Genomic DNA, 50,408 nt, shown 5'->3' with positions numbered 1-50,408 from the left:
CTCACCGAAGCGTTCTTCTCCGCATGATCGAGCTCTCCGCCCTCACCAAATCCTTCGGCTCCAAGCAGGTGCTGCGCGGCGTCGATCTGGTCGTGCCTTCGGGGCAATCCACCGTCATCATCGGCGGGTCAGGGACGGGCAAATCGGTGCTGCTGAAATGCATCCTTGGGCTGGTGCATCCCGATGGCGGCACCATCAAGCTGGATGGTCAGGACGTGGCGCAGGGCGAGCGCGAGGCCTTCCTGACCCGCTTTGGCATGCTATTTCAGGGTGGCGCATTGTTTGACAGCCTGCCGGTCTGGCAAAACGTGGCCTTCCGGTTGCTGCGCGGCTCGCTTGCGCGCCCCAAGGACGAGGCCCGCGCCATCGCCATCGAAAAGCTGCGCCGCGTCGGGCTGGATGCGGATGTGGCCGATCTTTACCCCGCAGAACTCTCGGGCGGGATGCAAAAGCGCGTCGGCCTTGCACGCGCCATCGCCGCCGAGCCCGAGATCATCTTTTTCGACGAACCGACCACTGGGCTCGACCCGATCATGGCGGGCGTCATCAATGAACTGATCCGTGAAATCGTGACCGAGATGGGGGCCACCGCGATCACCATCACCCATGATATGACCTCGGTGCGCGCGATTGCCGACCGGGTGGCGATGATCCATGCGGGCAAGATCCGCTGGGAAGGGCCGATCGCGGAGTTGGACACAACCTCAGACCCTTACGTCCAGCAATTCATCCACGGACGCGCCGAAGGCCCGATCGAGACGTTGCGCTAATCGCACGCGCCTATCGCGCCGCCCATAAGATTGATCGCGGCGGCGTTTTCGCGCTGTCTGGCGAATTTGACGCGATGCCCGAGCGGATCACCCATTTGCGCCGCCTCCCCGATCTGGGCGGGCTGGAACCCGAATTGCTGGAACTCGCCATGCAGATGAGCCTGCAAAGCCGCGATCTGCGTGACATTCCGCCCACGCTCGGCTACGAGTTGCAGGATGGTGGCACGCAGCCCAATGTGGTGCCGATGCCCAAGAAATAGCGGCGCTTTTGCGTCCAAACTCACGGCCCTCAGGACGGCCTCAGGACCCGGCGCACCCGATGTTGAAATTCGCCAATCTGGCGCTGCTGATTTTGTTTCCCATCGCTTGGGCCGCGCCGATCCTGCGCGCCGGCTGGCTGCCGTTTTTCGACCTCGACACGATCTCGGTGCTGTCGGGCTTGCAAAGCCTGTGGGGCACGGATGTGTTCTTGGCCGTGACGGTCACGTTTCTGGCGCTGTTTGCACCCTATTTGAAGGTGATCGGGCTGGCTTTGGTGCAGTTCGGTCTTGCCTCGGATCGGCTGCGCCCGGCGCTGGGGATGCTTGGCAAGCTGGCGATGGCCGACATCTTTTTGATCGCGCTCTATATCGTGCTGGCCAAGGGGATGGGATTGGGACGGATCGAGACCGGATGGGGTCTTTATCTGTTCACCTTTTGCGTCGCTGCATCGCTTGCGATCTCAATTTTGGACGCGCGCCGCAGCGCACGCCCAAGCTCATTGTGATCAGTGCACCGAGACCGGAGCCAGATCATTCTCACGCGCGACCATAAAGGCCACCGCGCGATCCTTGACCAAGGCCAAGCGTTCGCCATTCTCATCGTGAACGGCATACAAATGGTCGATCCCGGCCAGTTCATCTTGCATCTCTTGGGGCAAATCCACGACCGCCACTTCGCGGATATAGACGATGCGATCGTCGCGCTCGCCCCCAAAATCGTATTTCGTTTCCATAGCTGCGTCCTCCTGCCTCATTCGCGTTTGATCGGAATACTTTGCACGATCCGATCTGGCGCAGAGCGCATCAGATCAATGTGCAGCAAACCGTTTTCCATCGCCGCCCCTGCCACATCGACCCCATCGGCCAGCACGAAGCTGCGCTGAAAGGCCCGTGCGGCAATGCCACGATGCAGATACAGTTTTTCGCCCGCCTCTTCAGACTGGCGTCCACGGATCACCAAGGCCCGATCTTCCAGCGTGATCGCCAGATCGTCTTCGCCAAAACCGGCCACCGCCAGCGTGATCCGAAAGCGATCCTCACCGCTTTGTTCAATATTATAGGGCGGATAGGTATCAGACCCCGCCTTTGCGGTGCGCTCAACTAGGCGCTCCAACTGGTCAAACCCTAACAGATAGGGATGCGCTCCAAAGCTTAGTTTCGTCATCAGGCATGCCCTTGTCCAAGCGACATTGCAAAAATCCGGGCCCCGCGCGTCGGCAACCCGTTCTGATGAAAATATGGGCAGCCGGGCACGTCACTGCAAGTGCCAAGCCGCCATCGTTAATGTTGATTTTTTCCCGCAGAGGTAAGAATTTGGTATAAGAGTTCCCTGTCCGCCCTTGCTGAGTCGGGCTTTTTGTCATCACAAGCGGATTTGCGCATATGAACGCTCGTATCGAGATGGAGCACGATGAGGTGCTGCGCGTGGAACTCGAGGTTCTCAAACGCGAACACCGCGATCTTGACGAGGCGATTCACGCCCTCACCGAGGCGGTGCATTCCGATCAGTTGCGCCTTGTGCGGCTGAAAAAGCAAAAACTGGCGCTGAAAGATAAGATCGCGCGGATCGAAGACCAGCTTACCCCCGACATCATCGCCTAAGCCCCCGAAACGCCCGGCGCAGGGCTTGCCGCCACGCCACAGCTTTCTATAGTGCGCCCTTGATCTGCGAGAGGGCGTTTTATGAGCGTGAAAGTGGGAATCATCATGGGGAGCCAGTCCGACTGGCCCACGATGAAAGAGGCGGCAACTGTTCTCGATGAACTCGGCGTGGCCTATGAGAGCCGCATCGTCTCGGCCCATCGTACGCCAGACCGGCTGTGGGAGTACGGCAAAACCGCCGTGGATCGCGGCTTGCATGTGATCATCGCAGGCGCTGGCGGTGCGGCGCATCTGCCCGGCATGATGGCGTCAAAAACCCGCGTGCCGGTGATCGGCGTGCCGATTCAGACCCGCGCGCTTTCGGGTGTCGACAGTCTTTATTCCATCGTGCAAATGCCCAAGGGTTTCCCGGTTGCCACAATGGCGATTGGCGCTGCGGGCGCGGCCAATGCCGGGCTGATGGCGGCGGGTATCTTGGCGCTGAACGACCCCGATCTGGCGCAGCGGCTTGATGCGTGGCGCACGGCCCTCTCGGCCTCAATCCCGCAGGAGCCGCAAGATGACTGAGGCGCTGGCAACTGGGTCCGTCATCGGCATTTTGGGCGGTGGGCAGTTGGGGCGGATGCTGTCCGTCGCGGCCTCACGGCTTGGCTTTAAAACCCATATTTTTGAACCCGGTGCGAACCCGCCCGCCGCCGATGTCGCCCATGCCGTGACCACCGCCGCTTACGATGACGAGGCCGCGCTGCGTGCCTTTGCCGCCAGCGTCGATGTGATCACCTATGAGTTTGAAAACGTCCCGACCTCGGCGCTCGATCTGCTCGAAACGCTCAAACCGATCCGCCCCAATCGCCGTGCGCTGGCGGTCTCTCAGGATCGGCTGCTGGAAAAGGCCTTTCTCAGCGAACTGGGTCTGAGCACCGCGCCTTTTGGCGCCGTCGATGACAGTATCGATCTGGCCGAAGCGATCGCGGAAATCGGCTGCCCAGCGATCCTGAAAACCCGTCGTTTCGGCTATGACGGCAAGGGCCAGGCCGTAATCCGCGCCCCCGAACAGGGCGAGTCCGCGCTGGCTTCGCTGGCCGGAGCGCCCGCAGTTTATGAGGGCTTCGTTGACTTCCAGACCGAGATTTCGGTGATCGGCGCGCGCGGGTTGGATGGCGCGATTGCCTGTTTCGATCCGGGCCAGAACGTACATACCGATGGCATCTTGCACACCACGACCGTGCCCGCCGCGATCTCGCCCAGCCAGCGCACCGATGCCGTGCTGATCGCCGCCAAAATATTGAACAAGCTGGATTATGTCGGCGTGATCGGGGTCGAGCTATTCGTCACCAAAGACGCGCTGATCGTCAACGAATTCGCGCCGCGCGTGCATAATTCCGGCCATTGGACGCAGGCGGGCTGCGCCGTGGATCAGTTCGAACAGCATATCCGCGCGATCACCGGCTGGCCGCTGGGCGACGGGTCTCGCCATGTCGATGTCGAGATGGAAAACCTGATCGGCGATGATATGGATCGCGTGCCGGAACTGGCGAACAAGCCGCGCACGCAGATCCATCTGTATGGCAAGGCCGAGGTCAAGCCGGGTCGTAAGATGGGCCATGTGAACCGCATCCTGTAACGCGCCCTGATACGCAAGGCCGGGGGCACCCGCCCCCGACCCGCAATTTTGTTTAGCTGCGCGTTTTGCGCAGGATTTCCAGAATTTCGCGCGCAGCCGAGGGGATATTCGTGCCCGGCCCGAAGATCGCCTTCACCCCAGCTTTTTTCAAGAAATCATAGTCCTGCTGCGGGATCACCCCGCCGCAGATCACGATAATATCGTCCGCGCCTTTGGCCCGCAGCGCCTCGATCAGCTTGGGTGCAAGCGTCTTGTGACCCGCCGCTTGCGAGGAAATCCCCACCACATGCACGTCATTGTCGATCGCGTCCTGCGCGGCCTCATCCGGTGTCTGGAACAGCGGCCCCACATCGACGTCAAAGCCGATATCGGCGAAGGCTGTCGCGATCACCTTGGCGCCGCGATCATGCCCGTCCTGGCCCATCTTGACCACCAGCATGCGCGGGCGACGACCCTCTTCCTCGGCGAATGCCTCGACATCCGCCTGGATCTGGGCAAAGCCCTCATCGCCGTCATAGGCCGCGCCATACACGCCCGAAAGCGTTTTGACCTCGGCGCGGTGGCGGCCGAATTCTTTCTCCATCGCCATCGAAATCTCTCCTACGCTGGCACGCGCGCGCGCCGCATCAACCGCCGCTTCCAGCAGGTTGCCACCCTCTTTCGCGCGCCGCGTGATCTCGTCCAAAGCTGCCTGACAGGCCACTTCGTCGCGGGTCGCCCGCATCTTTTCAAGCCGCGCAATCTGGCCGTCGCGCACCTTGACGTTGTCGATATCAAGGATGTCCAGATCGTCTTCTTTTTCCAGACGATACTTGTTCACGCCCACGATCACCTCTTCACCCCGGTCGATCATGGCTTGGCGCTTGGCCGCAGATTCCTCGATGCGCAGTTTGGGCATGCCGGAGGCCACGGCCTTGGTCATGCCGCCCATTTCCTCGACTTCCTCCATCAGCGCCCAAGCCTTATCGGCCAGCTCCGCCGTGAGGCTTTCAACGTAATAGCTGCCCGCGAGCGGGTCGACGACATGGGTGATCCCGGTCTCTTCCTGCAAGATCAGCTGGGTGTTGCGCGCAATCCGGGCGCTGAAATCGGTGGGCAGCGCAATGGCCTCGTCCAAGGCATTCGTGTGCAAGCTTTGCGTGCCCCCCAGCGCCGCCGCCATCGCCTCATAAGCGGTGCGCACCACGTTGTTATAGGGGTCCTGCTCGGCCAAACTGACGCCCGAGGTCTGGCAATGGGTGCGCAGCATGCTCGATCCCGGCTTTTGCGGGTTGAACTCGCTCATCACGCGGCTCCACAGCAAACGCGCCGCACGCAGTTTCGCCGCCTCCATGAAGAAGTTCATCCCGATCGCGAAGAAGAAGCTGAGCCGTCCGGCGAATTTATCGACATCCATCCCGGCATTGATCGCCGTGCGCACATATTCGCGCCCATCGGCCAGCGTGAAGGCCAGCTCTTGCACAAGGTTCGCGCCTGCCTCTTGCATGTGATAGCCCGAGATCGAGATCGAGTTGAATTTCGGCATCTCATTGGCGGTATATTCGATGATATCGGCGATGATGCGGATGCTCGGCTCGGGCGGGTAGATATAGGTGTTGCGCACCATGAACTCTTTGAGAATATCGTTCTGAATCGTGCCCGACAGGACCGAGCGATCCACGCCCTGCTCTTCGCCCGTGACGATAAAATTCGCCAGAATCGGAATCACAGCACCGTTCATCGTCATGGAAACGCTGACTTTATCCAGCGGGATGCCATCAAACAGGATCTTCATATCCTCGACGCTGTCAATCGCCACACCGGCCTTGCCGACATCGCCCTCAACGCGGGAATGGTCGCTATCATAGCCGCGATGGGTTGCCAGATCGAAGGCCACCGACACGCCCTGCTGCCCCGCCGCCAGCGCCTTGCGGTAAAATGCGTTGCTTTCCTCGGCGGTCGAGAAGCCGGCATATTGGCGGATCGTCCACGGGCGGCCAGCATACATCGTTGCGCGCGGGCCACGAGTAAACGGCGCAATCCCGGGCACGCCGCCCAGATGCTCCAGCCCCGCCACATCCGCCTCGGTGTAAAGCGGCTTCACCTCGATCCCCTCCAGCGTCTGCCAGTTGAGATCTTCAAGCGCGCGCCCGCGCAATTCCTTCTCGGCGAGCTTACGCCAATCGGCTTGCTTGTCGGTCATGGTCATGTCCTTCTTCCTCTGTCGCCGCGCCGGGGTTGGCCCCCGTCCTTTCGGCTGAAACGTCCATCCAGTCGATGCCCGGCAGCGCCACGCGCAGCCAAGCGATATCCTCAAGAAATTGCGCCACCATCGCGACGCGCGGTGCACCGTCTAAGGGCATCCAGCGCGCGTGATCGGGGCGCATGCCCCCCTGCCCTGCCCCCGCCAGCCCCACGCGCGTGCGGTCTGGCCCCCAATAAGCCGTGCCGCAGGCCGCTAAAGCATCGGTATTTTGCAACATCCTCGCCTGCATCGCCGTCGTGCCGATGCGACGGAGCAAACCCGTTTCACCCGACGACGAGTGTGCGCAGAAACGTCTTGAGACGCGTCTAAAAGGCGTATTTTGCGAAAATTGACGCGATAGGGCGTGGTTTGGCCGCGCCCGCGCACCTATATCTTGGGCAGGAGAACATATCATGGCATCACCACGACTTCTTGCACTCACGGCCCTTGCGGCGCTGTGCCTTGGCTTTGCGGTCGCTGCGCAAACGGCCCCTCTGCCCGATACGCCCACCACGCCGCAAACGACCGCGCCAGAGACCGCCGCTGATGCGAACGGCTTTGCCCCGGTCGCGGGGGCCGATGCCTCGCTAGAATCGCTGATCTGGCAAAAGCGCCCCGTCGTGGTTTTTGCCGACAGCCCGTTTGACCCCGCCTTCAAGGACCAGATGCGCCTGCTTGAGGCGCGCTGGCCCGAACTGGCGGCGCGCGATGTGGTGGTGATTGCTGATACCACTCCGAACCCGCCCTCAGCAGTGCGCCTGAAACTGCGCCCACGCGGCTTTTCGCTGGTGATCATCGCCAAGGACGGCACCGTGAATTTGCGCAAACCCCGCCCTTGGGACGCGCGCGAGATCATCCGCTCGATCGACAAAATGCCGATCCGGCGCGAGGAAATCCGCAGCGGCGCACAGCAATAGACGGGGCTAGCTGATCGCATTGGCGCCTCCAACGCTGCGCGCCATCAGAATGCGCGCCGCCACAGCGGACAGGACCAAGCGGCCCAACCCCGTCTGTCGCAGCGCGTCACGCATCTTATTCGAACTCCAAGATGATTTCGTCGACCGCAAGGCTGGCGCCCGCCTCGGCCTTGATCGACTTCACCCGGCCCTTGCGTTCGGCGCGCAGGATGTTTTCCATCTTCATCGCCTCGACTGTGGCCAGTGCCTGACCGTCTTGCACCTCGTCGCCCTCGGAGACGTTGATCTTCACCACCAGACCCGGCATCGGGCACAGCAGGAATTTCGACGTGTCGGGCGGCAGTTTAACCGGCATCAACTGCGCCAATTCGGCCTGACGCGGGGTGCGCACATGCACCTTCAAATCTGCCCCGCGCAGCCGAATGCGGAACCCCATCGGAATTTTACCGACCTTGAGCACCAGCGGCGCACCATCGACCGTCAGTTTCGCCAGCGGATCGCCCGGCGTCCAATCGCTTTCGATGCGCATCTCGGTGCCGTCCTCGAACACGACGGTCGAGCCCTGCTTGTCGGCCTGGATCACCAATTTGAAATCCTGATCCTGCAGCGAAACAACCCAGTCCTTGCCGACCTTGCGTTCGTGATTGCCCAGCGTCCCCGATATCTTCGTGCGCCGAATTTCCGCCACCCGTTCCATCGCCGCCGTTGCCGCCGCGACGCGACACAGAATATCGTCGGACAGGGTAACCCCCTCAAATCCCTCGGGATATTCCTCTTCGATAAAGGCGGTGGTGATATTGCCGCTCTCAAACCGCTCATGATCCATCACGGCGGCACAGAACGGCAGATTGTGACCGATGCCCTCAACCTCGAACGTATCGAGCGCCAGACGCATCTCCTCAATCGCCTCGGCGCGCGTCGGTGCCCAAGTGCACAGCTTGGCGATCATCGGGTCGTAAAACATCGAGATTTCGCCGCCCTCATAAACGCCAGTATCGTTGCGCACGATGCCCCCTGCCTGCGTCTTGCCCTCAACAGGCGGACGGTAGCGGGTCAGACGCCCGATCGAGGGCAAAAAGCCACGATAGGGGTCTTCGGCGTAAAGACGGCTTTCAATCGCCCAGCCGTTGATGCCGATATCGCTTTGTTTCATCGGCAGTTTTTCACCGTCAGCAACGCGGATCATCTGCTCGACCAGATCAATGCCGGTGATCAGCTCGGTGACAGGGTGTTCCACCTGAAGACGGGTGTTCATCTCGAGGAAATAGAAATTCCGGTCGCCATCCACGATGAATTCGACCGTGCCAGCGCTGGTGTAATTCACCGCCTTGGCCAGCGCGACCGATTGCTCCCCCATCGCCTTGCGCGTCGCCTCATCAAGGAACGGGCTCGGCGCTTCTTCGATGACCTTCTGGTTGCGCCGCTGGATCGAGCATTCGCGCTCGTTCAGATAAACGCAGTTGCCGTGCTTGTCGGCGAGCACCTGAATCTCGATATGGCGCGGTTGGGTGACGAATTTCTCGATGAAAATCCGGTCATCGCCAAAAGAGTTCGCCGCCTCGTTCTTGGACGACTGAAACCCCTCGCGCGCCTCTTCGTCATTCCACGCGATGCGCATCCCCTTGCCACCGCCGCCCGCACTGGCCTTGAGCATCACCGGATAGCCAACCTCGCGGCTGATTTTCACCGCCTCATCGGCATCCCCGATCAGCCCCATATAGCCGGGCACAGTGGACACACCCGCCTCTTTGGCCAGCTTTTTCGAGGTGATCTTGTCGCCCATCTTCTCAATCGCGCCCGAGGGCGGCCCGATAAAGACCACGCCCTCTTTCTCAAGCGCCTCGGCGAATTTCATGTTCTCCGACAAGAACCCATAGCCCGGATGCACGGCCTCGGCCCCGGTCTGGCGGATCGCGTCCATGATCTTGTCGATCACGATATAGGATTGGTTGGCAGGCGCTGGACCAATATGCACCGCCTCATCGGCCATCTGCACGTGCAGCGCCTGCGCATCGGCATCGGAATAGACGGCGACCGTCTTGATGCCCATTTTCTGCGCCGATTTGATGACCCGGCAAGCGATCTCGCCGCGGTTCGCAATCAGGATTTTCTTGAACATATCCGGTCCTTCCCCTCGGGTGCCCACGCGTTACGCGTGCGGCCCCGCCTGTCGTGATCTTGAGGTGAGCAATAAGAAAAACCGCCACCAAGGCACGCGGCCCCGATGACGGCTTTAACGAAATCCTGCGGGCCCGAAGGCGCGCTCTCGTCTGTGTTAGTAGCTGCGCGAGCACACGCCCGCGTCGTCGCAATAGGTGCCTGCGAGTGCGCCAAGGGCCGCGCCCGCGACGATGTTGTTATCGGTCGCATCGGCAATGACGGCACCGCCTGCGGCGCCTGCCAGCGCGCGCTGACCGTCGGTCTGCATGCAACCTGCAAGCGCAAGGCCTGCGATGAGGATAAGGATAGGGGTCTTGCGCATAGGACACTGCCTCCGTGAGCGGTTATTATTGCACACGAATTTATCGCAAAGTCGTGAAAAGCCAATGCAAATCTTGCGCGTGTTCCGCGATCGGCAAAGCGTCGCCGATTCGCTTCCGCCAAACCCTTTCTGGAAAAAGAAAGCTGCGACCTGACCCAAGGATCAGGCCGCAGAGAAAGGGAAGGGGTAGGGATAGTAAGTCGTGACCCGCAGGGGTTGGGGACTAAGCGAGCCACATCGCTAACCTGACCTGCGCACGCCCCGATTGCAAAGGGGAAATTGCACACCCCCGTAGGTTCGGCGGCTTGCTGCCAACTGCCGGTTCGGGACGGCGAAATCATGCCCAATCCTCGTCGTCATCATCCTCGTCAAAGACAAAACTCGCAGGATTGGCAAACACTTCGGGAAAGGCCGCCTCGGCGCGCTTGACGTCAATACGCAGCAACGCCTCATAGCTTTCGGGATCAAACGGGTCCTCGGCCGCCACCACCTCGCGGCCAAACAGCCAACTGATGCGCCCGGCATCCAGATTGCCCCGCTCAAACGGTTCCTCGCCAAACTGCGCCCAAAGCGCCGCCATGAAACCAGCATCCGCCTTGCGATCATTGCTTGCGCGATCCGCAAAGCGCTCACGCTTGATGATCTTTGTCGCGCCCTTCTTGTTGGCGCGCCGAATCGTGAATTGATAATCGGTCGAAGGCAAACGCCCCGGAAAGCCGCGATGTTTCAGCATGCCACGCCCCCCGATTGCAGGGCGACCGAACCGCGGGCCGCGACCGGGACGGGGCCGAAACCCCGCCCCAGGACGGTCTTACTTGTATTTGCCGGTATAGACCGGTTCTTCGGTGACCGGTGCAGCCATCGGCTCGGGTTTGGGTGCGCAAGCCGCGACAAAGCCAACCAACGACAGTGCAATGAGAAGTTTCGACATGGCGTTCTCCTGTCCAAGGACACGGTCTGACCCCAACGGGCAGCTTCAGCCGCATCCGGTTTCGTGAGGGAAAGAAGATTCTCTTTCCCAAAGGTCAGGTTAGCCCGCAAAGCGTATTCACGAAAGCGCGATTTGCGCGTGATCGCCACGCCCTGCTCTTTCGACCTTAGTAGAACTGCCATTCACATTTTCCTTTATCGACCAAAAACGTGTCGAAATATTGTATCGCGGTGTGATCGACCTCGCCGAACGGCACGATCCGATCCGACAGGCTGACCACCACCTCCGAAGGTTCTGGCGCGGGGCGCGCGATGCGCGGGGCGACCCAAGAATTACACAGGGCCTCGATATCGGCCAAGGCGATCTCTGGGCTTAACGGACTGAGTCCGCCAATCTGGGGCGCGAGAAAGCGAAACCGATAGGTCAACCCTAGCGGCCCCTGCGCCGTGTGGATCACATCGACCCACCAGACCTTTTGCCCCGATGGCACCGCAATCGCCTTGCCATGCGTGCCCTCTGGCCCATCGCCGGGCTCCAGATCATCGGGATGCATCACCACCCCGTAATCGGGCACAGGGCTGACCTCGCGCAGTTCTTGGGCCAAGACCGGACAGCCCAACAGCGCCCCGGCCAACAGACCGGGGACAAGCGCCCTGAAACCGAACTCGATCCGCCCCATCACATCCCCTTACAGTGGAATATTATCGTGTTTCTTCCAAGGGTTGGTCAGCTTCTTCGAGCGCAAGGACGCAAACGCCCGCGCCACGCGCCGCCGGGTCGAACGCGGTTGGATCACCTCGTCGATAAAGCCCTTTTCCGCCGCCACAAAGGGGTTGGCAAAGCGGTGTTCATAATCAGCGGTGCGCTGCGCGATCCTGTCCTTATCACCCAATTCCGAGCGATACAGAATCTCGACCGCGCCCTTGGCCCCCATCACCGCGATCTCTGCGGTGGGCCAAGCGTAGTTGAAATCGCCGCGCAGATGCTTGGACGCCATCACGTCATACGCGCCGCCATAGGCCTTGCGCGTGATCACCGTGACCTTCGGCACCGTCGCCTCGCCATAAGCAAACAACAGCTTCGCGCCATGCTTGATCACGCCGCCATATTCCTGCCCCGTGCCCGGCAAGAAACCCGGCACATCGACCAGCGTCAGGATCGGAATTTCAAATGCATCGCAAAAGCGCACAAAGCGCGCAGCCTTGCGGCTGGAATCGATATCTAGGCAGCCCGCCAGCACCATCGGCTGGTTAGCCACCACCCCGACGGTCTGGCCCTCAAGCCGGATAAAGCCGGTTATGATATTGCCCGCGAAATCCTTTTGAATCTCAAAGAAATCACCCTCATCGGCGATTTTCTGGATCAACTCTTTCATATCGTAAGGCGTGTTCGGGTTGCTCGGGATCAGCGTATCCAGCGAGGCCTCGATGCGATCCACGTCATCAAAGAACGGCCGCACAGGGGCCTTTTCGCGGTTGGAGAGCGGCAGGAAATCGATCAGGCGACGGGTCTCAATCAGCGCTTCGACATCGTTCTCATACGCGCCATCCGCGACCGAGGATTTCTTGGTATGCGTGCTCGCCCCGCCCAGCTCTTCAGCCGTAACCACTTCATTGGTAACGGTTTTCACCACGTCCGGGCCGGTGACGAACATGTAGGAACTGTCCTTCACCATAAAGATGAAATCGGTCATCGCCGGGCTATACACCGCGCCCCCCGCGCATGGCCCCATGATCAGGCTGATCTGAGGGACAACGCCGCTGGCCATGATGTTGCGCTGGAACACATCGGCATATCCGGCAAGCGAGGCCACGCCCTCTTGAATGCGCGCGCCACCCGAATCGTTGATCCCGATCACCGGCGCGCCATTTTGCACCGCCATATCCATGATTTTGCAAATCTTCTCGGCATGGGTCTCGCTCAGCGAGCCGCCAAACACCGTGAAATCCTGCGAGAACACATAGACCATGCGCCCGTTCACCGTGCCCCAGCCGGTGACCACGCCATCGCCATAAGGCTTGCTCTCTTCCATGCCGAAATCGGTGCAGCGATGAGTTTTGAACATGTCGAACTCTTCGAACGAGCCCTCATCCAGCAGCAATTCCACCCGCTCGCGCGCGGTCAGTTTACCCTTGCTGTGCTGCGCTGCGATGCGCTTTTCGCCACCACCGAGCCGCGCTTGTGTGCGCCGATCTTCCAGCTCTTCCAGGATGTCTCTCATGGGGATCCTCCGACTATTTTCAGGCACAGTATACAAGCGCAACGCTCTTACAAAGGGGATTTCAGAAAATTTGCAAAACATTGGCAGGATGCGTTTAGCTAATTGCAACATTGCAAAGGCCCCACCTCGAAACCGCTTACAAACACTGCCACCCCACCTGTGCATAGAATTTGACGTGTGCGATTTGCAAAGCTACAAAATGATTTGCAAAGGGAGGGCGTGATGGCGATTCAGAAACTCTATGCCGGGGTCAAACTGCGCGAAACTCGCACCCGTCTGGGCCTGACACAAAAGGCCTTTGCCGAACGACTCGGCGTGTCGTTGCCCTATCTCAACCAGATGGAAAACAACCACCGCCCCGTTTCGGCGCAGGTGGTGTTGGCGCTGGCCTCGGAATTTGGCCTTGATGTGACCGAACTGTCGGCAGGCGATGCCGAGCGTCTGGTCAGCGACATGCGCGAGGCGTTGGCCGATCCGATCTTCTCTGATGCGACCCCACCATTGGCCGATCTGCGCCTTGCCGCCTCCAACGCCCCTGCCCTTGCGCGCGCTTTCTTGGAAATGCACCGCGCCTATCGCCAGACCCATGAACGCCTCGCGTCGCTGGACGAGGCATTGGGCCGCGACGGCGCGCATATGGTCATGAGCCCCTGGGAAGAGGTGCGCGACTTCTTTCACTATTGCGACAATTACATCGACGCGGTGGATCGCGCTGCCGAACGGTTCTCTTCCACCAATGGCAAACGCATGGACCCCATTCCTCATGCGATTGAGACCCTCGCTAAACGGGGCATAAAAGTGCAGTTTTCCGACATCGGGCCCTTGCGCGCCCTTGATGGCGACCGGCTTGCGATCAACGCCCATGTGGGCAAGCCGACGCAGGCGTTTCAACTGCTCCATCAGGTGGCGCTGCTCACCCAAAACGACCTGCTTGAGGCCACACTGGACCTCGCGCGCTTTCAATCTGACACCGCGCGCGCCATCGCAAAAATCGGCTTGGCGAATTATTTCGCGGGCGCGGCGCTGCTGCCCTATCGCCCCTTCCTGAGCGCGGCCCAAGACACCCGCCACGACCTTGAACGCCTCAGCGACATCTTCTCGGCCTCAATCGAGCAGATCGCCCATCGCCTCTCCACCCTGCAGCGCCCCGGAGCCAAGGGCATCCCGTTCTTCTTCGTGCGCGTCGATCAGGCCGGAACGATCACCAAACGCCATTCCGCCACCCGGCTGCAATTCGCCCGGTTCGGCGGTGCCTGCCCGCTGTGGAATGTCCACCAAGCCTTTGAAACGCCAACACGTTTTCTGCGCCAACTGGCTGAGACGCCCGACGGGATGCGCTATCTCTGTCTTGCGCGAGACGTCTCCAAACCCGGCGGCAGCTTCACCGCCCCGGTGCGGCGCTACGCGATTTGTCTGGGCTGTGAGGTCAGCCATGCGCAGGGGCTGATCTACGCTGACGATATGGAGTTGGGCAATCCCAAGGCCTACGAACCGATCGGAATTTCCTGCCGCATCTGCGAGCGCAAAAACTGCCATCAGCGCTCGGTCCCGCCGCTGGAACGCCAGCTGCTGGTCGATCCCGACCATCGCGGCCTTTTGCCCTATGATATCGCCTAAAAAAACGCCCCGAGGTCTCCCCCAAGGCGCATTTCAATCTGGTATCAAACGTCGCGATCAGACCGCAGCGGCGCTCAGCATCCGCGCGATTTCGTCTTTCACCGCTGCGCGTTTCTTGCGCAATTCGGTCTCAACCAACGAATCGACCGGATCGACATTGGTCTCGGCGCGATGCACCTGAACATTAATCGTATCATATTCCTCAAGCAGCTTTGCAAAATGCGCGTTTGAAATTTTCAAAGCGTGCAGCTGCTCTAGCTGTTGGGGGAATTCTTCTTGCAGCGTGTGCGGCGTATTGGACATATTGTCTCCCTTTCCATCAAGTTAGAGTGATTCTACCGCAGCGATTAGCCTGTGACCTTGATGCGCATCAAGTCAGCCCCCCGCGCGCCGCCATCCCGCGGCTTTTGCCTGCGCCTCCGAGCAAAACCAACGTTCGCCCTTGCGCGTGTTGATCCGGGTCGCTTCGTAAGACCGCATCCCCGGCACGTGATAGAGATGCCCGCGCCCCGAAATATTGCCCTTGATCGCACAGCCCGATTGCGGTGGGGGCGTCCCTGCCCGCGTTTGCGCCCGCACCAAATCGGGCCGCTCGGCGTTGCCTTGCCAAACCCCGCGCCCTGCCGATTTCGCCTCGGCCTCTTGGCGCACATAGGCCATGGAATACTTGCGATAGGCGAATGCCGCCCCGCGCGCCACCATCGCTGCGTTCAGATCGCGCCCACCGGCACGGCACACCGCAATCAGGCGACCATAGCGATCCTCTTCATCGCCCGAACACCGCACCTCTTGCGCCGCCAAGGCCCGCAGCGCAGCGGTCGCCGCCGCCCCGCAAGACCACGCCCCGCCCGAGGCGCGCTGGCAGGTCTGCTTCGATTCCGGCGCATCAATGCCAAACAGGCGCACACGCGTGTTCTCAACCACCAAAGTGTCGCCATCCACGACCCGAGGCACCCCCGAAACGGTGGCCGCCATCGCGGGCGAGAGCATCGTTAACAAAAGAAAACAAATCCTGAACATCCGCAAGATATGGTAGGAGCGCCGAGCAAGATCAACCTATTTCGTGGTGAGAGGTTAATTCGCCCCTCAGCGCTGCGCCACTTGCCAGTTGCTCGCACCCTCCGGCACCAGATTTTCGCGCGCCAGCGGATCGCGCCCCAGCAGATGATCGGCGATCTTCTCACCCACCATGATCGATGGCGCGTTCAGATTGCCATTGGTGATGCGCGGAAAGACCGAGCTATCGGCCACCCGCAGCCCCTCCACCCCGATCACGCGCCCCTCGGGGTCCACCACCGCGCCCGGATCATCCGCCGCGCCCATCCGCGCCGTGCCGCAGGGATGATAGGCGCTTTCGGCATGCTCACGGATGAACGCGTCAATCTGATCATCGCTTTGCACCGCATCGCCCGGCTGGATCTCATGCTTCACATGCGCCGCCATCGCGGGCTGCTCAAAAATCTCACGCGTCAGCCGGATGCATTTGCGAAACTCTGCCCAATCGTCGGGATGGCTCATGTAGTTGAACCGAATTTCGGGTGCCACCGCCGGATCACTACTCGCTAGTCGCACCGAGCCGCGCGATTTCGACCGCATCGGGCCGGTATGCACCTGAAACCCATGACCCTCGGCGGCGGCTTTGCCATCATAGCGCACCGCAATCGGAAGGAAGTGATACTGGATATCGGGGTAGTCGATCCCGGCATCAGATCGAATAAACCCGCAGGCCTCAAACTGGTTCGACGCCCCCAGCCCCGTGCCGCTCATCAGCCATTGCGCGCCCACCCAAGCCTTACCAAAAAGGTTCCAATACCGATACAGCGTGATCGGCTTGAGCGCGGCAAATTGCATATATATTTCAAGGTGATCTTGCAGGTTCGCGCCCACACCTGCACGATCCGCCAAGACTTCAATCCCGTGTTCGCGCAGATGATCCGCCGGGCCAATCCCCGAAAGCATCAACAGCTTGGGCGTATTGATCGAACTGGCCGCCAGCACCACCTCGCGCCCCGCAGCGATCACCTCGATGCGCCCCTTGCGCTCCACCTCAACGCCCACCGCGCGCTTGCCCTCAAAGACCACCCGCCGCGCCAAGGCCCGCACGATCCGCAACCGCCCAGTCTTGAGCGCCGGGCGCAAATAAGCATTGGCCGCCGACCAGCGCCGCCCCTTGTAAATCGTGGCCTCCATCGGCCCAAAGCCCTCTTGGCGCGCGCCGTTGTAATCCTCACTCACCGGGTAACCCGCCTGCTGGCCCGCCGCGATAAACGCATCAAATAGCGGGTTGCTGCGCGGCCCACGCGTCACATGCAACGGCCCTGACGCCCCGCGCCATTCGGACGCGCCGCCATGCCAATGCTCCATCCGCTTGAAATAGGGCAGCACATCGGCAAAGCCCCAGCCCTGCGCACCCATCGATTCCCAATGATCGAAATCGCGCGCATGGCCGCGCACATAAACCATCCCGTTGACGCTCGACGATCCGCCCAACACCTTGCCGCGCGGCGTGGCCAAGCGCCGCCCGCCCAACCCCGGCTCTGGCTGACTGGCAAACCCCCAATCGTAAATCGCCATATTCATCGGATAAGACAACGCACCGGGCATCTGAATGAACGGCCCGGCATCGGACCCACCATGCTCGATCACCAAGACGTCACGCCCCGCCTCAACCAGCCGATAGGCCAAGGCCGAGCCCCCCGACCCCGCGCCCACGATCACGAATTCCGCAGATTGCGCCATCATCTTCCTCTTGACGAAAATATCCTCGGGGGGTCTGGGGGGCAGACAGCCCCCCAGCCTCGCCAAGATTGCCTCAATACGGGCTTTCGACCGGCCCCATGCCGACATAGACCGACTTCACTTGCGTATAATGCTCGATTGCCGCGCGCGAATTTTCACGCCCAAAGCCCGAGCCTTTCACCGCGCCAAAGGGCATTTCCACCGGCGTCAGGTTATAGGCGTTGATCCAGCAAGTGCCCGCCTGCAACTGGCCAATCACCCGATGCCCGCGCGCCAGATCCCCGGTGAACACCCCCGCCGCGAGCCCGAATTGCGTGTCATTGGCCCGCGCGATCACCTCATCTTCGGTGTCGAAATCCAGCACCGACATGACGGGACCGAAAATCTCTTCGCGCGCGATGGTCATGGTGTCGGTCACATCGGCAAACACCGTGGGCTGCACGAAAAGCGGCCCCTCATTGCCCTGCGCACCACCACAGATCAGCCGCGCGCCCTCGGCTTTCGCGCTCTCGATATAGGACAGCACCTTGTCGCGCTGTGCCGCCGAAATCAGCGGCCCGAACTGCGTGGCCTCGTCTTGCGGATCGCCTGCCAGGATGCGCCCCGTGCGCTCGGCCAGACGCGTCAGAAACGCGTCCTTGATGCCCTTTTGCACAAACACCCGCGTGCCGTTGGAACAGATCTGCCCCGAGGAGTAGAAATTCGCCAGCATCGCCGCGCCAACGGCGCTGTCCAGATCGGCATCCTCGAACACGATCAGCGGAGATTTCCCGCCCAGTTCCATCGTGACATGTTTCATCCCCGCCGCCGCCGCTGTGTAAACCTTGGCTCCCGTGGGCACCGATCCGGTCAGCGACACCTTGGCGATACGCGGATCAGTGGCCAGCGCCGCGCCCACCGCGCCAAAGCCCTGAATCACATTGAACAGCCCCGCAGGCATCCCGGCCTCGATGAAAATCGCGGCCAGTTGCAGCGCGCCAAGCGGCGTCATTTCCGAGGGTTTGAACACCATCGCATTGCCGGTCGACAACGCAGGCGCGGCCTTCCAGCAGGCAATTTGACTGGGGTAATTCCACGCCCCGATCCCCGCACAAACGCCTAAAGGTTCGCGCAGAGTATAGGCAAAATCGCCCCCAAGCGGCATCACCTCACCCGTCAGAGTCGGCGCAAGCCCCGCGAAATATTCCAGCGCATCCGCCCCCGAGGGCCAATCCGCCTCGCGCGTTTCCTGAATGGGCTTACCGGTATCAAGCGTCTCAAGCTGCGCCAATTCCTCGGCCCGCTCGCGGATGATCGCCACGGCACGGGTCAACACGCGCGCACGCTCCACCGGCTTGCGCGCCGCCCAATCCTTTTGCGCGCCAACCGCGCCCGAAATCGCGGCCTCGATCACCGCAGGCGTGGCCGCATGTAGCCGCGCGATCACCTCGCCCGTGCCGGGATAAGTGACCTCGATCACCTCGCCTGCAGCATCTTCCATCCAGTCGCCATTGACGAAATGGCTCGCTTTCGGTTGCGCCTTCATTGCACGCCCTCCAATTCTTTCTCCAGATGCGCCAGCACCATGTTGCATGCGCGCTGCCGGTCCAACGCGCCCCCCGCCAACGCGGCACGAATATAGACCCCGTCGATCAGTGCGCCCAAACCCTCGGCCACCGCCTCCGCGCGCCCACCCACGATGGGCCGCAACCCACACAGCAGGTTCGAGCGCAGCCGCGATTGATAGACCCGCAGCAAGCGCCGCGCAGGCTCACTCGACTGCGCCAAAACGTAGAAATTCAGCCAGGCCGAAATCGCCTCGCCACGAAACGACCCGGCGGCGAACGACCCGATCACCACCGCGCGCACCCGGTCGCGCGGGCGGCGCGCCGTGGCCAAAGCGCCGCGCACCTCGGCCCCGTATAGCGTCAGGATCGAGCGCATCGCGGCGAGAAATATCTGCTCTTTCGACCCGAAATAATGATGCGCCAGCGCCGACGACATCCCCGCGCGGCGCGCAATCTGCGCCACCGTCACGTCCAGCGACCCCGCATCGCCCACAGTCTCAATCGTGGCTTTCACCAGCGCCGCGCGCCGTATAGGCTCTGCTCCAAGCTTGGGCATCATGTCTCTCGTTTCTGACGGTTACCTGATCGTTCCGGGCTAGAATATGTTTATTGACTCGTCAATCAACAACCGCAAACTTGCGGTTTGACGCTGTGACAGGGAGAAAAAATATGACTGTCCGTTCCACCCTAATCGCGCTTGGTGCCGCGCTGACGCTGGGCTTTGCCGCCAGTGCGCCGGTGCAGGCCGCCGATTGCTCTAGCGTGACCTTCTCGGATGTCGGCTGGACCGATATCACCTCGACCACCGCCGCCGCGACCACGGTTCTCAACGCTTTGGGCTATGAAACCGATGTCAAAGTGCTGTCGGTTCCCGTCACCTACGAGGCATTGTCGAAGGGCGATGTCGATGTGTTTCTGGGCAACTGGATGCCGTCGATGGCGGCCAATGTCGATCCCTACACCAAGGATGGCACGGTCGAGACGCTGGGCGTAAACCTGACGGGCGCGAAATACACGCTGGCCACCAATCCCGCCGGCGCCAAGCTCGGGATCAAGGATTTCGCCGATATCGCCAAGCACAAGGACGCGCTGGACGGCAATATCTACGGCATCGAGCCGGGCAATGACGGCAATACGCTGATCCTTGGCATGATTGACAAGAACGAATTCGATCTGGGCGGCTTCAAGCTTAAGGAAAGCTCGGAACAAGGTATGCTGGCGCAGGTCGCTCGGGCCGATAAGGCGGGCAAACCGATCATCTTCCTCGCGTGGGAACCCCATCCGATGAACGCCAATTTCGACATCACCTACCTGTCGGGCGGTGATGACGTGTTCGGCCCGAACTATGGCGGTGCCGAGGTGATGACCAACGTGCGCAAGGGCTTTGTGCAAGACTGCCCCAATGTCGGCAAGCTCGTGTCCAATCTGCAATTCACCCTGCCGATGGAAAACGAGATCATGGGCAAGATTTTGGACAATGGTGAAGCGCCCGAAAAAGCCGCCAAGGACTGGCTCGCGGCCCATCCCGAGGTCTGGCAGAACTGGCTTGAGGGCGTGACGACCAAAGACGGCGGCGATGCCCGCGCGGCGGTCGAACAGGCGCTTGGCAAGTGAGCCGAGGCGAACAAAACAAGGGCGCGCGCGGCGCAATCTGCGCGCGCCTTGTCTTGGGCGCGGCGCTGGCCCTGCTTGCTGTGCCCGCCCAAGCCGGCGAACCGCAGGCCCCCTGCCCGACCCGCGCCGATCTGCACGCCGAGGGCATCATCCTGTCGCGCACCACACCCCGCATGAGCGAGGCGTTTCGCTATGAAAACGGCCAGCTCATCGGCTATCGCGCCGACGACCCCGACCTTGGCCGCCCGCCGCAACGCGAAATCTTCGCCCATCCGCTGGCCATCGCCACGCGGCAATCCGCCGGGCACGAATTCACCCTGCGCTACACCGAGGACCCCGCCGCGCTAAGCACGCTGTCGCAAAAAGGCAGATGGTCCAGCCCGGTCGCGCTGATCGTGGATGGCAAGCCAGAACGGCAAGGCACGATCATCTATACCTATCGCGGCCCCGGCTCGGTGCAGATTGGCACCTGTAGCTACCCCGTCTGGCAAGTGCTCGAGCGCGTCGATTTGGGCGATCTGCACTCGTCCTTCCTCAAGGAATTCGCTCCCGATCCCGGCATCGTCCTACGCTCGACCAAACTGGACCCGAAAACCAGCAAAGCCCTGTCGCAGGTCGCGTTTGACGCCATCACCGTGCGCAAGAAAAAATCAACCGACAAAGGACAGGAATGACCTGGCTAACCGACACCAAGATTCCCGTGGGCCAAACCGCCAAGGCGGTGATCGACTGGCTACAAACCCATGCCAGCCCGTTTTTCGACGCGCTCTCGACGCTGATGCAAGGGCTGATCGACGCGATCTTATGGGTGTTTGGAACGCCCCCGCCGCTGGTGGTGATCGCGGTGTTCATGGCGCTGGCGTGGTGGTTGCAACGCAGCTGGATTCTGACCCTGCTGGTGGGGCTGGGTTTCGCGTTCATCGTTAATCAGGGCTATTGGGTGGAAACCACCGAAAGCCTCACACTGGTGCTGTCGGCCTGCGTCGTGTGCATGGGGGTGGGCGTGCCCATCGGCATTGCCACCGCGCATCGCCCGCGCCTCTATGCGGTGCTGCAACCAGTGCTCGACCTGATGCAAACCCTGCCCGGTTTCGTCTACCTGATCCCCGCCATCGTGTTCTTTGGCATCGGTATGGTGCCCGGCCTGATCGCCACGGTGATCTTCGTGCTGCCCGCGCCGATCCGCCTGACGCATCTGGGCGTGTCCTCGACCCCCGACACCTTGATCGAGGCCGCCCAAGCCTTTGGCGCCACCAAACGCCAGCTGCTCTGGAAGGTCGAGCTGCCCTATGCCAGCCCACAAATCATGGCCGGACTAAACCAGACGATCATGCTATCGCTCTCAATGGTGGTGATCGCGGCGCTGGTGGGCGCGGATGGGCTGGGCGTGCCGGTGGTGCGCGCGCTCAACACCGTTAACACCGCGCTTGGCTTTGAATCGGGATTCGTGATCGTGGTGCTTGCCATCATTCTGGATCGCATGCTGCGCCGGGAGGCCAAGAAATGAGCGATCTGACCGATCCCAGCAAAACCGCGGGCCTTGCGGTGCGTTTCGACAATGTCTCGATCGTCTTTGGCGATGATCCACAAGCCGCTTTGCCGCTGATGGATGAGGGCCTGTCGCGCCCTGATATTCAGGACCGCACCGGCCAGATTCTGGGCGTGCATGATTGCTCGCTCGATGTGGCCGAGGGCGAGATCCTCGTGCTCATGGGCCTCTCGGGCTCGGGCAAATCCACGCTGCTGCGCGCGGTGAACGGGCTTAACCCGGTGGCGCGCGGCTCTGTGCTGGTCTGTGACGGCAACGCTATGGTCAATGTCACCCAAGCCAATGCCGCCACCCTGCGCCGGATTCGATTGCACCGGGTCGCCATGGTGTTTCAGCAATTTGGCCTGCTGCCATGGCGCAGCGTGCGCGAAAATGTGGGCCTTGGCCTTGAACTTGGCGGCATGTCGAAATCCGAGCGTCGCGAGCGCGTCGAAACCCAACTCGCACTGGTAGGCCTGTCACAATGGGCGGATCGGCAAGTCGCGGAACTTTCAGGCGGCATGCAACAGCGCGTGGGACTGGCGCGCGCCTTCGCGACCGAGGCCCCGATCCTGCTGATGGACGAGCCGTTTTCCGCACTCGACCCGCTCATCCGCGCCCGCCTGCAAGACGAATTGCTGGACCTGCAAGCCTCGCTCAAACGCACAATCATCTTCGTCAGCCACGACCTCGACGAAGCGTTCAAGATCGGCAACCGGATCGCGCTGATGGAAGGCGGACGGATCGTGCAATGTGGCACCGCGCGCGACATCATCGCCCACCCGGCGAATGACTATGTCGCCGATTTCGTGGCCCATATGAACCCGCTGGGCGTACTGCGCGCCGCCGATCTGGCGCAGGCCGCTGATGACGCAACACGCGCAACCGTCTCGGGCGCGCGCGTCGCGCTGGATACGCCGGTAAAAGAGGTGATGGAACGGCTGCGCGATGAGCCAGTCGTCGCGCTCAGCGATGGCCGCCTGATCACCCGCGAGGGCGTCATCGGGGCGCTGATCGACCCCAAGGGCAGCGCGTGAGGGCTGGGTCGGAATGAGTATTTCTGGCTAGATGAAATCCAGATTTTTGCCTTTTCATCTAGCGAAAAATACTCCCGCCGGAGGCATCCGAGAGGGCAGCCCGCGCGCGCCTAAAGTTTGGTCGCAGGCGCTGGCGGGGTGATCGGGCGCTTTTTGATCTGGGATTCCCGCCACGTCATATAGCTGACCGCCACGATGATAATCGCCCCACCCAAAATGACGTAAGGGTCTGGGACTTCGCCGAAAATGCTCCACCCCGCCAGCGCGGCCCAGACCAGTTGCAGGAAGATCACCGGCTGTGTCACGCTCACCGGGGCGGCGGCGAAGGCCCGCGTCATCGTGTAATGGCCCGCGGTCGCGAACAGCGCCACTGCGCCCAGCCAAAGCGTGGCCGATAGCGAGATTGGCTGCCACTCCCATAGCGCCAGCGGTGCAAGCGCCAGCGTCACCACCAGCGTCATCATCGCCACCACCGTGCTGGCGGGCACGAAATCGGTCAGCCGCTTGGCCGACAGATAGGCCGCGCCAAAGAAGAGCGCCGCGCCGAGCTGGGCGATATGACCGGGCTCAATCGCGCGCACTCCGGGGCGCAGGATGATCAGCGCTCCGATCAACGCCACGCCAATGGCGCTGAGACGCCGCCACGCCAGCCCCTCGCCCAGCAGCAATGCGCCGCCCACCGTCACCACGATCGGGTTGAGGTAATTGATCGCGGTGACATCGGCGATCGGGATATGGGTCATGGCATAAAACCACAGCACCACCGCCACCGCGTGCAGCACTCCGCGCAGACCAAACAGCACCCAGACCTCGCGCGCGAAGCTGCGCCGCAAAATCCGGTTCAGCGCGGGGGCGAAAAAGATCAGCCCCCAGGCAAAGCGCACAAAGGCCGATTGCGCCACGGGCACCGAACTGCCCAGCCAATGCACGATGATATTCACGATGACGAAACACAGTGTGGTCGCCAGCATCCACAGGATGCCGATCATCGGGCGGTTGGCTTTTGGGTTCGCGATCATGCGCCTGTTGGACTCTGAAACGCGCACATCCGCAAGGGCCAGATTTGTATCCGTTACAGCCCGCCCATCGCGAGCCGCCACGCGATTGAGCCCATCACCAGCGCGATCAGCAGATCAAACACACGCCATGCGGCGGGTTTGGCAAACAGGGGCGCCAGCAGTCTTGCGCCATAAGCCAACGAAAAGAAAAACAAAAATGAGGCGGTGATCGCGCCCGTCGCGAACGCAACCAGATGGCCCGCAAATTGCGCCGACACCGCACCCAGCAGCACCACCGTATCCAGCCAGACATGCGGATTGGCCCAGGTGAATGCCGCCACCGTCACCAGCACCGCACGCAAGCTGGGCGCCTTGCCCTGCCCGGCCTCAAGATGTTCGCCACCCCGGATTGCCGCGATTAGCGCACGCAGCGCATACCATGTCAGGAAGGCCACGCCGCCCCAGCGCAGAATCTCGGGCAGCCAAGGAAGCGCGGTGCTGGCGGCAGCAAATCCCGACACGCCCAGCGCGATCAGCAGCGCATCCGAGAGCGCGCAGAATAACGCGACCGCAAAGACATGTTCGCGCCGCAGCCCTTGGCGCAGCACGAAGGCGTTTTGCGCACCGATCGCCACGATCAGCCCCAGCCCCAATTTCAGCCCCGCCCAAAATGCCATTGCCCGCCCCTTTTCATTGCGACTTCCTTCTGAGGCGGCGCTCGGATAAGTTCCAGTTAATTTACTTTAGCTGAAATAAGTTTTGCTCATGTTTGACTATGCAACGCTCGAGGCGCTGGCCGCCGTGGTGGAAACCGGCTCGTTTGAGGGGGCGGCAGCGCGCCTTGGCGTGACACCGCCCGCGATCTCGCAGCGCATCAAGGCGCTGGAAGAACGCATGGGCGCGGTGTTGGTGATCCGCAGCCAGCCCTGTCGCGCGACCGAGGACGGGGCGCGACTGATCTCCCATCTGCGCGAGGTCGCGCTGCTCGAGGCGCAGCTTGCGCCCGACGCGGTTGCGCCGGTGCTGCGCATCGCGGTGAATGCGGACAGCCTTGCGACTTGGGTGATCGCGGCGCTGGCGCAGGTTGAGGATGTGATGTTCGATCTGGTGATCGACGATCAGGACCACGCCCATCACTGGCTGCGCCGGGGCGAAGTGGTGGGCGCGATCACCGCCGATCCGGGGCCGATTGCGGGCTGTGACTCGGTGGCGCTGGGGCGGCTGCGCTATATCGCGACAGCCTCGCCTGCGTTTATCGCGCGCCATTTCCCGGACGGGGTGAATTGCGCGGCCCTGCGCGCCGCCCCGGCGCTGCAATTCAACGCCAAGGATCGCTTGCAAGAGCATTGGGCGGCGATGATCTGCGGGAGGCCTGTCAGCCTGCGCGCGCATCGCATCGCCTCGAGCGAGGGGTTTGTGGACGCGGCCCTGAGCGGGCTGGGTTGGGGGATGAACCCCGAGCCGCTGGTGCGCGACGCATTGGCGCGCGGCACGCTGGTGGCGCTGGGGCCTGCGCCGCTGGACGTGCCCCTGCATTGGCAAAGCCAGCGCAGGCTGAAAGGCCCGCTGGCCCCACTGAGCAAGGCAGTACGAAAAGCCGCCAAAGGCGTGCTTTTATAGCCTATTCGCGCCAATCCCCATTGCCCTTGATCCGCGCCCGCCCTATTGCTGCATTTTATGAAGCTGTTATTTTTAGGCGATGTGATGGGGCGCGCGGGGCGTGCTGCGATCACCGAAAAACTCCCGAAGCTGCGCGCGGATTGGCGGCTTGATTTTGTCGTGGTCAATGGCGAGAACGCCTCGGGCGGGATGGGTCTGACGGGCGAGCATGCCAAGCTGCTGCTTGATGCGGGGGCCGATGTGGTTACGCTGGGCGATCATGCCTTTGATCAAAAGGACATGCTGCGGTTCATCGATGGCGAGCCGCGCATCATCCGCCCGCTGAACTATGCCAAGGACGCGCCTGGGCGCGGCGCGCGGGTGTTTTCCGACACGCGCGGGCGCAAGGTGTTGGTGGCGCAGGTGTTGGGCAATGTGTTCATGAAACGCGCCTTTGACGACCCGTTCTCCACCATTGAGGCCGAGCTGAAACGCTATCCGCTGGGGGGCGCGGTGCAGGCCTGTCTGGTGGATATGCATTGCGAGGCGACAAGCGAGAAAATGGCGATGGGCCATTGGTGCAACGGGCGCGCAAGTATCGTGGTGGGCACCCATACCCATGTGCCTACGAGCGATGCGCAGATTTTGGATAAGGGCACCGCCTATCTCAGCGATGCGGGGATGTGTGGCGATTATGATTCCGTCATCGGCATGTCCAAGGCCGAGCCGATGCGCCGTTTCGTGACCGGCATGGCCAAAGAGCGCTTTAGCCCTGCGCGCGGCGAGGCGACCCTGTGCGGCTTTTACGTCGAGACCGATGACCGCACCGGACGTGCGACGCGCGCAGAACCTGTGCGCATTGGCGGCAAACTGGCGCAGGCGGCCCCGCTGCTATCGTGACACACCCGGCTTGGGTGCGTCAAAATCTGGCATTTCGGCAAAAACTGGCGAAACCGGGCAGGCAGGCGCAGGGCGCGCTTGCGGCTGGGCTGCGCGCCGCTAGTATCGCTTCGATGCGTCTGCATGAGACAATTTTATGATTAACCTGCCAATTTCCCAAACCAGCACCGCTGTCATCGCCTTGCTGATCGTGGTTTGGATGTTTGCGATGTTCCTGCGCGAGCGCTGGCCCCCCGAGGTCACTGCGATTGCGGGGGCTGCCTTGATGGTGATCTTCAATCTTGCGCCCTATGAAAACTCGGTGGCGGTGCTGGCCAACCCTGCCCCCTGGACCATCGCGTTCATGTTTCTCATCATGGGGGCGTTGGTGCGCACGGGTGCGCTGGATGCAATGACGCGCTATGCCGAGGCGCGCATCGACGAGCGTCCGAAAATGACCGTCGCGCTGATGTTTCTCGTCACCATGCTGGCGAGCGGGGTGATGAACAACACGCCCGTGGTCGCGGTGATGATTCCGGTGTTCATTCAGATCGCGCGCAAGCTGCGCATCTCGCCCTCGCGGTTCCTGATGCCGCTGAGCTATTTCACGGTGATGGGCGGAATGATTACGCTGATCGGCACCTCGACCAACATTCTCGTCGATGGTGTGGTGCGCGCACGCGGGCTGGAGCCGTTTTCGATTTTTGAGATCGCGCCCTTGGGCTTGGCGGTCTGTGCGGTCGGCTCGGTCTTTATGGCACTGTTTGCGCGCCGCCTGATCCCCGAGCGCCAGTCGCTGTCTTACCTGCTGGGCGATCGCCCGAAGATGAAATATTTCACCGAGGTCGCGATCCCCGAAGAAAGCAGCCTGATCGGGCAGAACGTGATGGAGGCGGACAGTTTTTCGCGCGACGGCGTGCGGGTGATCGACGTGCTGCGCGGCGATGCATCTTTGCGCCGGGATCTCTCGACGGTGAATCTGGCGGCGGGCGACCGGGTGGTGCTGCGCTCTGAGATGGAAGAACTGCTGGGGATGCAGAAGAACCGCGATCTGCGCATGGTGGACAAGCTGTCTTCAGTGCAGACCGAGACGGTTGAGGTGCTGATCTCGCCGGGCTGTCGGATGATCGGGCAGCAGCTGGGCGATATGCGGCTGCGCAGGCGCTATGGCGTTTATGTGCTGGCCGCGCATCGGCGCAATCAGAATATCGGGCGGCAGTTGGATGATCTGGTCGTGGTGGTCGGTGATACGCTGCTGCTGGAAGGCGCAGGCGAGGATATTGCGCGTCTGGCCGCCGATATGGATCTGGTCGATGTGTCCAAGCCCACCGCGCGGGCCTATCGGCGCAGCCATCTGCCGATTGCGGCGGGCGCGCTGGCGGCGGTGGTGATCCTGTCTGCTATTGGTGTGGCGCCGATCCTTGCGCTGGCGATGGTAGCGGTGGCAGGCATTCTGGTGTCGCGCTGCATCGACACGGATGAGGCGTTTTCCTTTGTCGAAGGCCGCTTGCTGGCGCTGATCTTTGCGATGCTGGTCGTCGGTGTCGGGCTGGAGCATTCGGGCGCGGTCAAGCTGATCGTGGACGGGGTTGCGCCGTGGCTGAAGACCTTGCACCCGCAAATGGCGCTGATCGTGGTGTATTTCCTTGGCCTTGTGATGACCGAATTGCTGTCCAACAACGCCGTGGCGGTGATCTATACGCCGATTGCGATGTCGCTGGCGCTGGCGCTGGGGCTCGATCCGCGCCCGTTTGCGGTGGCGGTGATGTTTTCCGCCTCGGTCGCCTTTGCCACGCCGATCGGCTATCAGACCCATATGATGGTTTACGGCCCCGGCGGCTACAAGTTCACCGATTTCCTGCGTCTTGGGATTCCGATGGATATCGTGACCGGGCTGACGGCGTGTTTCCTGATCCCGTTGATCTGGCCCCTATGAGGAGGGTTGCGATGCGTGTTTTGATGATTTTGCCACTGGCAATCGGATTGGCGGGCTGTGCCGAGATGTCGCGCGCGCCCGCTTGGCCCGATCACGTGACACTGCATGGCACGCAAATGCGCGTGTCCTTCAGTGATGGAACGGTGTGCCGTGCCCAGATTGCGGATGCGCCCAGCGGCGATTTGCAGGGCTGCCGCTGGCCGATGCACTATGACGTCAGCGGCTATCGTCCCAGCTATCTGGCTGGCGTGCCCGGGATTGGCCAATGGTTCCAGTCCTATGCCAAGATCGAGCTGAGCGCGCCTTCGGGGCAAAGCTGGCGCTTTGAAACGCCCGATCCGGCACCGACAAACGCGCGGGGCGACGGCTAGCTAAGCCGGCCCTGAACCGCCGGGGCCTTGCCCCTGCGCCCCGATCCGCTTTATATCGGGCCAAATTCTCGAATTTCTGACGGAGACTCCCATGGCAGGCCATTCCAAATGGGCCAATATCCAGCACCGTAAGGGCAAGCAGGATGCGGCACGTTCCAAGATGTTTTCCAAGCTGGCGAAGGAAATCACCGTCGCCGCCAAGATGGGCGACCCCGACCCCGAGAAAAACCCGCGCCTGCGTCTGGCGGTGAAAGCGGCGAAATCGCAGTCGATGCCCAAGGACGTGATCGACCGCGCGATCAAGAAATCGCAAGCAGGCGAAGGCGATGAATATACCCAGATCCGCTATGAGGGCTATGGCCCCAACGGCATCGCGATCATCGTCGAGGCGCTGACGGATAACCTCAATCGCACCGCGTCCAACGTGCGCTCGACCTTCACGAAATGCGGCGGCAATCTGGGCACGACGGGCTCGGTGAGCTTCATGTTCGATCATGTTGGTGAGATCACCTATTCCGCTGAGGCGGGCGATGCGGACACCGTGATGATGGCCGCGATCGAAGCCGGGGCCGAGGATGTCGAAAGCGACGATGAGGGCCACTGGATTTACTGCCCGATGGAGAACCTGTCGGAAGTGTCGGACGCGCTGGAATCCGAGCTGGGCGAGGCTACCGAGGCCAAGCTGATCTGGAAGCCGCAAAACCGCACCGAGGTTGATCTTGAGACCGCGCAAAAACTGATGCGTTTGATCGACACGCTGGAAGATGACGATGATGTGCAATCCGTCACCGCCAATTTCGACGTCCCCGAGGACGTGGCCGCGCAGCTGTAAGCGCTGGGTTCAGAGACGAAAAAGGCGCCCCTCGGGGCGTCTTTTGCATGTCTGCGCCACGTGTTTGCGCGCATTGTCTTTGCGCGGGCGCGCGACTAGCCTTTCAGCGTCGCGGCCGGGGGCGCGGCCCGGGGCGCGGATCGGATGGGCTTGGTTCGGGGCGCGGCCCCTCTTCGCCTGACGCTCCATTCCCCCCGGGATATTTGAACAAAAGCGAAGGGGGCCGCATGGGCGAGGTCTTGATCACGGGCGCAGAGGTCATCGTCACGATGGACGGGGCGCGGCGCGAATTGGCGGGCGCGGATCTGGTGCTGCGCGACGGGGTGATCGCGGCCATCGGGGCGGATTTGCACAGTTCGGGCGAAATCGTTCATGCGCAGGGCTGTGTGGTGACGCCGGGCTTGGTGAACACCCATCATCATCTGTATCAGACGCTGACGCGCGCGGTGCCGGGCGGGCAGGATGCGTTGTTGTTTGGCTGGCTCAAGACGCTGTATCCGATCTGGGAGCGGATGGGGCCCGAAGAGATCCGGGTTTCGGCGCAGGTGGGTTTGGCGGAACTGGCGCTGAGCGGCTGCACGCTGAGTTCCGATCATCTCTATATGTATCCCGGTGGCGCGCGGCTGGAGGATACGATTCACGCGGCGGCGGAATTGGGGCTGCGCTTTCACCCGACGCGCGGTGCGATGAGCATCGGGCAAAGTGCTGGGGGCTTGCCGCCCGACAGTCTGGTCGAGGACGAGAGCGCTATTCTGGACGATTGCATCCGCGTAATCGACGCGTTTCACGATGCCGGTGAGGGTTCGATGTGTCGGGTCGGTGTGGCGCCGTGTTCGCCGTTTTCGGTCTCGCGCGGGTTGATGCGCGATGCGGCCCTGTTGGCGCGCGACAAGGGGGTGATGATGCACACTCATCTGGCGGAGAATGACGAGGATGTGGCCTATTCGTTGGCGCAGTTTGGCTGTCGTCCGGGTGATTATGCGCGCGATCTGGGCTGGGTCGGTGAGGACGTTTGGCACGCCCATTGCGTCAAGCTGGACGGGGCCGAAATCGACCTGTTTGCGACCACGAAAACCGGCGTGTCGCATTGCCCCTGTTCCAACTGTCGGTTGGGATCGGGGATCGCGCCGGTGCGTGCGATGCGCGATGCGGGGGTGCGGGTGGCGCTGGGGGTGGATGGCTCGGCGTCTAATGATGCCGGATCGCTGATTGGCGAGGCACGTCAGGCGATGCTGTTGCAGCGCGTGCAGAACGGCGCCGATGCGATGGCGGCGCGCGAGGCGCTGGAGATTGCGACGCTGGGCGGTGCGCAGGTCTTGGGGCGGCCCGATTGTGGTGTGATCGCGCCGGGCAAACGCGCCGATATCGCGATTTGGGATGTGTCGGGGCTGGAGGCGGCAGGCGCGTGGGACCCGGTCGCGGCACTGGTGCTATGTGGTCCCAGCAAGGTGCGCGATCTGTTCGTCGAGGGTCGCCAGATCGTGCGCGATGGCCAGATCACCACGCTTGATATGCCCCGTGTGATCGCGCACCAAAACCGGCTGGCGCGCGCCTTGATGGCTTAGGCGCGCTTTTTGCCACCGATCCAGACGCCCGCAATCGCGCGGTCATCGCCCATCATGATCGTTGGGAACAGCGCCTCCCAGAAATCATTGGCGCGGGTGGCGCGTTGTGCGATCACCGGGGTTGAGGCAAGGTCGACGGCGATGAAATCGGCCTCCATCCCCGGTGCCAGCGCGCCGACCTTATCGCCGATGCGCAAGGCCCGCGCCGAGCCTTGAGTGGCCAGCCACCAAAGCTGCGCAGGATGGAGCGGTTGATGCGTGAGTTGGCCGACCTCATAGGCGGCGGCCATCGTGCGCAGCATCGAAAAGTTCGACCCGCCCCCGGTATCGGTGGCCAGCCCGATGCGCTGCCCCTCGGCCATCCGCGCGGGCCAGTCAAACAGCCCCGAGCCGATAAAACTGTTCGAGGTCGGGCAATGAATCAGCGCCGCGCCGACCTCGGCGATGCGGGCAGATTCGCGCGGGGTCAGGTGGATCGCGTGGCCATAAAGCGCGTTTTCCCCCAGAAGCCCGTGGGATTCATAGGTATCGAGATAGTCGCGCGCCTCGGGATAAAGCGATTTCACCCAAGCGATCTCATCGACCTGCTCGGACAGATGGGTTTGCATCAGGCAGTCGGGATGTTCGGCCCAAAGCGCCCCCAGCGCGCTGAGTTGTTCAGGCGAGGAGGTGGGCGAAAAGCGCGGCGTGATGACATAGCTCAGCCGATCCACGCCATGCCAACGCGCCAGCAGCGCGGCACTTTGATCATAGGCGGTTTGGGCGGTGTCACGCAGCCCCTCGGGGGCGTTGCGATCCATGCAGGTCTTGCCCGCCAGCATCCGCATGCCGCGCGCCTGAGCCGCCTGAAAGATCGCATCCACGCTTTGTGGGTGAATCGTGCAATAGGAACAGGCGGTCGTGGTGCCATTAGAGAGTGCGAGATCCAGATAACGCCCAGCGACATCAGCGGCATAGGCTGGGTCGCCAAAGCGCATCTCTTCGGGGAAGGTGTAGCTGTTGAGCCAGTCGATCAGCCGCTTGCCCCAGCTCGCGATGATCGCGGTTTGGGGATAGTGGACATGGGCGTCGATGAAGCCGGGCGAGAGCAGATGATCGCCGTGATCCACCAGCGTCGCACCGGGATGGGCGGCGCGCAGATCCGCGGCTTCGCCCATGCCGACGATCATGCCATTGGCGATCAAAAGCGCGCCGTGACGGATCGGGAGAACCGCCTCTGGCCCCTCGACCAGCGGATCGCCGCGATACGCCATCAACTGGCCCAGATGTAGCTCTGCCATTGTGCACCCCGTTTGTGTTGGCCCATGCTAGAAGCCCCGCGCGCCAAGGTAAATCTCTGCCGTGAGGGCACGGTTTTTTCATCCCCGCCCCCTGTGCATCTTACAGAAACCCGCTATGTTTCGGGCGCAAGCGGGCCCGACCTCGAATCCGGGCGGAAAATCGGGGGTAGTATGGCCGAAGCTGAGTTGGAAGAGCACGAGCGCGAGGAAGAAGATTACCGGCTGGACGGTGATCTGGTCGACTCGATCCTTGAGGCCACCAATAACAACGATGCGACGCTGCTGGCACAGCTGATGGAGCCGCTGCACGCGGCCGATATCGCTGACCTTCTGGAACAGATTTCCGGCCATGAGCGCCGTGCGATCCTGCGCCTTTGGGGCCGCGAGATCGACGGCGAAATCCTGACCGAAATTGACGAATCGATCCGCGAAGAGGTGATCGCAAGCCTGCCGCCAGAAGTGCTGGCAGACGCGGTGCGTGAGCTGGACTCCGATGACGTCGTGGACCTCATCGAAGACCTCGAAGAGCCCCAGCAAGAACAGATTCTGGGCGCGCTGGACGAGCCAGATCGGATGGCGGTCGAGAAATCGCTGTCCTATCCGGATTACTCGGCCGGGCGTTTGATGCAGCGCGAGGTAGTGACCGCGCCCGCCCATTGGACCGTGGGCGAAACGATTGATTATCTGCGCCGTGCGAAATGGCTGCCCGATCAGTTTTACCATGTCATTCTGGTCGATCCCGCCCATCACCCGCAGGGCAATGTCACGCTGGGACGTATTCTGTCGGCGCCGCGCGCCTCGCCGCTGAGCGATATCGCCGAGGAAGAATTCCGCACGATCTCGGTTTATCAGGACGAGGGCGACGTGGCCTATGCGTTCAACCAGTATCACCTGATATCCGCCGCTGTGGTCGATGATGATGACCGGCTTGTGGGCGTGATCACGATTGATGACGCGATGGCGGTGTTGGACGAGGAACACGAGGAAGACATCCTGCGCTTGGCCGGTGTTGGCGATGAATCGTCGCTCTCGGATACGGTGATGGAAACGGTGCGCCAGCGCCTGCCCTGGCTAATGGTGAACCTGCTGACCGCGATCCTGGCCTCGGGGGTGATTTCGATCTTTGAGGGCACGATTCAAAAACTGGTGGCGCTGGCCGTGTTGATGCCGATTGTGGCCTCGATGGGAGGCAATGCCGGCACGCAGACGCTGACTGTGGCGGTGCGCGCGATGGCCACCAAAAGCCTGACCGAAAGCAACGTCTGGCGGGTTGTGCGACGTGAGGCGATTGTCGGGCTGCTGAACGGGCTGGCGTTTGCGGTGGTGATGGGGGTGGTGGCCTCGTTTTGGTTCTCGGGGCCGCATCTGGGCATCGTGATCGCGTTGGCGATGGTGATTAACCTCGTCGTGGCGGCGCTGTCGGGCATCCTGATCCCGCTGATGCTGGAAAAACTGGGGGCGGACCCGGCGCTGGCCTCGGGGACGTTTGTGACGACGATGACGGATGTGGTGGGGTTCTTTTCCTTCCTCGGCTTGGCCTCGGTGATGCTGCTATGAAGGAGGCCGCGCGTCAGGCAGCCTTTGCGACGCGCAAGCTGGCCCATGCGCGCGATGAGGGGGCCGCGAGCCGCGCGTTGACACAGGCGCTGGCCGCCTACCCCGTTCAGCCCTTGGCGGGCTATTGGCCGATCCGCACCGAGCCCGACCCCCGCCCCGCTATGACTGCGCATCACGGGCCGCTTTGCCTGCCGGTGGTGGTGGTTCCGGGCCAGCCGCTGGTGTTTCGGCGCTGGCATCCGGGGGCTGCGATGGAGCCGGGCGCCTTTGGGGCCCCGATCCCGCAGGATAAAACCGAGATCACGCCGCAGATCCTGATCGTGCCGCTGCTAGCCTTTGATGCGCGCGGCTATCGGCTGGGCTATGGCGGCGGGTTTTACGACCGGACCTTGCAGGCGCTGCGCGCCGCTGGCCCGGTAATCGCGATTGGGTTCACCTACGGCGCGCAAGAGCGCACCGAGGTGCCCACCGATGCAACCGATCAGCCGCTCGATTTCATCGTGACAGAGGCCGGCATCAGGGCGTTTTAGCCCGCCAGTGCTGCCAGTGCGGCGGCGTGAATGTCGGGATTGGCCGCAGCGAGCACCTGCCCGCCGCGATAGGCCGGACCGCCCTGCCAATTGGTGACGATGCCGCCTGCCGCCTCAATCACGGCGATCGGCGCGGCGACGTCATAGGGAAACAGGCCCGCCTCGACCACCAGATCAATCTGGCCCGCAGCCAGTAGCGCATAGGCGTAGCAATCCATCCCGTAGCGCGTCAGCTGCACTTGCGATGCCACCCGATCAAAGGCGGATTTTTCTTGCGCGGTGCCGATCTCGGGGAAGGTCGAGAACAGCGTGGCGCTTTCGAGCCCGCCTTGAGCTGCGCGCGTGGCCAGCTTGGCGGTGCCCTGCGGGCCGGACACATCTGCGCGCCCGAAGCCGCCGATGAATCGCTCGCCGATATAGGGCTGGTCGATCACCCCCATCAGCGGCGCGCCGGGGCCGTCGGCCTCTTGCGCGCACAGCGCGATCAGCACCCCCCAAGTCGGCGTGCCCGACATATAGCCGCGCGTGCCGTCAATCGGGTCCAGCACCCAGGTCAGCCCGCTGCTGCCCTGGGTGACGCCGTGTTCCTCGCCGTAAATGCCGTCTTGCGGGCGGCGTTCCTGCAAGATCGCGCGCATCGCGGCTTCGGCGGCGCGGTCGGCCTCGGTCACCGGATCAAAGCCAGTCGCGTGCTTATTGGCCGCGCCGATTCCGCCGATGGGGCGGAAATGTTGCAAGCTGATCTTGCGCGCGCAATCGGCGAGCTCTTGGGCCAAGGCGATCAGTGCAATCTGTTCGGCGGGGTCTTGCACGTGCATGGCGCGCTCCTTATGACGGGCGAAATGAATAAAGGGAGCGGTAAACGCCCCCTTTTATCAGGTCAAGCCGTCCGGACCGCTTTGCACGGAACAGCCGATAGACAAGGCGCAATCACGCCGCGTCTGAAAGCACTTTCGCCAGATCGAACAGTCGGCGACGCTGCGCCTCAGGCATAGCGTAATAGGACCGCACGAGCGCCAGTGCCTCTTTGTCCGACAAGATGTCGCCTTCAACCTGCGGTTGCGCAACGCTGCCTTCGGAGAGACCTTCGAAGAAGAACGAGATCGGCACTTCGACCGCGTCGGCAATGTCCCAAAGTCGCGATGCCGAGACACGGTTCATGCCTGTTTCATATTTCTGGATTTGTTGAAATTTGATGCCTACATGATCAGCAAGTTGTTGCTGGGTCATGCCGATCATCCAACGACGATGGCGGATCCGTTTCCCTACATGCACATCTACCGGGTGTTTCATTTTTTGCCCTTCACTTCAATTTCCTGATTAGAAGCTAACATGCCGCGAGGCGGTCCAAAGCCTCAAAAGTGCAAACCTATCCTAAAAGACAGGCTGTTAGGCGTTAATGGATAACGAACCCGTGAGGTGATTGAGGAAAACCACGCTCTCCCTTGGCGTGTTTTTGCAATTCGCGAAATGTCCCAAGCCTTCCGTTAGGTAAATCTTCTCGTTTCGCAACCCTGCGTTGGCCAAATTTGATTCGTTTTCACGCTCTGGTGCAGCGGGTTCTGGGGGGCGTTTCTCCTTCGGCTTGGCGCTGGTCCTGTCGGGCGTGCAAAGATAAGATAGCTAGGACGACAAGAACGGAGACCGCAATGCGCGCATTTCAAATTCAAACACCGGGCAGTGCACCGAAGCTGCAAGATATCACGCTGCACGCCCCGGTTGCGGGTGAGGTGCAGGTCGCGATCCGCGCCTGTGGTCTCAATTTCGCCGATCTACTGATGACCGAGGGGACGTATCAGGACACTCCGGACGCGCCGTTCACGCTGGGCATGGAATTGGCGGGCGAGGTGATCGCGGCGGGACCGGGGTGCACACTTGCGCCGGGCACGCGGGTGGCGGTGTTTGCCGGGCAAGGCGGGCTGGCCGAGGCGGGCAATTTCGCGCAAACGCGTTGCACGGTGATGCCCGATGCGATGAGCTTCGAGCAGGCGGCGGCGTTTCAGATCGCCTATGGCACCTCGCATGTGGCGCTGGACGCGCGCGCGGGGCTGCGCGCGGGCGAAACCTTGGTTGTGCTGGGCGCGGCTGGCGGCGTGGGGCTTACGGCGGTTGAGATTGGCAAGGCGTTGGGGGCGCGGGTGATTGCCTGTGCGCGGGGCGCGGCCAAGCTGGAGATTGCGCGCGCTGCCGGGGCCGATGAGGTCGTGGATATCGAAACGCCTGATCTGAAGGGCGCGCTGCGGGCTTTGGGCGGCGCGGATGTGATTTATGACGCGGTGGGCGGCGCGGCGGGCGAGGCGGCGTTTCGCGCGCTCAGACCCGGCGGGCGCTATCTGGTGATCGGATTTGCCAGTGGCAAACCGCCGATGCTGCCGCTCAATCATGCGCTGGTCAAGAATATCGCGATTCACGGGCTGTATTGGGGCGGCTATCAAAGCCTTGATCCGGCGGTGCTGAAGGACTCGATGCGCCAGCTGTTTGACTGGTTCAATGCCGGCGCGCTGCATCCCCATATCGGGGCACGCTATCCGCTTGATGCCGTAACCGAAGCGCTGGACGATTTGCGCGCGCGTCGCTCAACGGGAAAATTGGTGATCACGATGGGGGATCGGACCCCAGACTAGGGCCGATACGGCCACAAAACGCCGTTTTCGCGCGCAATGCCTTAAACTTGTTTGAAACAATGCGTTTTCTGCACCGATGAAATCTTGAATTTGCGTCCCTCTCTGCCAATATCGGAACCGACACCGGTACGAGGGATGGCCGGACAAGACTTGTTGGAGGTATCGAGATGGCTGATTTCGAAACGATGCGGACGCCCCATGCGGGCACGCGTCAAGCGGCGATAGACGAAGGTCTGCGCACGCATATGAACCGGGTTTACGGGCTGATGTCAGTGGCAATGCTGATCACCGGCGCGGTGGCTTGGGCGTTGGCGAATATGGCCGTGACAAGCGATCCTGCCGCAGCGGCTGGACAGTTGCGTGGTGGCATCTACCTGACGCAGCTTGGATCGCTGATCTATACCAGCCCGCTGAAATGGGTCTTGATGCTTGCCCCGCTGGGCGTCGTCTTTGCCTTTAGCGCAACGCTGAATAAAATGAGCACAAGCACCGCCCAGATCGTGTTTTGGGTCTTCGCGGCGCTGATGGGGGCCTCGCTTTCGTCGATCTTCCTGGTGTTTACCGGGGTGTCGATTGCGCAGACCTTCCTGGTGACCGCGATCTCGTTTGCGGGCCTGTCGCTCTATGGTTACACCACCAAGCGCAATCTGTCGGGGATGGGCTCGTTCCTGATGATGGGCCTGATCGGGTTGATCGTGGCCTCGATCGTGAACATCTTCCTCGCCTCGTCGGCGCTTGCCTTTGCGATCTCGTTGATCGGCGTGCTGATCTTTGCGGGCCTGACGGCCTATGACACGCAGAACATCAAGAACATGTATCTGCAACTGGCAGCCAGCGGCGGTCAGGACTTTATGGGCAAAGCCGCGATCATCGGCGCGCTCAAGCTGTATCTCGACTTCATCAACCTGTTCATGTTCCTGCTGCAGTTCATGGGCGATCGCCGCTAAGGCGCATCCCTTGATGTAAGATCAAAGCCCCGGCCCAGTGCCGGGGCTTTTTTTCATGCCATGCGCAGCGCCATATCCAGCATCCGGTTGGAAAAGCCCCATTCGTTGTCATACCAGCCAAACACCCGGATCAGCCCGTAATCGGTCACCTTGGTTTCGCGCAGCGCCATCACCACGCTTTCGGGACGCGCGCGCAGATCGGTCGACACAAGCGGGCGATCCGTCACCCCGATCACGCCCCCCGCCGTGCTGAGCGTGGCGTTGATCTGCTCGACACTGGCCGGGCGCTGCACGGCGATCGCCAGATCCACCGCCGACACAGAGGCCGTGGGCACGCGCACCGCTTGCGCAATCAAGCGACCGCTGAGATCGGGCAAGACCTGTTCCATCAAGCGCCCCGCCGAGGTGGAAGTGGGCACCATCGACAGACTGGCCGCGCGCGAGCGTTCCATCGCATCGCGCGGCTGATCGACGGTGGGTTGGCTGGCAGTGTAGCAATGCACCGTCGTCATCGAACCCGTCACAATGCCAAAGGCCCCATCCAGCAGGCGCGCCAACGGGGCAAACGCGTTGGTGGTGCAACTGGCATTCGAGACGATCCGCTGACCGTTCAGGTCGCCGTCATTGGCGCCCAGAACGACGGTGATGTCGGCGGCCTTCGAGGGCCCCGAGATCAGCACCCGCGCAGCCCCGCCCGCCAGCCCCTGCCCCGCGATGGCCGCACTATCGGCGCGCCCGGTGCATTCCATCACCAGATCAATGCCCGCAAGATCGAGCGTGGAAATATCCCCCGCCCGGTGCAGCGCAATGCGCGCCCCGTTGATCACCAGCGCGTCGGGTTCCTGCACAATCGTGCCGCGCCACGGCCCGAACACGCTGTCATATTCAAACAGATAGGCCAGCATATCGGGCGCTGCGATATCGTTGATCGCGACAATCTCAAGCCCCGGCCAAGCGTCAGGGTTTTGCGCCCAAGCCCGCAGCACCGACCGCCCAATTCGACCGAAGCCGTTGATGAAAACCCGCATGGCCGCACCTCCTGAGACCTCGGGCTTACTGCGCCGCGCGGTCAAGGGAAAGCCTGCGATTGTCACCGATACGAAAGTGGTGATTACTGCGGCAGTTGGGGATCGTCATTTACGGCGCACCCACTGGCGTCGCGCGCCAGACGGTGCGCTTTGAGTCGCGCACTTTGCGCATCGCGTTCGTCGCGCGCATCATCGGTGATCTGGCGCGCGGCGGCTGCGGTTTTGTCATGCGGGGTTGCGGGGCGCTTGGCCGCGCTGGTCGCAAACACGTCAAGCATCGCTTTGGTCTGTGACATCACATCCTGCTTTCGACAAAAGAAAAGCCCGGCCGAAAACCGGCCGGGCCACTGGTTCAGAACCAGAAATTAAGCGAGCGCCAGATCGCGTGCGGACTGACGTCCATCACGGCCGGTCTCAAGCTCGAACGTCACGGCCTGGCCGTCGTCGAGACGTGCAATGCCGGCGCGCTCAACGGCCGAGATGTGCACGAAGATATCTTTGCCGCCATCCGCAGGCGCGATGAAGCCAAAACCTTTGGTGGGGTTGAACCATTTCACGGTGCCTGAAGCCATCGTGAGATCTCCTATCAAGTTAGTCTGCCTGCAACATGCAGCAGTATCGGCATAGTCAGATCGTAGTCGCAAACTGAAGCCGTTGACGGAGACAGGGTGCAGTAGAAACAACGTAGCACGCTTAACATAGGGAAAGATTGGCAATTTTGCAATCCTGCATTTTTGCACGCCGCAAAACTGGTCGAGCCAGATTGGTGCATTTTCGTATGATTTACAGGGGTCTGCGGGCGCGGTTCGGGACTGAGGGGAGGTGCTACCTAGTGGCCCGAGCTTGGGCGCGCCAGTTCGGTTTGATCGCCCAGCACGCCCGAGGCGATCCAGCATTGCGGGTGGGTCGCGCGCAATTTGGCTTCGGCGCTTTGCAGATCGGACTGGGTTGAAAACAGCGCGAAACAAGTCGCCCCAGAGCCCGACATGCGGGCCAGATGACAGCCGGGCAGCGCGACAAGAACGTCGAGCAGCGCGCCGATTTGCGGGGCCTGCGCGATGGCGGGCGCTTGCAGATCGTTGCGCTGGGTGGCAAGCCAGTCGATGCAGGCGCGGGCCTCGTTGAACTGCGGAAGCTGCGCGGGCATCGGGGCGTTGGTTTTCTGGCTCAGCGCCTTGAAGATGGCGGGGGTTGCGACCTCGATGCGGGGATTGACGAGCAGCGCGGGCAACGGTGGCAGTTGGACGCGCGCGCAGTGCTCGCCGATGCCTTGCACGCGCTGGGGATGGGGCGTCAGGCACATCGCGATATCGGCACCAAGGCGGGTCAATGCCTCGGGGTCCAGCGCCGCGCCCAGCCCGCGCAATACCGCAGCGGCATCAGACGAGCCCCCGCCAATGCCAGAGGCCGCCGGCAGCGCCTTATGCAAATAAAAGGCCAGATCAGAGCCCCCGGCCAGCTCTGCCGCCCGCAGCACCAGATTGGAGCGATCCACCGGCACGCCTGCCGCCTCGGGTCCGCTTACGCGCAGCGACAGCCCCCGCCCCGGCGCGAACGACACCATATCGCCCACCGGCGCAAAGGCCACCAGACTGTCAAGCAGGTGATAGCCATCGGCCCTCTGGCCGATGACATGCAGGCTGAGATTGATCTTGGCAGGCGCGAAAACGCTAGTTGTTGGCATCGCTTGCCGGGGCCGCTTTGAGAGGCGGCTTGCCCTCATCCTTGAGCACCTGATCCAGCCCGACCGACAGTTTCAGACGCACCCGGTCAAGATCGAGATCCTCAGAGCTGTCCGTCGGCTCTTCGGTCGTGCCAAAGCTGAGGGCGCGGCGCCACTGGAACCGGGCCTCGCGCTGACGACCGACCGCCCAAAGCACATCGCCCAGATGGTCATTCAGCAGCGGATCGCGGGGCTCAAGTTCGACCGCGCGCTCCATCTGCGTGGCCGCTTCCTGATAGTGCCCGGTTTTGTAAAGCGCCCAGCCAAGGCTGTCGATGATGAAGCCCGCATCGGGGCGTTCCTTGACAGCTTTGCGGATCATCGCCAGCGCCTCATCAAGGTTTTCACCCTTATCGACATAGGAATAGCCCAGATAATTCAGCACCGAAGGCTGATCGGGCGAGAGTTTCAGCGCCTCGCGAAACCCCTTCTCCGCCGAGGCCCAATCGCCCGAGCGTTCCTGCGCAATCGCGCGCGAATAATAGACGAACCAATCCTGAGGCTTGGGCGCGCCCATCAGCGCAATCGCCTTATCATAGGCTTTTGCCGCCTCGCCAAAGCGCTTTTCGCGCCGCAACGTATCGCCAAGCGCGGTCCACACGCCCACCAGCTTGGGCTGAATGCGCGCGAGGTTTTCGAGCACCTCGATAGCGGCATCATTGCGCCCCGCGCGCACCATCGCCTCAGCGCGCCCGATTTCGGCAGCGTGATAGATCGGGCTTTTGGGCGAGACCTCGGCATAGGCCGCAATCGCGAGATCATGTTGCTTCATCTTGTCCAGCAGCGAGGCCGTCAGCAGCGTCGCATCGGCCATGTCGGGCTCTACGAGATTGGCCAGCCGTGTGTGCATCAGCGTGAAGGTATCAGGCGCATCGCTAATGAGGGCCTGGGCTACGGAGTAATAGACCTCGGCCACGCCATCGGTTGCGCTGCGCACCATCGTGAAGGGCAGCGTCTCGCCCGCCGCCAGCTTGGCGTGCATGGCTTCAAGCTGGGGGTCCAGATCGGTGCCAAAGCGGTCCTCGATCAGCGCCAACGCATCTTTGTCGCGCTCAAGCTGCGACAGGATCTCGGCATGGGCAATCACGCCGCGCCGCGTGGCGGTGATCATCGCGCCATGTTCGCCCGACAATATCTTGTCGGCGCCCTCATAATCGCCCACCAAGGCTAGCGACAACGCCTTGTGAAACGCCGCGAACGCGCCAAGGCCCTTTTCGCTGCCCACCGCGTCAAAGGCGGCGGAGGCATCGGTCATTTTGCCCTCGCCCACCAGCGCCCAAGCCCGCGTCAGCCCGCCCAGAAGCGGGCCGGGGTCGGAGCTTTCATCTTGGCTGAGTTTGATCGCGTCGCCCCATTTGCCTTCCTTGGCATCGGCCGCCAGGACCGTCATCGCAGCGATCTGGCTGCCGGTTTTCGCCTCAAGCATCTGGCGCGCCAAGGGCACGGCGCGGTCGAAATCGGCAATCGCGATCTCGGCTACCAGCGTGGCCTCTGCGGTTTCTGCGCTGACATCGCCCGAGGCCATCAGCTTGCGGTAATAGGTGGCCGCCTGTTCGAAATCCAATTGCTGCGAGGCGATGCGCGCCGCCAGATAGGCCCCGGCCTCTTCGGGGCTGGGATCATTGGCCACGTCTGCATCGTTCTTGGCGGCCTCGGCATCCGCGGCGGCAGCGGCGTCTTGCGCACTTTGCCCGACGGGGGCCTTTTTGTCTTGCGCAAGCGCGGGGGTGATAGCGACAGAGCCCATCAGCAATGCGATAAAAGCTATGCGAAAAGCAGAGGAATTACTCGACACGAAACAGTCCTCTCATTGAGTTTGGCCAGAGCGTAACGGCGCAGTCAGTGCATAGCAATGCGGCCCGCGCGCGCGGGCCCGCCGCGCTTGGCGAAAACACGCCGTTTTGACCGCCTCGCCAAGGGTTACAGCAGATGACGCCACCGTGATGACGGTGCGTTAATCAAATATGACACACTTTTCTCTTGCGTTTCGTGCGCAATAGCACATATAAGGCCGTAATCTTAGTTTGAGATTGTATTCCCTTGCGGCTCCACCATCGGGCAGAGCTGTCAGGCCGCTGCATATGCGGCATCTTCGACATACCCGCCGGACCGGCTGCGAATGCGCAGGGTCAGCGTGAACGTAGATGCCAGCGCATTGTGCCGGGAAGTCACATGATGCTGATCGCTTGTTTGCCGCGCTGCCGGGTTCGCCTTGGCAATGCGGTGCGATCTACACCGCACCGTGCCGAGCAAACGGCTTGCGCGGAACCGCCGTAGAATGGAGATATGATATGACCAAGAAAACCATTGAAAATGCCGTCACCGCCCACGCCCTGCGCAGCGAAGACATCAAGCGCGACGTGAAGCATAGCGATACGGTCAAGCCGCATGAGGCCAATTGGGCCGACACGCGCCATACGCTGTTTTCCACTTCGGCCTGATATCGGGCCAATCCGGGTGCGTTTGCGCGCCCACCCCATCGGGGACCTTGAAAAAGCGGGGGGCCAGGCCTCCCGCTTTCTGCATTTTAGGGGCGTTTGAGCGCCTTACATATTGGGATAGTTCGGCCCGTCCCCGCCCTGCGGCGTGGTCCAGTTGATGTTCTGGCTCGGGTCCTTGATATCGCAGGTCTTGCAATGCACGCAGTTCTGGAAATTGATCTGGAACTTGGCATTCGCCCCTTCGCCGATCACCTCATAGACGCCTGCCGGGCAATAACGCTGCGCGGGTTCGTCATATTTGGGCAGATTGACCGCGATCGGGATCGACGGGTCTTTCAGCTTCAGATGGCAGGGCTGGCTTTCCTCGTGATTGGTAAAGCTGAAGGACACATTGGTCAGACGGTCGAAGGACAGCTTGCCATCGGGCTTGGGATAGTCGATCGGCTTGAAATTCTTCGCCTCGCCCGTCGCCGCAGCATCGGACTTGCCATGTTTGAGAGTGCCGAACAGCGAAATTCCGAACAGCGAATTGGTCCACATATCCAGACCACCAAAGACCAGCGACGGGAGCATCCCCCATTTCGACCACATCGGCTTGACGTTGCGCACCGGCTTGAGGTCTTTGGCAATCGGGCCCGAGCGCAGATCGGTCTCGTATTCCACCAGATCATCGCCCGCGCGCCCGGCCTTGATCGCGGCGGCGGCGGCCTCGGCGGCGGCAATGCCCGAGAGCATCGCGTTATGGTTGCCCTTGATGCGGGGCACGTTCACCAGACCCGCCGCGCAGCCCATCAGCACCACGCCCGGAGCGGTGAGCTTCGGGATCGACTGCCAGCCGCCTTCCGAGATCGCGCGCGCCCCGTAAGCCACGCGTTTTCCGCCCTCAAGCAGCTCGGCCATCATCGGGTGATGTTTGAAGCGCTGGAATTCCATATAGGGGTAGAGATGCGGGTTTTCGTAGTTCAGGTGGACCACGAAACCGACGTAAACTTGATTGTTCTCAAGGTGATAGACGAACGACCCGCCGCCTGCATTCTTGCCCAGCGGCCAGCCCATCGTGTGCGTGACGGTGCCCTCGTGGTGCTTGGCGGGGTCGATCTCCCAGATTTCCTTCATGCCGAGGCCGAATTTCTGCGGGCAGTGATCCTTGGAGAGGTTGAACTTCTCCATCACCACCTTGGCCAGTGAGCCGCGCACACCCTCGCCCAGCATGACGTATTTGCCGCGCAGCTCCATGCCCGGCTCATAGCCCGGCCCCTGCGAGCCATCGGGATTCTTGCCAAATTCGCCCGCGACGACGCCCGCGACCCGGTCCCCGTCCCAGACGATTTCACTCGCGGCCATGCCGGGGAACACCTCGACGCCCAGCGCCTCGGCCTGTTCGGCCATCCAGCGGCAGACATTGGCCATCGAGACGATGTATTTGCCGTGATTGCTCATCAGCTTGGGCATCGGCCAGTTCGGGATGCGCAGATGGCCATGCGGGCCAAGCATGAAGAAATTGTCTTTCTTGACGCCCACTTTGATCGGCGCGCCGCGCTCTTTCCAATCGGGCAACAGTTTATCCAGACCGGCGGTATCGAGCACCGCCCCCGACAGGATATGCGCCCCCACTTCCGAGCCCTTTTCGATCACTACGACCTCAAGCTCAGGGTTGATCTGCTTCAATCGGATCGCCGCGGACAGGCCTGCCGGCCCCGCGCCCACGATCACAACATCATATTCCATCGACTCGCGTTCGATCTCGGCCATATCCCAAATCCTCTGGCTTGCCGCTACAGGTTGGGTTCTGCCTAGCCTAGTGGGCGCATCGAGGCAATTGTTACGCTGCGATGGCGCGCAACATTATTGCGTCCACGGCGGGGGTTTGCGTGGTGTTGCCACCCTCGCAGGACCAGATATCGCAAGCGTTCCGCCAAATGGGGCGCGTGAACGAGGCGCGCATCCCCTCACCCTGCTATCTGACAAAATTCGCACCCGTGTTTGAAAGGCCCCGGAGGGCAGAGTTGGCGGGCAAAGCTGGCGCGACCCGTATGGCTGCGCCGGCAGCATGACGCTCAAAACTTCGACGGGTTTTGGCAAAAATTGGGCAGGAGGCTTGACTTGAGGGGGCAAGAAAAGATTTAGATGCCCTGAATTGGAGCTTTCCTCCGAATTCAGGAGCCTTCCATGGAAAAAGTGCCGTTGACGCGCGCGGGCTATGACTCGCTTAGTCAAGAATTGAAAAAACTGAAGTCTCAGGAACGTCCTGCGATTATCAAGGCGATTGCCGAAGCGCGTGAGCTGGGCGATCTGTCGGAGAATGCCGAATACCATTCGGCACGCGAGAAACAGGGCTTTATCGAAGGTCGCGTCAAAGAGATCGAAAGTCTGTTGGGGCGCGCCGAGGTCATTGACCCCAGCAAATTCACCGGATCGGTGAAGTTTGGCGCCACGGTGACCATCGTCGATGAAGATACCGACGAGGAAAAGACTTATCAGATCGTGGGAGAGCCAGAGGCCGATCTGGAGCAGGGTCGCTTGAATATGAAATCGCCCCTTGCACGGTCGCTGATCGGCAAGGAAGAGGGGGATACCGTCGATGTGCGCACCCCCGGCGGCACGCGCAGCTACGAGATCTTGTCCGTCAAATTCGCCTGACACCCGCCTTTTAGGGACGCCTTGAATGGAAACGCCCGCAGATCGGACCACGCAAACCGCCGCCCCTTTGGGCGGGATGCGCGCGTCTGTGGCGCGCGGTGGTCCCTCGGCGCTGCCACGCGGGCCCGGTCGGGTGGAATGGATCGCGCTGGCGCTGTCGCTGCTTTGGCTTGTGATGGTGCTGGCGTTTTGGTTCTTCGCGCCCGGTGTTGCGGGGACCGCCTCGTTGTTCAACACGGTCAGCATGATGGTGGGCATGACGCTGCCGATCGCGATGATCTGGGTGGCTGCGATCACGGCCCGGGCGGCGCGTGAGATGCGCGCGGAGGCGCAGGCGCTTAAACAGTCGATCGAAGCGATGCGGATGGCGTGGCTGAACCAGCAGGCCTTGCGCAGCGATCAATCGGTTGAGCGCAAGCTCGATGAGATCGCCGCCGTCACGCGCCAAGCCGAAAGCACGATTGCCACCTTTGCCTCGCGCCGCGATGCCCATGCCACGCAGCCCTCTGCCGATCGCAAGGCCGCCCTTGTGCCGCCTGCCCCGATGCGCCCCGATGACACCGAACCGATGCTGGCCCTTGGCACCCCGGCCGAAGAGTTGCGCGCCCCGATCTCGGTTGCGGATTTCGTGCGCGCGCTGAATTTCCCCGACACGCCCGAGGATAAAGAGGGCTTTCGCGCCCTGCGCCGCGCGTTGGAAGATCGCTCGACGGCCAAGCTGCTGCGCTCGGCGCAAGATGTGTTGAACCTGTTGTCGCAAGACGGGATCTACATGGATGACCTGACGCCCGACCGGGCGCGCCCAGCCCTGTGGCGCCGGTTTGCCGCAGGCGAGCGGGGCCGCGAGATTGCAAGCCTTGGCGGCATTCGCGACCGCTCGTCGCTGGCGCTGTCGGCGGGGCGGATGCGCGGCGATACGATCTTTCGCGATGCGGCGCATCATTTCCTGCGCCAGTTTGACCGCACCTTCGGCGAGTTTGAAAAGAACGCCTCGGATCAGGAAATCGCCGATCTGGCCGAGACCCGCACCGCACGCGCCTTCATGCTGCTCGGCCGTGTAACGGGCAGCTTCGACTAAAGCGCGCGGCGCATTTCATGCACGCGGTGAAAGTTGAACGCAAACCGGGTGAAGGCCGAGTGGCGCTGCCCGGTCACCATGAACCCCAAGCGGTGATATAGCGCGCGCGCACGCAGGTTTTCCTCGACCACCTCAAGGCAGAGCGCGCGATAGCCCTGCGATTGGGCATAGCTGGAGAGGGTCTCGATTAACTCCGTGCCAATCCCGTGGCCCCGCAGATCGGCACTGACGGCGATGCCATCGACCATCACCGTGCCCGCCTCTAGGTCTTGCGCCAGAAACCGCAGGCAGCCAGCGCGCCACAGCCCGCCGATGCGCCCGTAGCTGGCGCGCAAATCGGGCAAGCCACCACCGACAAAAGAGCCATGCGGCGTGCGAAACCCGATCACGCCGATCACTTGGCCGTGCGGGTCACATGCCGCAATAGCGAATTGCGGCGCGATCACGCGCTCGATGAAATCCAGCGCGCGCGGCTGTGGCCCCATCACGCGGCCCAGCTTGCCGCCAAAGGCTTGCCAATACAGCCCGGCGGCGCGCGCGCGTTGATCGGGGCGCAACCCGTGATGATAGGTGATCGCGTTCATGATGCCGGGCGCAGGGCGCGTTCGGCCTGCGCAAGATCTTGCGGGCTGTTGAGATTGCAAAACGGGTCGGGATCGGCGCTGAACGCCACCTCGCGCGCACCCGCCGCCGCGATCCGCAAGCGCCGCTCTCCGCGGGCAAAAAGCTGTTCAAGTGCGGCTTGGCAAGAGATCGGCCAATAGCCCACGCTGGGATGTGCACGCCCAAAAGAGCGCGCAATCGCAGGCCCCGCCCCCGCCAGTTGCGCCACCAGATCGCGCGGCACGAACGGGGTATCGACTGGCACGCAGATCAGCGCATCCGCCCCTTCGCGCGCGGCCCAGTCCAGCCCGGCCAATATCCCCGCAAGCGGCCCCTCGCCCAACCTCTCGGGCGCATCCGGCAGCACTGGCAGCGGCGCAAACGGCGCGGGCGCGCGATTGCTGGATACCGCAAGGCGCGCCACCTGCCCGGCGAGCCGATCTGTGACATGCGCGATCAAGGGACGTCCGGCTAGCATAAGCTGCGCCTTGTCCACGCCCCCCATGCGCCGGCCTTGCCCGCCCGCTAAAATCAGCCCAAAAATCACCTCTGCCAAGGGGTTGATTGCCTCCGATACAATCGTGCGCTTTGCCATTTCGCGCCGCGTCCTCTAACTGTCACGCAACTGCCCCAAGGAGACAAGCGCGATGTCGCAAACTTCTGCCATCAAAGCCGCCTATTGGCGCGGATTTCGCAATGGCTTGCCGTTCTTGCTGGTGATTGCGCCGTTTGGCTTGCTGTTTGGCGTGGCCGCCACCAACGCCGGGATGGATTTGGCGCAGGTGATGGGGTTTTCGGTGATGGTAATTGCCGGGGCAGCGCAGTTCACCGCGCTGCAACTGATGGGCGATCATGCGCCCGTGGTGCTGATCCTCGCCGCTTCGTTGGCGGTCAATCTGCGCATGGCGATGTATTCCGCGGCACTGACCCCGCATCTGGGCAAGTCAAAGGCCTGGCACAAGGCGTTGGTGGCCTATTTCATGGTCGATCAGGTCTATGCGCTGTCGGCCAATGAATATGAAACCCGCCCCGAGATGAGCCGCGCCGAGAAGCTGGCCTATTATGCCGGGGCTTGCACTCCGGTCTGTCCGAACTGGTATCTTGCGACGCTGGCCGGGGCGCTGGTGGGCGCGGCGATCCCGCCAGAATTCGCGCTGGATTTTGCGGTGCCGATCACCTTCCTTGCGATGATCGGGCCAGCGCTGCGCAGCCTTGCCCATGTTGCAGCTGCCCTCGTGTCGATTGTGGGTGCGCTGGTGCTGTGGTTTTTGCCCTCGGGTGTCGGACTGATGATCGCGGCGCTTGCAGCGATGGTGACGGGCGCACAGGTTGAACTCTGGGTCGCGCGCCGAAAAGGAGCCCTGCTATGAACGGCTATTCCGATGCGGTGATCTGGGGGATCATCGTGGCGCTGGGGATCGGCACATTCGCGCTGCGTTATTCGTTTCTGGGCTTTCTGGGTGATCGCCAACTGCCCGAATGGGCGCTGCGCTATTTGCGCTATACGCCGGTTGCGGTGCTGCCGGGGCTGGTGGCGCCGCTCGTGGTCTGGCCCGCAGCGACCGATGGCCACCCCGACCCTGCCCGGCTGATCGCAGCCGTCGCCGCGTTGGCCGTCGGGATCGCGACGCGCAACACGCTTTGGGCAATTGTGGGCGGGCTAAGCGCGCTATATCTGGCGCTGTGGCTGATTGGCTGAGCGGTTTGCTTGGGTGGTAAAGAAGCAGGCAAGCGCGACTCGTGGCGCAGAACTCCGGCTCATTAAATAACGCAAATATTGGTCGAACCGCTGGGCGGAAGTGAGTGGCAGCTGTCAGTCCCTTGCAGACGCTATGCGTTGCCCTTGACTGCCTCCAGAAATCTGCAATCTGTCACGTATGACCTTGCGTAGACCAACGAAATCCGATGCCTCAAGTATAGCTGCTATCTCGATCGAGGTGTGGGTAGGCACTTATCTCAAACGTGGCGTGAACGCTTTCTTTGCCGATTTTGCCTTGAATGAGTTCACCCCGGCGAAGGTGGAGAAACTGATTTCCGACCCCAGTCAGTTCATTCTTGTCTCAGATAATGAACAAGGGATCGACGGTTTCATACGGGTTTCCTCATCTAGCAAGCCACCCGTAGAAGGCTGTTCAGAATTGGAAATTTCGACTTTCTACGTGCAGCCGCGCCACCATGGAAAGGGTATCGGCAAACAGCTCCTCGAAGCCGCATTTCAACACTGTCGGGACAGCGCTGCAGAGTCTGTCTGGCTGACAACCAATGCGGAGAATGATGCCGCTATCGCATTTTATCTTTCGCGGGGGTTCGAACATGTCGGGGAAACCCACTTTCGCATTGGTGACGAAAGATATCTCAACAACGTCTATTCATTTCGCTTTCTCTGAAGCTGGCATAGCATCAATAGCGCACTGGACGTCACCGTTGAAACGACCGGCAGCTTCGTCCCGCACCGCTGCCGCTAGACATCCATCCCCCAAACAAAAAGACGCGCGAAGTTTCCCTCGCGCGCCTCATTGTTGGATCAGCGCCCCTTCGGAACGACGGTTTGTGGCTTTTCTTGCTGAATCATCAGCACGCCGGAATTATCATCGGGATCATCGTCATAATGATCTTTGCTGATCTCCCCCGGCAGTCTGTCGAACGCCTTGGACAGCTTGAGCG

General features: G+C 61.9%; 55 protein-coding genes. 28 read left to right on the top strand and 27 right to left on the bottom strand.

Features of this window, described 5'->3' with window-relative positions; all coding sequences use genetic code 11:
- The first annotated feature begins 23 nt into the window (after positions 1–23).
- From QZ571_RS12045 to QZ571_RS12035, 3 genes are all read left to right on the top strand, one after another.
- Positions 24–770 carry an ATP-binding cassette domain-containing protein gene (locus tag QZ571_RS12045; protein WP_295535039.1) on the top strand — a complete coding sequence of 249 codons (747 nt, stop codon included), beginning with the start codon at positions 24–26 and terminating at the stop codon, positions 768–770.
- 74 nt (positions 771–844) lie between these two features.
- Positions 845–1,030, top strand: coding sequence for a hypothetical protein (locus QZ571_RS12040; protein ID WP_295535033.1), 186 nt, complete (start codon positions 845–847; stop codon positions 1,028–1,030).
- Positions 1,031–1,089: 59 nt separating this feature from the next.
- Positions 1,090–1,536 carry a paraquat-inducible protein A gene (locus tag QZ571_RS12035; protein WP_295535031.1) on the top strand — a complete coding sequence of 149 codons (447 nt, stop codon included), beginning with the start codon at positions 1,090–1,092 and terminating at the stop codon, positions 1,534–1,536.
- Here QZ571_RS12035 and QZ571_RS12030 read toward each other — a convergent pair whose 3' ends face one another.
- On the bottom strand, positions 1,537–1,764 hold the full coding sequence (locus QZ571_RS12030; protein WP_295535027.1) for a DUF1150 family protein: 228 nt from the start codon (positions 1,762–1,764) through the stop codon (positions 1,537–1,539).
- A 17-nt stretch (positions 1,765–1,781) separates the two neighbouring features.
- Positions 1,782–2,195 (bottom strand): Hsp20 family protein, encoded by a 414-nt coding sequence (locus QZ571_RS12025; RefSeq protein WP_295535025.1) that lies wholly within the window; start codon positions 2,193–2,195, stop codon positions 1,782–1,784.
- 218 nt (positions 2,196–2,413) lie between these two features.
- Here QZ571_RS12025 and QZ571_RS12020 point away from each other — a divergent pair, with 218 nt between their 5' ends.
- From QZ571_RS12020 to QZ571_RS12010, 3 genes are all read left to right on the top strand, one after another.
- Positions 2,414–2,632, top strand: coding sequence for a DUF465 domain-containing protein (locus tag QZ571_RS12020; RefSeq protein ID WP_295535023.1), 219 nt, complete (start codon positions 2,414–2,416; stop codon positions 2,630–2,632).
- Between the two features lie 81 nt (positions 2,633–2,713).
- Positions 2,714–3,199, top strand: coding sequence for a 5-(carboxyamino)imidazole ribonucleotide mutase (gene purE, locus QZ571_RS12015; RefSeq protein WP_295535020.1), 486 nt, complete (start codon positions 2,714–2,716; stop codon positions 3,197–3,199).
- Positions 3,192–4,256, top strand: a complete 1,065-nt coding sequence (locus tag QZ571_RS12010) for a 5-(carboxyamino)imidazole ribonucleotide synthase (protein WP_295535018.1) — start codon at positions 3,192–3,194, stop codon at positions 4,254–4,256. Before purE ends, QZ571_RS12010 begins: the two co-directional genes overlap by 8 nt.
- A 52-nt stretch (positions 4,257–4,308) precedes the next feature.
- On the opposite strand, the gene scpA is transcribed toward QZ571_RS12010, so the two are convergent.
- Both scpA and QZ571_RS12000 read right to left on the bottom strand, forming a co-directional pair.
- Positions 4,309–6,438: a methylmalonyl-CoA mutase gene (scpA, locus tag QZ571_RS12005; protein ID WP_295535015.1), complete on the bottom strand. Its 2,130-nt coding sequence runs from the start codon at positions 6,436–6,438 to the stop codon at positions 4,309–4,311.
- Entirely contained in the window at positions 6,410–6,757 is a 348-nt protein-coding gene (locus QZ571_RS12000; protein ID WP_295535012.1) for a hypothetical protein, read from the bottom strand. Before QZ571_RS12000 ends, scpA begins: the two co-directional genes overlap by 29 nt.
- A gap of 136 nt (positions 6,758–6,893) precedes the next feature.
- Here QZ571_RS12000 and QZ571_RS11995 point away from each other — a divergent pair, with 136 nt between their 5' ends.
- The gene (locus QZ571_RS11995) at positions 6,894–7,397 is read left to right on the top strand and encodes a DUF4174 domain-containing protein (RefSeq protein ID WP_295535010.1); all 504 of its coding nucleotides are present in this window, start codon (positions 6,894–6,896) and stop codon (positions 7,395–7,397) included.
- A 115-nt stretch (positions 7,398–7,512) separates the two neighbouring features.
- On the opposite strand, the gene QZ571_RS11990 is transcribed toward QZ571_RS11995, so the two are convergent.
- The 5 genes from QZ571_RS11990 to QZ571_RS11970 all read right to left on the bottom strand — a co-directional run bounded on the left by QZ571_RS11990 (position 7,513) and on the right by QZ571_RS11970 (position 13,031).
- Positions 7,513–9,516: an acetyl/propionyl/methylcrotonyl-CoA carboxylase subunit alpha gene (locus tag QZ571_RS11990; protein ID WP_295535007.1), complete on the bottom strand. Its 2,004-nt coding sequence runs from the start codon at positions 9,514–9,516 to the stop codon at positions 7,513–7,515.
- 156 nt (positions 9,517–9,672) lie between these two features.
- A complete protein-coding gene (locus QZ571_RS11985; protein WP_295535005.1) occupies positions 9,673–9,879 on the bottom strand; it encodes a hypothetical protein in 207 nt (68 codons plus the stop codon).
- A 337-nt stretch (positions 9,880–10,216) separates the two neighbouring features.
- The gene (locus tag QZ571_RS11980; RefSeq protein ID WP_295535002.1) at positions 10,217–10,612 is read right to left on the bottom strand and encodes a hypothetical protein; all 396 of its coding nucleotides are present in this window, start codon (positions 10,610–10,612) and stop codon (positions 10,217–10,219) included.
- 364 nt (positions 10,613–10,976) lie between these two features.
- The gene (locus QZ571_RS11975; RefSeq protein WP_295534999.1) at positions 10,977–11,489 is read right to left on the bottom strand and encodes a DUF6497 family protein; all 513 of its coding nucleotides are present in this window, start codon (positions 11,487–11,489) and stop codon (positions 10,977–10,979) included.
- Positions 11,490–11,498: 9 nt separating this feature from the next.
- On the bottom strand, positions 11,499–13,031 hold the full coding sequence (locus QZ571_RS11970; RefSeq protein WP_295534997.1) for an acyl-CoA carboxylase subunit beta: 1,533 nt from the start codon (positions 13,029–13,031) through the stop codon (positions 11,499–11,501).
- A 222-nt stretch (positions 13,032–13,253) separates the two neighbouring features.
- On the opposite strand from QZ571_RS11970, the gene QZ571_RS11965 reads away from it, so the two are divergent.
- Positions 13,254–14,648, top strand: coding sequence for a short-chain fatty acyl-CoA regulator family protein (locus QZ571_RS11965; protein ID WP_295534994.1), 1,395 nt, complete (start codon positions 13,254–13,256; stop codon positions 14,646–14,648).
- 57 nt (positions 14,649–14,705) lie between these two features.
- On the opposite strand, the gene QZ571_RS11960 is transcribed toward QZ571_RS11965, so the two are convergent.
- The 5 genes from QZ571_RS11960 to betI all read right to left on the bottom strand — a co-directional run bounded on the left by QZ571_RS11960 (position 14,706) and on the right by betI (position 19,490).
- The gene (locus tag QZ571_RS11960; RefSeq protein ID WP_295534991.1) at positions 14,706–14,951 is read right to left on the bottom strand and encodes a YdcH family protein; all 246 of its coding nucleotides are present in this window, start codon (positions 14,949–14,951) and stop codon (positions 14,706–14,708) included.
- A 72-nt stretch (positions 14,952–15,023) separates the two neighbouring features.
- Complete coding sequence (locus QZ571_RS11955; RefSeq protein WP_295535036.1) at positions 15,024–15,638, bottom strand: thermonuclease family protein; 615 nt, start codon at positions 15,636–15,638, stop codon at positions 15,024–15,026.
- 96 nt (positions 15,639–15,734) lie between these two features.
- Positions 15,735–17,387 (bottom strand): choline dehydrogenase, encoded by a 1,653-nt coding sequence (gene betA, locus QZ571_RS11950; RefSeq protein ID WP_295534989.1) that lies wholly within the window; start codon positions 17,385–17,387, stop codon positions 15,735–15,737.
- A 73-nt stretch (positions 17,388–17,460) separates the two neighbouring features.
- Positions 17,461–18,912: a betaine-aldehyde dehydrogenase gene (gene betB, locus QZ571_RS11945; protein ID WP_295534986.1), complete on the bottom strand. Its 1,452-nt coding sequence runs from the start codon at positions 18,910–18,912 to the stop codon at positions 17,461–17,463.
- Positions 18,909–19,490 (bottom strand): transcriptional regulator BetI, encoded by a 582-nt coding sequence (gene betI / locus QZ571_RS11940; protein ID WP_295534983.1) that lies wholly within the window; start codon positions 19,488–19,490, stop codon positions 18,909–18,911. The genes betB and betI overlap by 4 nt, the downstream gene beginning before the upstream one ends.
- A 113-nt stretch (positions 19,491–19,603) precedes the next feature.
- On the opposite strand from betI, the gene choX reads away from it, so the two are divergent.
- From choX to choV, 4 genes are read left to right on the top strand one after another with little or no spacing between them, the layout of a single operon-like run.
- Positions 19,604–20,548: a choline ABC transporter substrate-binding protein gene (gene choX / locus QZ571_RS11935; RefSeq protein WP_295534980.1), complete on the top strand. Its 945-nt coding sequence runs from the start codon at positions 19,604–19,606 to the stop codon at positions 20,546–20,548.
- The gene (locus QZ571_RS11930) at positions 20,545–21,222 is read left to right on the top strand and encodes a hypothetical protein (RefSeq protein ID WP_295534977.1); all 678 of its coding nucleotides are present in this window, start codon (positions 20,545–20,547) and stop codon (positions 21,220–21,222) included. Before choX ends, QZ571_RS11930 begins: the two co-directional genes overlap by 4 nt.
- The gene (gene choW / locus QZ571_RS11925; RefSeq protein WP_295534974.1) at positions 21,219–22,055 is read left to right on the top strand and encodes a choline ABC transporter permease subunit; all 837 of its coding nucleotides are present in this window, start codon (positions 21,219–21,221) and stop codon (positions 22,053–22,055) included. The genes QZ571_RS11930 and choW overlap by 4 nt, the downstream gene beginning before the upstream one ends.
- The gene (choV, locus tag QZ571_RS11920) at positions 22,052–23,113 is read left to right on the top strand and encodes a choline ABC transporter ATP-binding protein (protein WP_295534971.1); all 1,062 of its coding nucleotides are present in this window, start codon (positions 22,052–22,054) and stop codon (positions 23,111–23,113) included. Before choW ends, choV begins: the two co-directional genes overlap by 4 nt.
- Before the next feature lie 110 nt (positions 23,114–23,223).
- Here the strand turns inward: choV and QZ571_RS11915 are convergent, their stop codons facing one another.
- Both QZ571_RS11915 and QZ571_RS11910 read right to left on the bottom strand, forming a co-directional pair.
- Positions 23,224–24,132: a DMT family transporter gene (locus QZ571_RS11915; RefSeq protein WP_295534968.1), complete on the bottom strand. Its 909-nt coding sequence runs from the start codon at positions 24,130–24,132 to the stop codon at positions 23,224–23,226.
- A 53-nt stretch (positions 24,133–24,185) separates the two neighbouring features.
- Positions 24,186–24,788, bottom strand: coding sequence for a LysE/ArgO family amino acid transporter (locus QZ571_RS11910; RefSeq protein WP_295534965.1), 603 nt, complete (start codon positions 24,786–24,788; stop codon positions 24,186–24,188).
- A gap of 88 nt (positions 24,789–24,876) precedes the next feature.
- Between QZ571_RS11910 and QZ571_RS11905 the strand changes: the two genes are divergently transcribed.
- The 6 genes from QZ571_RS11905 to QZ571_RS11880 all read left to right on the top strand — a co-directional run bounded on the left by QZ571_RS11905 (position 24,877) and on the right by QZ571_RS11880 (position 31,293).
- The gene (locus tag QZ571_RS11905; RefSeq protein ID WP_295534962.1) at positions 24,877–25,731 is read left to right on the top strand and encodes a LysR family transcriptional regulator ArgP; all 855 of its coding nucleotides are present in this window, start codon (positions 24,877–24,879) and stop codon (positions 25,729–25,731) included.
- A gap of 57 nt (positions 25,732–25,788) precedes the next feature.
- Positions 25,789–26,610, top strand: coding sequence for a TIGR00282 family metallophosphoesterase (locus tag QZ571_RS11900; RefSeq protein WP_295534960.1), 822 nt, complete (start codon positions 25,789–25,791; stop codon positions 26,608–26,610).
- 136 nt (positions 26,611–26,746) lie between these two features.
- Entirely contained in the window at positions 26,747–28,525 is a 1,779-nt protein-coding gene (locus QZ571_RS11895) for an SLC13 family permease (protein ID WP_295534958.1), read from the top strand.
- An 11-nt stretch (positions 28,526–28,536) separates the two neighbouring features.
- Positions 28,537–28,896: a hypothetical protein gene (locus QZ571_RS11890; RefSeq protein WP_295534955.1), complete on the top strand. Its 360-nt coding sequence runs from the start codon at positions 28,537–28,539 to the stop codon at positions 28,894–28,896.
- A gap of 91 nt (positions 28,897–28,987) precedes the next feature.
- Complete coding sequence (locus QZ571_RS11885) at positions 28,988–29,728, top strand: YebC/PmpR family DNA-binding transcriptional regulator (protein ID WP_295534952.1); 741 nt, start codon at positions 28,988–28,990, stop codon at positions 29,726–29,728.
- A 227-nt stretch (positions 29,729–29,955) separates the two neighbouring features.
- On the top strand, positions 29,956–31,293 hold the full coding sequence (locus QZ571_RS11880) for an 8-oxoguanine deaminase (protein ID WP_295534950.1): 1,338 nt from the start codon (positions 29,956–29,958) through the stop codon (positions 31,291–31,293).
- Here the strand turns inward: QZ571_RS11880 and guaD are convergent.
- Positions 31,290–32,573: a guanine deaminase gene (guaD, locus tag QZ571_RS11875; protein ID WP_295534948.1), complete on the bottom strand. Its 1,284-nt coding sequence runs from the start codon at positions 32,571–32,573 to the stop codon at positions 31,290–31,292. The genes QZ571_RS11880 and guaD overlap by 4 nt on opposite strands.
- 171 nt (positions 32,574–32,744) lie before the next feature.
- Between guaD and mgtE the strand changes: the two genes are divergently transcribed.
- Complete coding sequence (gene mgtE, locus QZ571_RS11870) at positions 32,745–34,130, top strand: magnesium transporter (protein WP_295534946.1); 1,386 nt, start codon at positions 32,745–32,747, stop codon at positions 34,128–34,130.
- Complete coding sequence (locus QZ571_RS11865) at positions 34,127–34,660, top strand: 5-formyltetrahydrofolate cyclo-ligase (RefSeq protein ID WP_295534943.1); 534 nt, start codon at positions 34,127–34,129, stop codon at positions 34,658–34,660. Before mgtE ends, QZ571_RS11865 begins: the two co-directional genes overlap by 4 nt.
- Here the strand turns inward: QZ571_RS11865 and QZ571_RS11860 are convergent.
- Positions 34,657–35,478 (bottom strand): inositol monophosphatase family protein, encoded by an 822-nt coding sequence (locus QZ571_RS11860; protein ID WP_295534941.1) that lies wholly within the window; start codon positions 35,476–35,478, stop codon positions 34,657–34,659. The genes QZ571_RS11865 and QZ571_RS11860 overlap by 4 nt on opposite strands.
- A 112-nt stretch (positions 35,479–35,590) precedes the next feature.
- A complete protein-coding gene (locus tag QZ571_RS11855; RefSeq protein WP_295534938.1) occupies positions 35,591–35,953 on the bottom strand; it encodes a helix-turn-helix transcriptional regulator in 363 nt (120 codons plus the stop codon).
- 356 nt (positions 35,954–36,309) lie between these two features.
- On the opposite strand from QZ571_RS11855, the gene QZ571_RS11850 reads away from it, so the two are divergent.
- The gene (locus QZ571_RS11850) at positions 36,310–37,284 is read left to right on the top strand and encodes an NADPH:quinone oxidoreductase family protein (RefSeq protein ID WP_295534934.1); all 975 of its coding nucleotides are present in this window, start codon (positions 36,310–36,312) and stop codon (positions 37,282–37,284) included.
- Positions 37,285–37,451: 167 nt separating this feature from the next.
- Positions 37,452–38,231 (top strand): Bax inhibitor-1/YccA family protein, encoded by a 780-nt coding sequence (locus QZ571_RS11845; RefSeq protein ID WP_295534931.1) that lies wholly within the window; start codon positions 37,452–37,454, stop codon positions 38,229–38,231.
- Between the two features lie 53 nt (positions 38,232–38,284).
- Here QZ571_RS11845 and QZ571_RS11840 read toward each other — a convergent pair whose 3' ends face one another.
- The 5 genes from QZ571_RS11840 to QZ571_RS11820 form a co-directional block, all read right to left on the bottom strand.
- On the bottom strand, positions 38,285–39,259 hold the full coding sequence (locus QZ571_RS11840) for a glyceraldehyde 3-phosphate dehydrogenase NAD-binding domain-containing protein (protein ID WP_295534929.1): 975 nt from the start codon (positions 39,257–39,259) through the stop codon (positions 38,285–38,287).
- A gap of 83 nt (positions 39,260–39,342) precedes the next feature.
- Positions 39,343–39,555 carry a hypothetical protein gene (locus tag QZ571_RS11835; protein ID WP_295534926.1) on the bottom strand — a complete coding sequence of 71 codons (213 nt, stop codon included), beginning with the start codon at positions 39,553–39,555 and terminating at the stop codon, positions 39,343–39,345.
- A gap of 69 nt (positions 39,556–39,624) precedes the next feature.
- Positions 39,625–39,831: a cold-shock protein gene (locus tag QZ571_RS11830; protein ID WP_295534922.1), complete on the bottom strand. Its 207-nt coding sequence runs from the start codon at positions 39,829–39,831 to the stop codon at positions 39,625–39,627.
- Between the two features lie 257 nt (positions 39,832–40,088).
- Positions 40,089–40,943, bottom strand: coding sequence for a 4-(cytidine 5'-diphospho)-2-C-methyl-D-erythritol kinase (locus QZ571_RS11825; RefSeq protein ID WP_295534920.1), 855 nt, complete (start codon positions 40,941–40,943; stop codon positions 40,089–40,091).
- A complete protein-coding gene (locus QZ571_RS11820) occupies positions 40,930–42,777 on the bottom strand; it encodes a tetratricopeptide repeat protein (RefSeq protein ID WP_295534918.1) in 1,848 nt (615 codons plus the stop codon). The genes QZ571_RS11825 and QZ571_RS11820 overlap by 14 nt, the downstream gene beginning before the upstream one ends.
- A 496-nt stretch (positions 42,778–43,273) precedes the next feature.
- Between QZ571_RS11820 and QZ571_RS11815 the strand changes: the two genes are divergently transcribed.
- The gene (locus QZ571_RS11815; RefSeq protein WP_295534915.1) at positions 43,274–43,423 is read left to right on the top strand and encodes a hypothetical protein; all 150 of its coding nucleotides are present in this window, start codon (positions 43,274–43,276) and stop codon (positions 43,421–43,423) included.
- A 105-nt stretch (positions 43,424–43,528) separates the two neighbouring features.
- Here QZ571_RS11815 and QZ571_RS11810 read toward each other — a convergent pair whose 3' ends face one another.
- On the bottom strand, positions 43,529–45,175 hold the full coding sequence (locus QZ571_RS11810) for an electron transfer flavoprotein-ubiquinone oxidoreductase (protein WP_295534912.1): 1,647 nt from the start codon (positions 45,173–45,175) through the stop codon (positions 43,529–43,531).
- A gap of 417 nt (positions 45,176–45,592) precedes the next feature.
- Between QZ571_RS11810 and greA the strand changes: the two genes are divergently transcribed.
- Positions 45,593–46,063, top strand: coding sequence for a transcription elongation factor GreA (gene greA, locus QZ571_RS11805; protein WP_295534909.1), 471 nt, complete (start codon positions 45,593–45,595; stop codon positions 46,061–46,063).
- A 25-nt stretch (positions 46,064–46,088) separates the two neighbouring features.
- Positions 46,089–47,141: a hypothetical protein gene (locus QZ571_RS11800; protein WP_295534907.1), complete on the top strand. Its 1,053-nt coding sequence runs from the start codon at positions 46,089–46,091 to the stop codon at positions 47,139–47,141.
- On the opposite strand, the gene QZ571_RS11795 is transcribed toward QZ571_RS11800, so the two are convergent.
- Complete coding sequence (locus QZ571_RS11795; protein ID WP_295534904.1) at positions 47,138–47,725, bottom strand: GNAT family N-acetyltransferase; 588 nt, start codon at positions 47,723–47,725, stop codon at positions 47,138–47,140. The two genes, QZ571_RS11800 and QZ571_RS11795, sit on opposite strands and share 4 nt — an antisense overlap.
- The gene (gene mobA, locus QZ571_RS11790) at positions 47,722–48,339 is read right to left on the bottom strand and encodes a molybdenum cofactor guanylyltransferase MobA (protein WP_295534902.1); all 618 of its coding nucleotides are present in this window, start codon (positions 48,337–48,339) and stop codon (positions 47,722–47,724) included. The genes QZ571_RS11795 and mobA overlap by 4 nt, the downstream gene beginning before the upstream one ends.
- A 52-nt stretch (positions 48,340–48,391) precedes the next feature.
- On the opposite strand from mobA, the gene QZ571_RS11785 reads away from it, so the two are divergent.
- From QZ571_RS11785 to QZ571_RS11775, 3 genes are all read left to right on the top strand, one after another.
- Positions 48,392–49,114, top strand: a complete 723-nt coding sequence (locus tag QZ571_RS11785) for an AzlC family ABC transporter permease (RefSeq protein ID WP_295534899.1) — start codon at positions 48,392–48,394, stop codon at positions 49,112–49,114.
- Entirely contained in the window at positions 49,111–49,443 is a 333-nt protein-coding gene (locus QZ571_RS11780; protein ID WP_295534896.1) for an AzlD domain-containing protein, read from the top strand. The genes QZ571_RS11785 and QZ571_RS11780 overlap by 4 nt, the downstream gene beginning before the upstream one ends.
- Before the next feature lie 178 nt (positions 49,444–49,621).
- The gene (locus QZ571_RS11775; protein WP_295534893.1) at positions 49,622–50,131 is read left to right on the top strand and encodes an N-acetyltransferase; all 510 of its coding nucleotides are present in this window, start codon (positions 49,622–49,624) and stop codon (positions 50,129–50,131) included.
- The last annotated feature ends 277 nt before the right edge of the window (positions 50,132–50,408 follow it).

It is taken from the genome of uncultured Thioclava sp. (assembly GCF_913064665.1).
In the GTDB taxonomy this organism is placed as follows: domain Bacteria; phylum Pseudomonadota; class Alphaproteobacteria; order Rhodobacterales; family Rhodobacteraceae; genus Thioclava; species Thioclava arctica.
The sequence above is the reverse complement of the archived record's forward strand: the minus strand, read 5'-3'. Positions and strand labels throughout refer to the sequence as shown.

Excerpts from the sequence above, each read along its gene's own strand:
- QZ571_RS11825 (WP_295534920.1), bottom strand. The coding sequence starts at position 40,943 with ATGCCAACAACTAGCGTTTTCGCGCCTGCCAAGATCAATCTCAGCCTG.
- QZ571_RS11855 (WP_295534938.1), bottom strand. The coding sequence starts at position 35,953 with ATGAAACACCCGGTAGATGTGCATGTAGGGAAACGGATCCGCCATCGT.
- QZ571_RS11810 (WP_295534912.1), bottom strand. The coding sequence starts at position 45,175 with ATGGCCGAGATCGAACGCGAGTCGATGGAATATGATGTTGTGATCGTG.
- greA (WP_295534909.1), top strand. The coding sequence starts at position 45,593 with ATGGAAAAAGTGCCGTTGACGCGCGCGGGCTATGACTCGCTTAGTCAA.
- mobA (WP_295534902.1), bottom strand. The coding sequence starts at position 48,339 with ATGGCAAAGCGCACGATTGTATCGGAGGCAATCAACCCCTTGGCAGAG.
- QZ571_RS11860 (WP_295534941.1), bottom strand. The coding sequence starts at position 35,478 with ATGCACGTGCAAGACCCCGCCGAACAGATTGCACTGATCGCCTTGGCC.
- QZ571_RS12030 (WP_295535027.1), bottom strand. The coding sequence starts at position 1,764 with ATGGAAACGAAATACGATTTTGGGGGCGAGCGCGACGATCGCATCGTC.
- choX (WP_295534980.1), top strand. The coding sequence starts at position 19,604 with ATGACTGTCCGTTCCACCCTAATCGCGCTTGGTGCCGCGCTGACGCTG.
- QZ571_RS11795 (WP_295534904.1), bottom strand. The coding sequence starts at position 47,725 with ATGAACGCGATCACCTATCATCACGGGTTGCGCCCCGATCAACGCGCG.
- guaD (WP_295534948.1), bottom strand. The coding sequence starts at position 32,573 with ATGGCAGAGCTACATCTGGGCCAGTTGATGGCGTATCGCGGCGATCCG.
- QZ571_RS12025 (WP_295535025.1), bottom strand. The coding sequence starts at position 2,195 with ATGACGAAACTAAGCTTTGGAGCGCATCCCTATCTGTTAGGGTTTGAC.
- QZ571_RS11815 (WP_295534915.1), top strand. The coding sequence starts at position 43,274 with ATGACCAAGAAAACCATTGAAAATGCCGTCACCGCCCACGCCCTGCGC.
- QZ571_RS12035 (WP_295535031.1), top strand. The coding sequence starts at position 1,090 with ATGTTGAAATTCGCCAATCTGGCGCTGCTGATTTTGTTTCCCATCGCT.
- QZ571_RS11915 (WP_295534968.1), bottom strand. The coding sequence starts at position 24,132 with ATGATCGCGAACCCAAAAGCCAACCGCCCGATGATCGGCATCCTGTGG.
- QZ571_RS12045 (WP_295535039.1), top strand. The coding sequence starts at position 24 with ATGATCGAGCTCTCCGCCCTCACCAAATCCTTCGGCTCCAAGCAGGTG.
- QZ571_RS11775 (WP_295534893.1), top strand. The coding sequence starts at position 49,622 with ATGACCTTGCGTAGACCAACGAAATCCGATGCCTCAAGTATAGCTGCT.
- QZ571_RS11880 (WP_295534950.1), top strand. The coding sequence starts at position 29,956 with ATGGGCGAGGTCTTGATCACGGGCGCAGAGGTCATCGTCACGATGGAC.
- QZ571_RS11980 (WP_295535002.1), bottom strand. The coding sequence starts at position 10,612 with ATGCTGAAACATCGCGGCTTTCCGGGGCGTTTGCCTTCGACCGATTAT.
- mgtE (WP_295534946.1), top strand. The coding sequence starts at position 32,745 with ATGGCCGAAGCTGAGTTGGAAGAGCACGAGCGCGAGGAAGAAGATTAC.
- QZ571_RS11800 (WP_295534907.1), top strand. The coding sequence starts at position 46,089 with ATGGAAACGCCCGCAGATCGGACCACGCAAACCGCCGCCCCTTTGGGC.
- QZ571_RS11975 (WP_295534999.1), bottom strand. The coding sequence starts at position 11,489 with ATGGGGCGGATCGAGTTCGGTTTCAGGGCGCTTGTCCCCGGTCTGTTG.
- QZ571_RS11960 (WP_295534991.1), bottom strand. The coding sequence starts at position 14,951 with ATGTCCAATACGCCGCACACGCTGCAAGAAGAATTCCCCCAACAGCTA.
- QZ571_RS11780 (WP_295534896.1), top strand. The coding sequence starts at position 49,111 with ATGAACGGCTATTCCGATGCGGTGATCTGGGGGATCATCGTGGCGCTG.
- QZ571_RS11895 (WP_295534958.1), top strand. The coding sequence starts at position 26,747 with ATGATTAACCTGCCAATTTCCCAAACCAGCACCGCTGTCATCGCCTTG.
- QZ571_RS11995 (WP_295535010.1), top strand. The coding sequence starts at position 6,894 with ATGGCATCACCACGACTTCTTGCACTCACGGCCCTTGCGGCGCTGTGC.
- choW (WP_295534974.1), top strand. The coding sequence starts at position 21,219 with ATGACCTGGCTAACCGACACCAAGATTCCCGTGGGCCAAACCGCCAAG.
- QZ571_RS11785 (WP_295534899.1), top strand. The coding sequence starts at position 48,392 with ATGTCGCAAACTTCTGCCATCAAAGCCGCCTATTGGCGCGGATTTCGC.
- QZ571_RS11830 (WP_295534922.1), bottom strand. The coding sequence starts at position 39,831 with ATGGCTTCAGGCACCGTGAAATGGTTCAACCCCACCAAAGGTTTTGGC.
- QZ571_RS11865 (WP_295534943.1), top strand. The coding sequence starts at position 34,127 with ATGAAGGAGGCCGCGCGTCAGGCAGCCTTTGCGACGCGCAAGCTGGCC.
- choV (WP_295534971.1), top strand. The coding sequence starts at position 22,052 with ATGAGCGATCTGACCGATCCCAGCAAAACCGCGGGCCTTGCGGTGCGT.
- scpA (WP_295535015.1), bottom strand. The coding sequence starts at position 6,438 with ATGACCGACAAGCAAGCCGATTGGCGTAAGCTCGCCGAGAAGGAATTG.
- QZ571_RS12020 (WP_295535023.1), top strand. The coding sequence starts at position 2,414 with ATGAACGCTCGTATCGAGATGGAGCACGATGAGGTGCTGCGCGTGGAA.
- QZ571_RS11890 (WP_295534955.1), top strand. The coding sequence starts at position 28,537 with ATGCGTGTTTTGATGATTTTGCCACTGGCAATCGGATTGGCGGGCTGT.
- QZ571_RS11850 (WP_295534934.1), top strand. The coding sequence starts at position 36,310 with ATGCGCGCATTTCAAATTCAAACACCGGGCAGTGCACCGAAGCTGCAA.
- QZ571_RS11910 (WP_295534965.1), bottom strand. The coding sequence starts at position 24,788 with ATGGCATTTTGGGCGGGGCTGAAATTGGGGCTGGGGCTGATCGTGGCG.
- betA (WP_295534989.1), bottom strand. The coding sequence starts at position 17,387 with ATGGCGCAATCTGCGGAATTCGTGATCGTGGGCGCGGGGTCGGGGGGC.
- QZ571_RS12010 (WP_295535018.1), top strand. The coding sequence starts at position 3,192 with ATGACTGAGGCGCTGGCAACTGGGTCCGTCATCGGCATTTTGGGCGGT.
- QZ571_RS11840 (WP_295534929.1), bottom strand. The coding sequence starts at position 39,259 with ATGCGGGTTTTCATCAACGGCTTCGGTCGAATTGGGCGGTCGGTGCTG.
- QZ571_RS11990 (WP_295535007.1), bottom strand. The coding sequence starts at position 9,516 with ATGTTCAAGAAAATCCTGATTGCGAACCGCGGCGAGATCGCTTGCCGG.
- QZ571_RS11905 (WP_295534962.1), top strand. The coding sequence starts at position 24,877 with ATGTTTGACTATGCAACGCTCGAGGCGCTGGCCGCCGTGGTGGAAACC.
- QZ571_RS12040 (WP_295535033.1), top strand. The coding sequence starts at position 845 with ATGCCCGAGCGGATCACCCATTTGCGCCGCCTCCCCGATCTGGGCGGG.
- QZ571_RS11835 (WP_295534926.1), bottom strand. The coding sequence starts at position 39,555 with ATGTCACAGACCAAAGCGATGCTTGACGTGTTTGCGACCAGCGCGGCC.
- betI (WP_295534983.1), bottom strand. The coding sequence starts at position 19,490 with ATGCCCAAGCTTGGAGCAGAGCCTATACGGCGCGCGGCGCTGGTGAAA.
- betB (WP_295534986.1), bottom strand. The coding sequence starts at position 18,912 with ATGAAGGCGCAACCGAAAGCGAGCCATTTCGTCAATGGCGACTGGATG.
- QZ571_RS11965 (WP_295534994.1), top strand. The coding sequence starts at position 13,254 with ATGGCGATTCAGAAACTCTATGCCGGGGTCAAACTGCGCGAAACTCGC.
- QZ571_RS11900 (WP_295534960.1), top strand. The coding sequence starts at position 25,789 with ATGAAGCTGTTATTTTTAGGCGATGTGATGGGGCGCGCGGGGCGTGCT.
- purE (WP_295535020.1), top strand. The coding sequence starts at position 2,714 with ATGAGCGTGAAAGTGGGAATCATCATGGGGAGCCAGTCCGACTGGCCC.
- QZ571_RS11985 (WP_295535005.1), bottom strand. The coding sequence starts at position 9,879 with ATGCGCAAGACCCCTATCCTTATCCTCATCGCAGGCCTTGCGCTTGCA.
- QZ571_RS11885 (WP_295534952.1), top strand. The coding sequence starts at position 28,988 with ATGGCAGGCCATTCCAAATGGGCCAATATCCAGCACCGTAAGGGCAAG.
- QZ571_RS11955 (WP_295535036.1), bottom strand. The coding sequence starts at position 15,638 with ATGCTCTCGCCCGCGATGGCGGCCACCGTTTCGGGGGTGCCTCGGGTC.
- QZ571_RS11845 (WP_295534931.1), top strand. The coding sequence starts at position 37,452 with ATGGCTGATTTCGAAACGATGCGGACGCCCCATGCGGGCACGCGTCAA.
- QZ571_RS11970 (WP_295534997.1), bottom strand. The coding sequence starts at position 13,031 with ATGAGAGACATCCTGGAAGAGCTGGAAGATCGGCGCACACAAGCGCGG.